The organism is Paenibacillus sp. OAE614, from assembly GCF_040546645.1.
GTDB classification, from domain to species: domain Bacteria; phylum Bacillota; class Bacilli; order Paenibacillales; family Paenibacillaceae; genus Paenibacillus_AQ; species Paenibacillus_AQ favisporus.
This window is the reverse complement of record NZ_JBEPOD010000001.1, coordinates 3,299,763-3,357,433: the sequence shown is the minus strand read 5'-3', so window position 1 is coordinate 3,357,433 and position 57,671 is coordinate 3,299,763. Positions and strand designations below refer to the sequence as shown.

At 45.0% G+C, this 57,671-nt stretch carries 55 protein-coding genes and 3 pseudogenes (1 of these 58 only partly in view); 46 read left to right on the top strand and 12 right to left on the bottom strand.

Translation table 11 applies throughout. The features are described from left to right. The 4 genes from aepY to ABIE48_RS15400 all read left to right on the top strand — a co-directional run. Positions 1-1,143, top strand: the 3' portion of a protein-coding gene (gene aepY / locus ABIE48_RS15415) for a phosphonopyruvate decarboxylase (RefSeq protein ID WP_145163930.1). 18 nt of this gene lie to the left of the window's left edge; 1,143 of the gene's 1,161 nt are visible here — the last part of the coding sequence; the start codon falls outside the window, past its left edge; the stop codon is at positions 1,141-1,143. After that, positions 1,140-2,252, top strand: a complete 1,113-nt coding sequence (locus ABIE48_RS15410) for a 2-aminoethylphosphonate aminotransferase (protein ID WP_192714016.1) — start codon at positions 1,140-1,142, stop codon at positions 2,250-2,252. Before aepY ends, ABIE48_RS15410 begins: the two co-directional genes overlap by 4 nt. A gap of 13 nt (positions 2,253-2,265) precedes the next feature. Further along, positions 2,266-3,024: a YheC/YheD family protein gene (locus ABIE48_RS15405; protein WP_145019034.1), complete on the top strand. Its 759-nt coding sequence runs from the start codon at positions 2,266-2,268 to the stop codon at positions 3,022-3,024. A 221-nt stretch (positions 3,025-3,245) separates the two neighbouring features. Beyond that, positions 3,246-3,440, top strand: a complete 195-nt coding sequence (locus ABIE48_RS15400; protein WP_192714017.1) for a hypothetical protein — start codon at positions 3,246-3,248, stop codon at positions 3,438-3,440. A gap of 451 nt (positions 3,441-3,891) precedes the next feature. On the opposite strand, the gene ABIE48_RS15395 is transcribed toward ABIE48_RS15400, so the two are convergent. Together ABIE48_RS15395 and ABIE48_RS15390 are read right to left on the bottom strand one after the other, a co-directional pair. Then, on the bottom strand, positions 3,892-4,140 hold the full coding sequence (locus tag ABIE48_RS15395; protein ID WP_186325809.1) for a hypothetical protein: 249 nt from the start codon (positions 4,138-4,140) through the stop codon (positions 3,892-3,894). A gap of 18 nt (positions 4,141-4,158) precedes the next feature. Beyond that, positions 4,159-4,227: pseudogene (locus ABIE48_RS15390) on the bottom strand (S-layer homology domain-containing protein); the annotation flags it as partial. Between the two features lie 278 nt (positions 4,228-4,505). Between ABIE48_RS15390 and ABIE48_RS15385 the strand changes: the two are divergent. Both ABIE48_RS15385 and ABIE48_RS15380 read left to right on the top strand, forming a co-directional pair. Beyond that, the gene (locus ABIE48_RS15385; protein ID WP_145019040.1) at positions 4,506-4,757 is read left to right on the top strand and encodes a YolD-like family protein; all 252 of its coding nucleotides are present in this window, start codon (positions 4,506-4,508) and stop codon (positions 4,755-4,757) included. Positions 4,758-5,265: 508 nt separating this feature from the next. After that, on the top strand, positions 5,266-5,523 hold the full coding sequence (locus tag ABIE48_RS15380) for a transposase (RefSeq protein ID WP_192715264.1): 258 nt from the start codon (positions 5,266-5,268) through the stop codon (positions 5,521-5,523). Positions 5,524-5,750: 227 nt separating this feature from the next. On the opposite strand, the gene ABIE48_RS15375 is transcribed toward ABIE48_RS15380, so the two are convergent. Beyond that, positions 5,751-5,891, bottom strand: coding sequence for a hypothetical protein (locus ABIE48_RS15375; protein ID WP_186325810.1), 141 nt, complete (start codon positions 5,889-5,891; stop codon positions 5,751-5,753). 575 nt (positions 5,892-6,466) lie between these two features. Here ABIE48_RS15375 and ABIE48_RS15370 point away from each other — a divergent pair. Both ABIE48_RS15370 and ABIE48_RS15365 read left to right on the top strand, forming a co-directional pair. Next, entirely contained in the window at positions 6,467-7,405 is a 939-nt protein-coding gene (locus ABIE48_RS15370) for an alpha/beta fold hydrolase (protein WP_192714019.1), read from the top strand. Then, positions 7,398-8,114 carry an HAD family hydrolase gene (locus ABIE48_RS15365; RefSeq protein WP_192714020.1) on the top strand — a complete coding sequence of 239 codons (717 nt, stop codon included), beginning with the start codon at positions 7,398-7,400 and terminating at the stop codon, positions 8,112-8,114. Before ABIE48_RS15370 ends, ABIE48_RS15365 begins: the two co-directional genes overlap by 8 nt. A gap of 281 nt (positions 8,115-8,395) precedes the next feature. On the opposite strand, the gene ABIE48_RS15360 is transcribed toward ABIE48_RS15365, so the two are convergent. After that, positions 8,396-9,409, bottom strand: a complete 1,014-nt coding sequence (locus ABIE48_RS15360; RefSeq protein WP_192714021.1) for a LacI family DNA-binding transcriptional regulator — start codon at positions 9,407-9,409, stop codon at positions 8,396-8,398. A 715-nt stretch (positions 9,410-10,124) separates the two neighbouring features. Between ABIE48_RS15360 and ABIE48_RS15355 the strand changes: the two genes are divergently transcribed. Together ABIE48_RS15355 and ABIE48_RS15350 are read left to right on the top strand one after the other, a co-directional pair. Continuing rightward, a complete protein-coding gene (locus ABIE48_RS15355; RefSeq protein WP_186325811.1) occupies positions 10,125-10,265 on the top strand; it encodes a hypothetical protein in 141 nt (46 codons plus the stop codon). A gap of 322 nt (positions 10,266-10,587) precedes the next feature. Beyond that, a complete protein-coding gene (locus ABIE48_RS15350; protein WP_192714022.1) occupies positions 10,588-11,172 on the top strand; it encodes a LysE family transporter in 585 nt (194 codons plus the stop codon). 171 nt (positions 11,173-11,343) lie between these two features. Here ABIE48_RS15350 and ABIE48_RS15345 read toward each other — a convergent pair. Continuing rightward, positions 11,344-11,601: pseudogene (locus ABIE48_RS15345) on the bottom strand (NAD(P)/FAD-dependent oxidoreductase); the annotation flags it as partial. Positions 11,602-11,805: 204 nt separating this feature from the next. Here ABIE48_RS15345 and ABIE48_RS15340 point away from each other — a divergent pair. The 3 genes from ABIE48_RS15340 to ABIE48_RS15330 all read left to right on the top strand — a co-directional run bounded on the left by ABIE48_RS15340 (position 11,806) and on the right by ABIE48_RS15330 (position 14,495). Beyond that, positions 11,806-12,330: a DinB family protein gene (locus ABIE48_RS15340; RefSeq protein WP_192714023.1), complete on the top strand. Its 525-nt coding sequence runs from the start codon at positions 11,806-11,808 to the stop codon at positions 12,328-12,330. A gap of 609 nt (positions 12,331-12,939) precedes the next feature. Next, entirely contained in the window at positions 12,940-13,707 is a 768-nt protein-coding gene (locus ABIE48_RS15335) for an isocitrate lyase/PEP mutase family protein (protein ID WP_192714024.1), read from the top strand. A 347-nt stretch (positions 13,708-14,054) separates the two neighbouring features. After that, entirely contained in the window at positions 14,055-14,495 is a 441-nt protein-coding gene (locus tag ABIE48_RS15330; RefSeq protein WP_192714025.1) for an NUDIX hydrolase, read from the top strand. Between the two features lie 485 nt (positions 14,496-14,980). On the opposite strand, the gene ABIE48_RS15325 is transcribed toward ABIE48_RS15330, so the two are convergent. Continuing rightward, a complete protein-coding gene (locus tag ABIE48_RS15325; RefSeq protein WP_192714026.1) occupies positions 14,981-15,640 on the bottom strand; it encodes a flavodoxin family protein in 660 nt (219 codons plus the stop codon). Between the two features lie 136 nt (positions 15,641-15,776). On the opposite strand from ABIE48_RS15325, the gene ABIE48_RS15320 reads away from it, so the two are divergent. Then, complete coding sequence (locus ABIE48_RS15320; RefSeq protein ID WP_192714027.1) at positions 15,777-16,628, top strand: LysR family transcriptional regulator; 852 nt, start codon at positions 15,777-15,779, stop codon at positions 16,626-16,628. Between the two features lie 712 nt (positions 16,629-17,340). On the opposite strand, the gene ABIE48_RS15315 is transcribed toward ABIE48_RS15320, so the two are convergent. Then, on the bottom strand, positions 17,341-17,904 hold the full coding sequence (locus ABIE48_RS15315) for an RBBP9/YdeN family alpha/beta hydrolase (protein ID WP_186325812.1): 564 nt from the start codon (positions 17,902-17,904) through the stop codon (positions 17,341-17,343). 1,075 nt (positions 17,905-18,979) lie between these two features. On the opposite strand from ABIE48_RS15315, the gene ABIE48_RS15310 reads away from it, so the two are divergent. The 4 genes from ABIE48_RS15310 to ABIE48_RS15295 all read left to right on the top strand — a co-directional run bounded on the left by ABIE48_RS15310 (position 18,980) and on the right by ABIE48_RS15295 (position 23,125). Then, positions 18,980-19,687 (top strand): response regulator transcription factor, encoded by a 708-nt coding sequence (locus tag ABIE48_RS15310; RefSeq protein ID WP_192714028.1) that lies wholly within the window; start codon positions 18,980-18,982, stop codon positions 19,685-19,687. Between the two features lie 71 nt (positions 19,688-19,758). Then, positions 19,759-21,111, top strand: coding sequence for a sensor histidine kinase (locus tag ABIE48_RS15305; protein WP_354519206.1), 1,353 nt, complete (start codon positions 19,759-19,761; stop codon positions 21,109-21,111). Between the two features lie 112 nt (positions 21,112-21,223). Further along, positions 21,224-21,943 carry a hypothetical protein gene (locus ABIE48_RS15300; RefSeq protein ID WP_354519204.1) on the top strand — a complete coding sequence of 240 codons (720 nt, stop codon included), beginning with the start codon at positions 21,224-21,226 and terminating at the stop codon, positions 21,941-21,943. Between the two features lie 414 nt (positions 21,944-22,357). After that, positions 22,358-23,125 (top strand): nucleotidyltransferase domain-containing protein, encoded by a 768-nt coding sequence (locus ABIE48_RS15295; protein ID WP_192715265.1) that lies wholly within the window; start codon positions 22,358-22,360, stop codon positions 23,123-23,125. A 112-nt stretch (positions 23,126-23,237) separates the two neighbouring features. On the opposite strand, the gene ABIE48_RS15290 is transcribed toward ABIE48_RS15295, so the two are convergent. Further along, a complete protein-coding gene (locus ABIE48_RS15290) occupies positions 23,238-23,801 on the bottom strand; it encodes an RBBP9/YdeN family alpha/beta hydrolase (RefSeq protein ID WP_192714031.1) in 564 nt (187 codons plus the stop codon). Between the two features lie 107 nt (positions 23,802-23,908). Next, positions 23,909-24,085 (bottom strand): hypothetical protein, encoded by a 177-nt coding sequence (locus tag ABIE48_RS15285; protein ID WP_192714032.1) that lies wholly within the window; start codon positions 24,083-24,085, stop codon positions 23,909-23,911. 286 nt (positions 24,086-24,371) lie between these two features. Here ABIE48_RS15285 and ABIE48_RS15280 point away from each other — a divergent pair, with 286 nt between their 5' ends. From ABIE48_RS15280 to ABIE48_RS15235, 10 genes and pseudogenes are all read left to right on the top strand, one after another. Continuing rightward, a complete protein-coding gene (locus ABIE48_RS15280; protein ID WP_100537127.1) occupies positions 24,372-24,746 on the top strand; it encodes a YciI family protein in 375 nt (124 codons plus the stop codon). A 111-nt stretch (positions 24,747-24,857) separates the two neighbouring features. Then, positions 24,858-24,983 (top strand): hypothetical protein, encoded by a 126-nt coding sequence (locus tag ABIE48_RS15275; RefSeq protein ID WP_354519201.1) that lies wholly within the window; start codon positions 24,858-24,860, stop codon positions 24,981-24,983. A gap of 51 nt (positions 24,984-25,034) precedes the next feature. After that, positions 25,035-26,021: a phosphotransferase gene (locus tag ABIE48_RS15270; RefSeq protein WP_192714033.1), complete on the top strand. Its 987-nt coding sequence runs from the start codon at positions 25,035-25,037 to the stop codon at positions 26,019-26,021. Between the two features lie 258 nt (positions 26,022-26,279). Next, the gene (locus ABIE48_RS15265) at positions 26,280-26,531 is read left to right on the top strand and encodes a hypothetical protein (RefSeq protein ID WP_192714034.1); all 252 of its coding nucleotides are present in this window, start codon (positions 26,280-26,282) and stop codon (positions 26,529-26,531) included. Positions 26,532-27,267: 736 nt separating this feature from the next. Further along, positions 27,268-28,236 (top strand): ABC transporter permease, encoded by a 969-nt coding sequence (locus ABIE48_RS15260; RefSeq protein WP_483312655.1) that lies wholly within the window; start codon positions 27,268-27,270, stop codon positions 28,234-28,236. Positions 28,237-28,267: 31 nt separating this feature from the next. Further along, positions 28,268-29,146 (top strand): carbohydrate ABC transporter permease, encoded by an 879-nt coding sequence (locus tag ABIE48_RS15255; RefSeq protein WP_192714035.1) that lies wholly within the window; start codon positions 28,268-28,270, stop codon positions 29,144-29,146. Positions 29,147-29,193: 47 nt separating this feature from the next. Continuing rightward, positions 29,194-30,717: an extracellular solute-binding protein gene (locus ABIE48_RS15250; protein ID WP_192714036.1), complete on the top strand. Its 1,524-nt coding sequence runs from the start codon at positions 29,194-29,196 to the stop codon at positions 30,715-30,717. A 177-nt stretch (positions 30,718-30,894) separates the two neighbouring features. Next, positions 30,895-33,246, top strand: coding sequence for a helix-turn-helix domain-containing protein (locus ABIE48_RS15245; protein ID WP_354519198.1), 2,352 nt, complete (start codon positions 30,895-30,897; stop codon positions 33,244-33,246). A 747-nt stretch (positions 33,247-33,993) separates the two neighbouring features. Then, a pseudogene (locus ABIE48_RS15240) lies at positions 33,994-34,131 on the top strand (IS110 family transposase); the annotation flags it as partial. Between the two features lie 145 nt (positions 34,132-34,276). Continuing rightward, positions 34,277-34,531: a stalk domain-containing protein gene (locus tag ABIE48_RS15235; protein WP_145019113.1), complete on the top strand. Its 255-nt coding sequence runs from the start codon at positions 34,277-34,279 to the stop codon at positions 34,529-34,531. Between the two features lie 11 nt (positions 34,532-34,542). Here ABIE48_RS15235 and ABIE48_RS15230 read toward each other — a convergent pair whose 3' ends face one another. Further along, the gene (locus ABIE48_RS15230; protein ID WP_192714038.1) at positions 34,543-37,149 is read right to left on the bottom strand and encodes a GH116 family glycosyl-hydrolase; all 2,607 of its coding nucleotides are present in this window, start codon (positions 37,147-37,149) and stop codon (positions 34,543-34,545) included. 175 nt (positions 37,150-37,324) lie between these two features. Further along, entirely contained in the window at positions 37,325-38,311 is a 987-nt protein-coding gene (locus ABIE48_RS15225; protein WP_192714039.1) for a LacI family DNA-binding transcriptional regulator, read from the bottom strand. 185 nt (positions 38,312-38,496) lie between these two features. On the opposite strand from ABIE48_RS15225, the gene ABIE48_RS15220 reads away from it, so the two are divergent. The 11 genes from ABIE48_RS15220 to ABIE48_RS15170 all read left to right on the top strand — a co-directional run bounded on the left by ABIE48_RS15220 (position 38,497) and on the right by ABIE48_RS15170 (position 51,596). After that, on the top strand, positions 38,497-39,435 hold the full coding sequence (locus ABIE48_RS15220; RefSeq protein WP_354519195.1) for an ABC transporter permease: 939 nt from the start codon (positions 38,497-38,499) through the stop codon (positions 39,433-39,435). Positions 39,436-39,451: 16 nt separating this feature from the next. After that, on the top strand, positions 39,452-40,342 hold the full coding sequence (locus ABIE48_RS15215; protein WP_145019121.1) for a carbohydrate ABC transporter permease: 891 nt from the start codon (positions 39,452-39,454) through the stop codon (positions 40,340-40,342). Between the two features lie 21 nt (positions 40,343-40,363). Next, positions 40,364-41,938: a type 2 periplasmic-binding domain-containing protein gene (locus ABIE48_RS15210; protein WP_192714040.1), complete on the top strand. Its 1,575-nt coding sequence runs from the start codon at positions 40,364-40,366 to the stop codon at positions 41,936-41,938. Positions 41,939-42,404: 466 nt separating this feature from the next. Further along, positions 42,405-43,205, top strand: coding sequence for an aminoglycoside 6-adenylyltransferase (locus tag ABIE48_RS15205; RefSeq protein WP_192714041.1), 801 nt, complete (start codon positions 42,405-42,407; stop codon positions 43,203-43,205). 100 nt (positions 43,206-43,305) lie between these two features. Continuing rightward, positions 43,306-43,467 (top strand): hypothetical protein, encoded by a 162-nt coding sequence (locus ABIE48_RS15200; protein ID WP_192714042.1) that lies wholly within the window; start codon positions 43,306-43,308, stop codon positions 43,465-43,467. A 514-nt stretch (positions 43,468-43,981) separates the two neighbouring features. Beyond that, complete coding sequence (locus ABIE48_RS15195; protein ID WP_192714043.1) at positions 43,982-44,200, top strand: hypothetical protein; 219 nt, start codon at positions 43,982-43,984, stop codon at positions 44,198-44,200. After that, entirely contained in the window at positions 44,145-44,717 is a 573-nt protein-coding gene (lepB, locus tag ABIE48_RS15190) for a signal peptidase I (RefSeq protein WP_354519192.1), read from the top strand. Before ABIE48_RS15195 ends, lepB begins: the two co-directional genes overlap by 56 nt. Before the next feature lie 871 nt (positions 44,718-45,588). Next, positions 45,589-46,929 (top strand): erythromycin esterase family protein, encoded by a 1,341-nt coding sequence (locus ABIE48_RS15185; RefSeq protein WP_192714045.1) that lies wholly within the window; start codon positions 45,589-45,591, stop codon positions 46,927-46,929. A gap of 688 nt (positions 46,930-47,617) precedes the next feature. Next, a complete protein-coding gene (locus tag ABIE48_RS15180; protein WP_192715267.1) occupies positions 47,618-48,205 on the top strand; it encodes a sensor domain-containing protein in 588 nt (195 codons plus the stop codon). Positions 48,206-48,340: 135 nt separating this feature from the next. Next, positions 48,341-50,131: a response regulator gene (locus tag ABIE48_RS15175; protein WP_192714046.1), complete on the top strand. Its 1,791-nt coding sequence runs from the start codon at positions 48,341-48,343 to the stop codon at positions 50,129-50,131. 322 nt (positions 50,132-50,453) lie between these two features. Beyond that, on the top strand, positions 50,454-51,596 hold the full coding sequence (locus ABIE48_RS15170; protein ID WP_192714047.1) for a copper amine oxidase N-terminal domain-containing protein: 1,143 nt from the start codon (positions 50,454-50,456) through the stop codon (positions 51,594-51,596). 719 nt (positions 51,597-52,315) lie between these two features. Here ABIE48_RS15170 and ABIE48_RS15165 read toward each other — a convergent pair. Beyond that, complete coding sequence (locus tag ABIE48_RS15165; RefSeq protein ID WP_145022923.1) at positions 52,316-52,828, bottom strand: GNAT family N-acetyltransferase; 513 nt, start codon at positions 52,826-52,828, stop codon at positions 52,316-52,318. A gap of 198 nt (positions 52,829-53,026) precedes the next feature. Between ABIE48_RS15165 and ABIE48_RS15160 the strand changes: the two genes are divergently transcribed. From ABIE48_RS15160 to ABIE48_RS15130, 7 genes are all read left to right on the top strand, one after another. Continuing rightward, positions 53,027-53,953 carry a LysR family transcriptional regulator gene (locus ABIE48_RS15160; protein WP_145019145.1) on the top strand — a complete coding sequence of 309 codons (927 nt, stop codon included), beginning with the start codon at positions 53,027-53,029 and terminating at the stop codon, positions 53,951-53,953. Between the two features lie 596 nt (positions 53,954-54,549). Continuing rightward, the gene (locus ABIE48_RS15155; protein WP_192714048.1) at positions 54,550-55,371 is read left to right on the top strand and encodes a DUF2935 domain-containing protein; all 822 of its coding nucleotides are present in this window, start codon (positions 54,550-54,552) and stop codon (positions 55,369-55,371) included. 48 nt (positions 55,372-55,419) lie between these two features. After that, complete coding sequence (locus ABIE48_RS15150; protein WP_145945713.1) at positions 55,420-55,809, top strand: YmaF family protein; 390 nt, start codon at positions 55,420-55,422, stop codon at positions 55,807-55,809. Positions 55,810-56,237: 428 nt separating this feature from the next. After that, positions 56,238-56,510, top strand: a complete 273-nt coding sequence (locus ABIE48_RS15145; protein ID WP_260866808.1) for an efflux RND transporter permease subunit — start codon at positions 56,238-56,240, stop codon at positions 56,508-56,510. Continuing rightward, positions 56,393-56,674, top strand: a complete 282-nt coding sequence (locus tag ABIE48_RS15140; protein ID WP_354520641.1) for an efflux RND transporter permease subunit — start codon at positions 56,393-56,395, stop codon at positions 56,672-56,674. Before ABIE48_RS15145 ends, ABIE48_RS15140 begins: the two co-directional genes overlap by 118 nt. 143 nt (positions 56,675-56,817) lie before the next feature. Beyond that, a complete protein-coding gene (locus ABIE48_RS15135; protein WP_354520640.1) occupies positions 56,818-57,003 on the top strand; it encodes an MGDG synthase family glycosyltransferase in 186 nt (61 codons plus the stop codon). Positions 57,004-57,136: 133 nt separating this feature from the next. Then, positions 57,137-57,484, top strand: coding sequence for a serine hydrolase (locus ABIE48_RS15130; protein WP_192714050.1), 348 nt, complete (start codon positions 57,137-57,139; stop codon positions 57,482-57,484). Positions 57,485-57,671: the final 187 nt, after the last annotated feature.

Here is a 57,671-nt window from a genome sequence, read left to right as displayed (position 1 = left end):
GGGGAAGAACTCCGGAAATTAGGATTTACTTTTTTCAGCGGTGTACCTTGCTCCTACCTGAAAAGTTTAATCAATTACTCCATCAACGAATTCGATTATGTTGCAGCAGCCAACGAAGGTGATGCGGTGGCCATCGCATCCGCGGCTTATATAGGGGGGCAAAAATCCGTTGTACTCATGCAAAATTCAGGGCTAACCAACGCTGTTTCGCCGTTAACATCCTTAATCTACCCCTTTCGAATTCCGTTGCTGGGATTTGTCAGCCTTCGCGGAGAGCCAGGGGTTCCTGATGAGCCCCAACATGAGCTTATGGGCAAGATCACGACGAATCTGCTGGAATTGATGGACGTGGAATGGCAATATCTATCCGGAGATTTGGAAGAGGCCAAGAAACAGCTGATTCAGGCCAATGAGCAAATTTCCCGGAATCGGCCATTTTTCTTTGTAGTCAAGAAAGGGACCTTTGACGCAGAGCCTTTAAAAAAGCAGCAAAACTCCATTCGTTCAAACCGGATTCTACGGTGTGCCCATAAAGACAATCAGATGCCTGCGCGGCATGAGGCATTAGCTGTAATCAATTCGGTGAAAGACGGGGATACGATTCAGCTTGCAACCACAGGCAAAACAGGACGGGAATTGTATGAAATAGAAGATGCAAGCAACAATCTGTACATGGTCGGCTCTATGGGGTGCGTCAGTTCTTTTGGACTTGGGCTCGCCCTAAGTCAGCCTGGCAAGAATATTGTCGTGATTGACGGAGACGGCTCTTTATTGATGCGCATGGGAAGTCTTGCGACAAATGGGTATTACAGCCCCAATAACATGATTCATATTCTTCTCGATAATAACGCTCACGAATCAACAGGAGGGCAAAGCACGGTATCCCATAATATTGATTTCGTGAACATTGCCGCTTCCTGCGGTTATACGAGGGCAATCCATGTCCACAACCTCGAAGAGCTGAAAGCTTGTTTACAAGAATGGAAAAAGACTAAAGGTCTTACTTTCCTTTATATGAAAATATCCATGCAGTCCAAAGATCAACTTGCTCGCCCAAGCATAAAGCCTCATGAAGTAAAAGAACGTCTGGAGCGATTTATCAAAAACGACCCCTTAATGATCAAGGAAGTGGATGGTTCATGAGTTCTACCGTAAAGAGAAACATTTTGCTTACTCCAGGTCCGGCAACGACTACAGATAGCGTGAAATGGTCACAGGTGGTTCCGGATATATGTCCCCGTGAAGCCGAGTTTGGCGAAATCATGGAGCATATTTCCACAGAGCTTACCTGTTTGGTTGCGGACCCGAACCATTATCAGACCATATTATTTGGTGGGTCGGGCACTGCAGCCGTTGAATCGATGATCAGTTCCGTCCCTGGAAATGAAGCTGTAGTTATTGTTAATAATGGCGCTTATGGAAAACGGATGTGCGAAATCGCCGCGGTTTATGGAATCGATTATTTGGAATTTAAAAGTCCCTTTGACGATGCGATTCATTTGGCTGACTTAGAGCGTTGCATTCAATCTTCCGGACGAAAGATATCCCATCTTGCCGTCGTGCATCATGAGACGACGACCGGCCTTTTGAACAATGTGAAGGAACTTGGGGTATTATGCAAAAAGTATCATATCGACATGATGGTAGATGCCATGAGTTCATTTGCTGCCGTTCCGATTGACTTGAAGGAAATGAACATTTCCTTTTTGACATCCAGTTCGAACAAGAATCTGCAGGGATTGCCCGGGGTTTCGTTCGTAATCGCTGAGAAAAGTAAGTTGGAGAGTTTGAAGAGCAGGAAACCCAGAAGTTATTATTTGAATTTGTACGCCCAATATCAATATTTTGCGGAACATGCGCAAATGCGGTTTACACCGCCGGTACAGGTATTGTATGCGCTTAGGCAGGCCATAGAGGAATTAAAGCAGGAGGGTGTGGCAAAACGTTACGAAAGATACATGGCATCCTGGAAAACTTTAATCAGTGGTCTAAAAAGGCTGGATTTAACCTATATCGTCCCCGAAGCGCATCACTCCAAGCTGATTACATCCATTCATGAACCTTATGCAGAGTTTGACTTCCAATCCATGCATGATTTTTTCTATAGCAAAGACATTATGATTTATCCCGGCAAATTGGAGGGTTTAAGGACGTTTCGAATTGCCAATATCGGGGACATTACGTCCAAGGATATCGAGTATTTTTTGGAATTGCTTGAAGATTATCTGGATGGCATTGAAGTGAACAAGTGAAAGGTGGAGTCCAATGGGATCGGTAACAAAAAATAAATGGTTAAAATATTTGTTCTTGAAAAGGTATCCCCCCCTTGCTCCTTATTTACCTGAAACGCGGAAGATGAGTCCACATTCCTTCTGGACGCTTTTGGGAAAATACCGGCATGTCATTGTTAAACCCGTTTGGGGGAGCCGCGGACGGGGCGTCATTCAAGTCTCAGATTTGGGGAATGACAATTATGCCATCCATTACGAGCGTATGGAAACGGTGAAACAGGGAAGAGAGAATACCTATCGGTATATTAAAAGAATAATCAGGTCTGCCGCCTATATGGTTCAACAGAGAATTACTCGGCCGACCATAAATAATCGCCCCTTTGATATGAGGGTCATCGTTCAACGCAAAAAACATTCTTCAAGATGGGTAGTTACTGGAAAGGTAATCAAGGTGGCAGGCAAAGGGTACGTTGTATCCAACAATACGCGGAGTCATGGACAACTGCTTAGGTTTAAGCCGGGCATCCAACATTCTTCCATCGGACACTTGCCTATAGCCGCATTAGAATACCAAATCGATAAGGTTTCGCTTCGTTCCGCGAAAAGATTAAACGCATTGTTCCCCGGACACCGAATTTATGGCCTGGATATTGCAACTGATCCGTATGGGCGTGTTTCCATTATTGAAGCCAATCTTTATCCGGCCATGTCTCATTTCCTTAAACTGAAGGATGGGGTAACGTATCGCCGAATACTCTCTTATAAAAGAAGTAAATATATCCACTATCGTTAAGTAATCGAATCATAATATGAATAACCTTTATTTTTCCGACTTATCCAGCCGTCTCGAACCAAACTCCTCGTATTTCTCAACCAGATTATTTAATTAACCATTAACGCAACGACGAAAGATTATAGGGGCTGCACGATTTATTACGAGGCAGCCTCTATTTGTTTTAACCACTTAAATCTTACGTTCGATTAGAATACAGTAGCAACGCGGGAGGAGAAAACATGCGTAGAATTATTGCCGTTATCTTGCTTATCATCGGAACGTGCTTTCTGATTTATGACTTCGCCAGACAACAAGTAATCCTAAAAGAAGGACTAAAAGAAACTAATACACTGACTACGCAATCATCAGGAGCAGCAAATCCGGAAGAGAACAGTACGAAGGAATGTATCACACCTCACTCCCACGGCCATTAGAACGGATCCAGAACAGAATGATCTCATTGGGTTATACTATCACGTTTCCTAATGGGCCCCGGTCGACCAAAGCTATTTGTGACTCAGTCAATACCCCTTGCCTTGATGGTGGAGGAGTTCAGCAAGTCCTGAGATCATCATATCCGGAAGTCCTGGATACTGAATGTGGGGGATATCAAGCCACAGGAAGGCGAGATGACGATTTTTATTCGTTATGCACGTAGAAAAATACCTATCCGCTTGTTTTCAGGGGCATTTTTAATGGGGGTCGGCATCCTTTTTAAAAGGAGGATAAAAAAATGTAAGACGACAAGAACATACACGCTTAATAGCCGCGCTTCTTTTGCGATGCTTCACACTAAAAAGACAAGAACTTGCGCCTTATTACTCGAAAAGGCGGCGCAGGGTCGTTCCCTACGCCGCCTATCTAAAATTACATTCCGTTAATCAATTAGATCAAACTTAAAGCCTTCAACATGGCCATCAGCATCGTAGCTGCTTCGGCTCGGGTCAACTGGTCCTTCGAGTACAGTTGATTATTGCTCCCGACGACTACCGTCGACTGAATGCAAGCGGCGGCCGCTTCCTTGGCCCAGGTGCTGACGTCCGTTCCGTCCTGAAAACCTTTGAGCGTACTCTCGACTTGATTACTTGTGAGACTCGGGGACTTGCCCGCGAGTTTCATCGCTTGAGCTATCATGACCATGGCTTCCTCCCGTGTAATCTTACCGTTCGGCCGGAAGGTGTTATCCTCGAAACCAGAAATTAAGCCATTTTCCTTAGCGATCGTATTCCTTCTGCCTTAAACGACAGTGATCTCCTTTTTTCACTGAATGGTTCTTATATCGACATTATTTTAGTTATCGCTTACCCAAATAATCGCTTTTTGTGGGATTCATTGGCGGGTAAATGGCGCAAATCCTTTTTTATTAATGGGCTTTGTTATATCAGTAATATTGTAGATTTGCGTAACGCTGTTCTTAAGTAACTTTGTAATGTAAAATTATTAATGTATTGGAGCGCTCCTATGCGGACTGCGCATTTTACAACGAGGAGGAGAGACCGATGGTCAAATCAAAAGCTCCCAAGAGACCGACAAGGGATGAATTTGTATTAGAGGAGATAGGCAATCAGCTTACAGAGGCTTATCAAGAAGGGTCAGAAATTCTACTTACTGTGTGGGGTTGGGATGAGCCAGTAAGGGGTCAGATAGATCAAATGGACTCTCGGACTGGAAAAGTACACATCAAAAAGGATGGAGTTATTACCAAGGTCCCTTTTATGGATATCATGGAAATTAACTATCCTAGAGATTAGATTTAGTGAGAGGGAAGATTTGTAGATGAGTAATCTCATGTGAATCTTGGAGGGATCAAATGACCGAAGTAGGGCGGGAAACGAATTCCTTTTAATTTATTATTGCAGTTTTATTTTTTCGCCATAATTTAACTGGAAAAAAGATCATGATCATTGGTGGGGAACTTATAGTACTTGGCTTAGTTTTTAATTTAATTGTAGATTTTAAATTTAGATTTCCAAGCTTAAGCTTCATAGTCATTTTGTTAGGTACCATTACATGTTTCATTGGATTATGCAGAAAAGATTAACAACTGAAAAGATAAAAATAAAGACAAGTTCTGTCCAATGAAAAGGTTAATTGTTACTTTTAGAGTAAGTCGGATAGAGTTGATGAAATGTCAGTACCAATCAGCTATAAGGGTTCAATAGAACAAATGGTGAGAGTCGAATTGTCATATTTTAATGGGATGTTTTTTAAAAGTGAAATCCATAGCCAGAAGAGGAGTAAGATAAATAAGTAGGTGTCCTGCGTAGGCGATCGCCCGCATTAAGAATTGCCAAATGGAAGTTAACTTACGATGCTGAAAGTAACACCTATATCTGCCCGGAAAAACACCAACTGACATACCGGACAACCGACCGGAAGGATTACAGGCAGTATGCGTCAGACCCTGAACTTTGCAAGACTTGCCCGATGCATGCGCAATGCACTCATTCCAGGAACCACCTGGGTTTCGCTATTGCCGTTTGCGCGGACTCTCCAACGTCACGGAACAAGGTTTGATGACGGCCGCCGTGAAGAATATGAAGAAGATGGCGATCCACCTGGATCGCCTGGAAAAGAGGGGGTAACCCTTCTTTTTTAGGCTTTTTAGCAACTGCAAATGAAAAAAAGAGAAACCCAACGTCTTAAAGACGTGGGTTTCTCGACAATCTGAGGAGCTCTCAATGAGCTCCTTTATTTCGCTATATTGAGAATGTTCAAGATGGGAAGGAATGTCACGCCTATCTTTACATTCTTGACAACGTATCAATCGTATTGCCTACTGGTTCTATCGTGCCAAGCGCTTCTTCCGGCTTCGTCGACAGCTCGCCGGCGAAATCGAAGCTGAAGACGTTGTACATCTCGTGGATCAGCGCAATCGCCGACAAAATTGTCGGTCTCTATTAATAAAACATACGATAAAGGCACCTCTACAGGGTGCCTTTATTTACATGCTGAGCGAAAAATCGGGAAGCTTCGGGAGCGCATGATGCTTGTACAGTAGCACAATGGACTAAGGCTTCCTTTGAAGGGATTCGCTGAAAATGGCTATTGACAAATTATTTCAGGTTCCAATATGATGGTAATGAAAACGTTTAACGTATATCGATTACAAGGAGGAGGATCTTACTTATTCGATTGCTGAAAGTGTGTGGGTTTATTGGTGCAAGCCAAAACTACAATAAGAATTACCGAGTTAAGCATGGGGGTTGAAGTGAATGGCGATTCAATATGGAATTCTTGCACTCTCCTGGATTGGCGGAATGGTCAAACGAGTCCGGACGGACTGCTTGCGAACCAGCGCGCTTCACGGGCAGGCTACGATCTGTTGGAGGTCTCACCGGTAAAGCCTGACATGACACTTTTGACGCGAATTTCGCATATGGGTTGACTTTGCGACAAAAAGGAAAGCGGTCTAATGTTTGCAACGACTTGACAGATCAATACTTTGAGGTGATCCCAAATGAGTGAAGTGAAAGTGAAAACGGTTCGAACGCCGCAATTGGAAATTGCTTACGAAGAGGAGGGAGCGCCAGAAGGCTTCCCTGTTATCCTGATGCATGGTTTCCCCGATGACGTTCGTGTTTGGGATGGGACGGCGTCAATATTGTCTTCGGCAGGCTACCGGGTATTGATGCCGTACTTGAGGGGTTATGGTCCGACTCGATTTATCGATCCGGATACGCCAAGGGTTGGGCAGCAGGCTGCATTAGGGCTGGATTTATTGCAATTCATGGATGCTTTGCGGCTCGAACGGGCGTCTATAGCCGGGTATGATTGGGGATGTCGAGCCTGTTGCGTCGCCGCGATCCTGAACCCGAAACGAATTCGAGCTCTGGTAGCAATCGGCGGTTATGATGTCCACGATGTGTTCTCTCCTCCTGAGCCAGCTCCTCCGGCCCTGGAAGCAGAATGCTGGTATCAATGGTACTTTAATACGGAGCGAGGAAAAGCGGGACTGGAAGCTTATCGAAGAGAGATCTGTCGAAAGTTGTGGGAACGCTGGTCGCCTAGCTGGCATTTTGACGATCTTACCTTCGAGCGAACGGCCCAATCATTCGAGAATCCGGATTTTGTACAAGTGGTGATTCAGGAGTACAGGCATGTTCATCGAAATGATAACGGTGATCCTGCATTCGTCGAGACTGAAAAGTATCTATCGACATTACCGCAAATTGAAGTTCCTGCAATGGTGCTGCACGGAGATGAAGATACGGTCCACCCTCTCTTCCGATCGGAAGAACTGATGTCCAAATTTCTCGAAGGCACGGAAAGAAGAGTGGTCCGCGGAGCAGGACATTTTCTGCCGCGGCAGCGCCCTGATGCGGTTGCGGAAGCGTTAGAATCGCTGCATCTTCATCATCCCTCACTTGTAAAATCTCGGAGGTATCCGCATGTTTAAAGCAATTGCATTTGATATGGATGGAGTTCTTATCGACACAGAATCTTCAGTCAAGGAATTCTGGAATCAGGTCGCCACTGGATGTGGTATCCGCTTGAGACCTTCGGATTTTAATCAATTTATCTATGGGTGTCAAGCTTCCTATACACTGGATCGTCTATTCCCTAAGCTGACTTCTATCGAACGTGCTGTGGTTCTTTCCAAACTTGAATCGTATGAAGCAACGATGACCTATCAGGAAATCATCGGCGTATCAACATTTTTGGCGTCATTACGCGAGGCGGGTGTAAAGACCGCGCTCGTAACGAGTGCTTCTGCGTCAAAGGTGAACGAGGTCATTTACCAGATGAAATGGCAGACTTACTTTGATGTAATCGTTACAGCCGAGCACATCGCTCAAGGAAAACCTGCTCCAGACTGCTATCTTCTGGCTGCCGAACGGTTGAACGTCGACCCCGGCAGTTGCATTGTGTTCGAAGATGCCAGTAGCGGTGTTCGTTCAGCGGTGGCGGCAGGAATGTATGTTGCAGGTGTTGGTCTGGATCGATTATTGAAGGGCGAGGGAGCGGCGGTTGTCGTCGATGACTTCAAATCCGTCAAGCTGGTGAGCAAGAATGGCGGGTCAAGTAAGAGCCATATTCATATTGGGGAAGTCAGCGTGCCAATTCGGACCTCTTATAACCGTACACTGGGTTCCGGAAAGGAATGACCGGATGACTACCATACTGTGTTATGGCAATTCAAATAAGGGAGCCGGTGAGTTGGCGGACATCATAAAAGCCACTCCGTTTGGAGCTAATGACAACCCCCGGCCTCGATTCTCGTGGTTCCACCGTCTATCGGAAAATTATGTGAGGCAACCAAATTGTTTTTAAGGTGCTCAGTTCCGATAGAGCGATTTGGTGAAGTGTTACAAAATGCGATCGAAATGTTGCGCATCATGGAAGCATCTTATGAGTCATCCATAAGCGGACGGACCATACTTCTAAGCTAGACTCGGGTAGCAGTTGTTTGCCGGATGATTAGTTGCGGCTCAACAACGGATTCGCTTTGCGCAATCGTATCAATCGCTCCATCGATAAAGCCGGTGAGCAGGTCGATTGCCGTTATGGCAAGTTCTCGCGCCGGCTGCTTCACGGTTGTGAGAGGCGGAAAGGAATCCGACGCTTCTTCAATATCGTCAAATCCAATAATGGACAGGTCGTCTGGTATTCGCTTGTTTAGATACCAAGCCGCACGGATTGCGCTCAGGGCGTACTGATCCGACGTGCAGAACAGGGCCGAGGGAGCTTTGCGACATTCAAAGAGCGCTTTGGAACGTTCGAAAGCGGTATACCGGTCGCGCGCGTCTAGAATATGGCTTTCGTCTGGCTCAAAACCACGGTGCTGCAAGTAATCTTTAAATGCTCTCAATCGTGTCCTTACTCCACCGTGCTCTAGATTCCCAAGAAAACCTATACTGTGGTGACCCAGCTCGATTAAATGATCGAGAGCTAGAAGAACCCCTTTTGCATCATCTGTTCTTACCTGCGGAATGGGCAGTGAACGGTCCCCGGTAATCGATACAATTGGGGTACCGCTTTGTTTGCTGCGTTCCAGAAGGGAATGAGTGGACAGATTTCCAATTAGTACGAGACCATCGAACCAATGGTTTATCATGAAATTCAGCTGACGCCCTGCAGTATGCGCATCGTAATCGGCGTGTCCCATAAGCATTTCCATTCCTTTATCGTGAGCGGCTTTTTGCACTTCACGTACGAGAAGCGATAGGAAGGGGTCATGAATGTCGCGAATGATCGCACCGATGACTCCTGAGCGCTTTGATCGGAGAGCAGCGGCGAAGGGGTTGGTCTGATAACCGAGTTCTTGGGCCGATTGCAGCACTTTTTGCTTTGTCTTTTCACTGATCTTTATACTTCCATCACGGTTGTTTAGCACTCGTGATACCGTTGCAAGCGAAACGCCGGCCTTGGCCGCCACATCGGCAATCGTAATATTAACCATTAATATCAACCTTCCCATGTATTCTACTTCTTTAGGATATCAAAAAGCATTTAGATTGCAACATTATACGTATAACGTTTTCTTTATTGTTCTGATATCCTTTTGATGTACAAGTAAAATGATGCGAAGGGAGCGCAAAAAATGCGCAGAACAGGACAATATTGTAGGGGGATTTTATGCTTATCAGAGCGATTGAAGCTGGAGGTACAAAGTTTGTATGCGGTATCGGTAATAAGCATGGAGTCATATTGGAGAGTGCAGCTTTCCCAACAGAAAGCCCCGGATCTAGCCATGAAGAAAGTGATCGTGTACTTCCGCCGTAAACCAACCAATCGACGCTATCAGAATTGGTACTTTCGGTCCGTTTGAGCTTGAAAGAACAAGCCCGCGCTATGGAGAAACTACGACTACACCAAAGAAGCAATGGGTCGGTTTCAATATTTTAAAGTAAATGCAACAATTTGGTGTACTGGTTGGATTCGATACGAACGTCATGCCACTGCATTACTGATTATTCGGTGTTGGATGAGTTTCTCAATATGCACGTAAACATTTTGCATGCATGCTTGATATAGTTGGAGAACATGCCGGGGGGCCGTTGACGGGGGAGATTCAATGTAACTATAATGGTATTATTGGAAGGGGGGGGGCCTCGCATGACCATCGACAGCCGTTATACGATCGCGCTTCGGCATCCGCGGAGAGCCGCTCATCAATGGGGGGCGGAGAAGCGCCGACCGAGAACAGCTTCTGGCTCGGAGATGCCGACCGACCGATGGGTCCGAACGAGGGAGTCATCGGAAAAGGGAATCGGTCGCAGGAGGCGTCCGAGGAAGCCGGTCGGCCGTTTGAATAAGCCGAAAGGCGGTATTTTCTGCGGCGATCAATGCAACTGATTCAGTAGCATTGAGAGTGAGTGACAGTGGGATCCCTAAGCCGCTGTATTTGTTTTATAGGCCGACGGAGGGGGCGCATCTCGGTGTTCAATGCAACTGATATGGTTATGTTGACGTTGAGAAGATCTCTGGTTCCAGCCGCGAATGAACCTGGTTATAGTTTTCATTGTAACTAATTTAATTACATTGATAAAAGTCGAAATTGGATAAGGTGAGATTACGATGGACAAACGGATTTTTTGGTTGGCTGACATTATAACATACTATCGGAGGAGACCCGAGATGCCTGTATCTTCGTTTCTAGTCTATATTTTAGTGAGCACCTTTACCCCGGGCCCCAACAACTTTATGGCGATGCTGTTTGCCCACCAGTACGGTTTTCGACGCACGATCCCATTTTGTCTGGGTGTTGGCGCCGGTTTTTTTGTCGTTGCGCTGCTGTGCAGTTACTGCAATCTGTTGCTTAAACATCTCATTCCCGGCATCCGGTGGTGGATGACGATTCTGGGAGCGGCCTATATGCTGTATCTCGCCGTTAAAATCGTGTTCCACCGCAAGAAAGCCGCGAGCAGCAGAGAGGACAAAAACAACCGCTTTCTGACGGCGGTGCTTCTGCAGTTTATCAATCCCAAAGGAATATTGTACGCCATAACGTCCGTATCGACCTTTATTCTCCCATACTATTCTTCCCATCTGGCCTTGATCAGCTTCTCTTTGTTTCTGGCACTCTTAAGCGTGATAAGCACCTTCTGTTGGAGCATGTTCGGCTTTATATTTCAGCGATTGCTGTCGGCGTACCAAACCCCGTTTAACATCGCGATGGGCCTGCTTCTCGCATACAGCGCGTTTTCCATCTTAATCGAATAAACGCACAGCGCCCTTCCTGCATACCATCCACAGAAACTAGCAACACAGAGACTAGCACGCATAAAGCGCCAGCGCCACTTTCCACAGCAAGATCAGGTAACGGCCCACTCTCCATTCTTATATAAAAAGGAGGTGTCCCCGGCTCCTTCTCTATGTTCGTATTGATCCGCTTTACAGTGTTCCGCTCCAGTCATGCACCATGCTGCCTTCCAGGAACTTCTCGCAGTCCATGGCGGCCATGCATCTATTACCGGCAGCGGAAATCGCTTGACGGAAGCGCACGTCCTGTACGTCGCCGCAGGCGAATACGCCCGGAATGTTCGTTTCGGTCGTTCTTGGATTCACCTGGATGTAGCCGATTTCGTCCGTCGTAATCTGGCCGTCGAGGGTCTTGGTGTTCGGCATATGGCCGATCGCCACGAAGACGCCGGCCGGGGTGGTTGGACGTATATCATCCATGCTTGGCGATTCCAATGCGGCGCTGTCGGGGTGGATAGAGAAGGCTTCACAGTTCATTGGTCATGCAAAACGGTATCGGTAATCAAACCGCTGTGGTCAGAAATTTTTGCACCGTCCAGGAGGTCTAGAGCTAGTTTGAAGATGAGTTTAAAAATAGCGAAAAGGAGTGTTGATATGAACTTCCATATGAATGAAGCCATTGAGATTTTGGAGCGCACGCCGGAAACTTTGGAGTGCTTCTTATCCGGTCTATCCGAGGGATGGCTGCATAGCAATGAAGGGGAAGGAACCTGGAACCCGGTTGAAGTCGTTGAGCACCTCGTTGAAGCGGAGAAGCATAACTGGATCCCGCGGATAGAATCCATTCTTGCGGAAGGGGAAAACAATCCGTTTCCCGTATTCGATCGTTATTCCCACTTGAAGGACACGTCCGAGAGAACCGTTGAAGAGGCATTATCAGAGTTCCATGCCATCAGAATGGCGAACATATCCAAACTGAGGGCGGTCGTCAATCCCCTCGATCTGGAAAAGACCGGACTGCATCCGGAATTCGGCGTCGTGAAGTTAAGGGAGCTCCTCTCTACATGGGTTGTTCATGATTTTACGCATATGGCGCAAATTGTTCGGGTGATAGCGGAGAGATACCGGGCTGACGTTGGACCGTGGAGTGCATATTTAGGCATTTTAAAAAGGAGCTGATTTCTTCTGCTTTCGAAGAACTGCCTAGATCTCTTTAGCTTTTAACCCCTAATTTGAAGGTAGGATGGTGTCGGCGATGAAGCCGAGATCGAGGCGAAATACCATCAAGCAAGTTTAGGATCGAGGTACGATTAGGTCACGTGCAGTCGTTAAGGATAATGGAGTAAAAATGGAAAGTCAGTATCCCCAAAAACTTCAGGGAGTGAGAAGCTTTCAGGTCGGAATATAACCAAAAATGATTTAAAAAAGGATGCCTAGATAAGGAATACACACTTACCATAAAAAGATTAAGAGAAGTTAGCGAATTAAAATTACAATTAATCGACGACGAGAGGGATTTCTGAAATTCTGCGCTGTTCCTTAATAGTAGACGTCCTGGTTCTCAACCGCAGTTTAACGATATGAACACCCAATAGGAGGACTACAATGCCCGAAATTCCCAAAATAAGAAGAGGAAATTGGAATGACTACAAGCTCAAGCAATAATAAAAGAATCAGGTGTCAGGAAATTCATTGTTAGATGGGTTCGTCAGGGCCGAATTGCCTGATACCGGACGAAAGCAGTTGGAGGATTAGCTTTACTACAAAGATGCAGGAGGGAATAAAGGTATGAACAAAATTCAGGAGTTTAAAGTACTACATCAATCAAACGAGCTTTTATTGTTAGGAGTTGCTTGGGATTTGTTTTCTGCGTTGTCTCTGGAGAAAGCCGGATTCAAAGCTATCGGTACAACCAGCTGGGGAATAGCGAAAAGCTTGGGGCATCCGGATGGTGAAAGAATTGAATTTGACACAATACTAAATCGCATAAAAACGATATTGGATCATGTGAACATCCCTGTTTCTGCCGACATAGAGTCGGGTTATGGAAAAGACGAGAAAACGATCGTCGAGAATGTAATGAAACTTGCTGATATAGGCGTTGTGGGGATCAATATAGAGGATTCTCGCAAGAATCAAGCAGTACTCAAACCATTGAACGAACAATGCAGGCTTTTATCGAAAATCAGAGGGGCACTAGAGAATAGTGGCTATAAAGATTTTTATATTAATGCAAGAACAGATACCTATTTGCTGAGTATTGATCCGTTCAACGAAACGACAGTCCGGGCGCAAGCCTATGTGGAAAGCGGCGCAAGTGGAATTTTTGTTCCTGGATTGAAGGACGATAACGAAATTAAAGCGGCTGCAGAGCAAATTGCCGCGCCTCTAAACCTTATGTCTGTGCCAGGGCTTACAAGTTGTAAAAAGCTCCAAGAACTTGGCGTCAAGCGGCTAAGTCTCGGCGGCGCCTTATATCGGAAGCTTCAATCATTACTAGATACGTGCACGGCTCAAATTTATGAATCTCAGGATACGTCTTTGCTATTCGATTAAATGAAGAAAGGATAACGTAAAAGTTCCACAACGATTTACTGAATGTGTGCGGCAGTTCGCGAACGGCGCGCGCGTCGTGTGGGCGTTCCATACGTCGACGTGGGAAGCTAAAATAGAGGGATCGTGAAAGGCACTTAATTAGGTGCCTTTTCCTTTCACTCTATAGATGATTCCTCATTACAGATGTAGTTTTTAGCATTTTATAAACCGAGTGCGATAAGCTGATACCCGCATAAATGGAGTTACAAAGCTAAAATGGCCTCAGCATTAGGCTAAAGGGCAGGATAGTTCATATAAAGTAACGAATTGTTGATAATTCACATTTCTTCGAGAAGGGGATTTATTAAATGAATAGAGTAGATGTTGCCTACGTGCTTCTCTTTGATGAACAAGGAAAAAATGTATTGATGGTCAAAAACAAGGGTATGAAATCTTCCTATTATACACTTCCTGGTGGAACAGTAGAACGGGGAGAAACACTTGAAGAAGCTGCTATTCGTGAGGTGAAAGAAGAAACGGGCTTAGAGGTTGAAATAAATGGTATTTTCAGTGTAAGCGAAGCGTTTTTTGTAGATAGGGAACATCATACAATTTTCTTTACCTTTAGAGGGAATGTAATTGGTGGAGAAATAAATATCTCATTTCCAGAAGAAATTGAGGAAGTTACTTGGATGGAACCACAAAGAGCAGAGGAATACATATATATACCAAGTGAGTTAAAGGGACATATAATTGGTAAATCATCAGCACCATATGTACTCAGAGGAACTATTAATCACAATTCTTAATACAGTATTTGTTGAAGTAACGGGAAACGACAGTTGAATAAACGAACAGGAAGAAGCTGCCGATCAGCACCCAGGTACGTTAGATATCCAACTGGATGAACCTTACGATTTACCTACTAACGTAATCCACATGAAAAAAGGGAATACGGCAGAACAGTTTCAGGTAGTATTCAAGAATATTCGAAATTCGGAAGGAAGGCATTTATTTTAAGAACAGACGGGAACGCATCAGATAACGGTGACCATCCTGTAAGACGACAAGAACATACATTCTTAGTGCCGCTTAGCTGCTGCTTTTTATTTTATATATATTGGATATGATTTAAAAATGTGAGTATGTCGAGGTGAAAAAATGGAGATTTGTATTTTGGATTCAATAGATGCTGAAATATATCGTGATTTCAGGTTAAAGCCTCTGAAGGAAAATCCAGAGGCAATAACGGTCAAGTACATAGTCCTACTATGCGCATCAGTAGCCGTGTCGTTCAATCCGTGACCGGCCATACCCTCCCACTTCTTTCCATATCGAGACGGTAGTCGGTATATTTACGCACGAATAAGTCGCGCCCAAGCTGCTCAGCAGCCTGCATAGGTAAACCCGGATCGTGGATCACTTCTCCTCGGCTATTGCCGACCCCGCGGACGACGCCGACGAACTCGGAGTGAGTGTATCGGGAAAATTCCTGAAGCTGATGAATGATTCCGAGCGTAGCTCCCGGGTACGTCTCCTCGGAAGATAACACAAGTCCGATGCGTTTGCCGGACATGCGCCGGATGACCTGCGCCGAATCGGGATGGGAAGCCGCATTGTAACAAAACGTGCGGTCAAAGAATGATTTCGTTTGGGCGGACAAACCGTACCAATAAACCGGGGAGCAGAACACGACTCCGTCAGCGGACAAATAGTCGTCGATAAACAATGAACGAAAGTCGTCAGCGATTGAACATTCTCCGTCAGGCTTCCGGCACATCCTGCAGTCGCGTAGAAAACTCGAAATGTAATCGTCTATAAACCTCAGTGCCACCGTAGCTCCGGCTTTCTCCGCACCCCAACGGACCGCATCAGCCAGCTCGGAAGAGTTGCCGTTCCGCCGGGGACTTCCTATAAGAACAAGCAACTTTTGATTCTCTGTCGTTGAAGTCATCTTTTTACTCCTTTCCACCTCAGGGTGTAAAGCCATTTTCCATAAGCAAATTGTAATCTAATTAATCCATACCGTATAATGATTGATAATGATATATCCATCTTTATTTTTGATGGACTTTCGGAGGAATATAGATATGGAAATGACGGACCTTAAAGTGTTCATAAGCGTGGCAGAGGAAGGCGGGATTTCCCGCGCGGCGAAAAAACTGGACTATGTCCAGTCTAACGTGACGGCCCGGATTCGGAAGCTGGAGTCGGAAATCGGAGCTGATTTATTCCATAGATATCCCAAAGGGGTCCGACTGACGGAAAAAGGTGCCCAGTTTCGCGATTATGCGCTCGCGATCTTGAGCCTTGCCGACGAAGCAATTAGAGCGGTGCAGGAGAAGTCGCATCCCAGCGGACCTCTTGTTATAGGGGTGGTGGAAACCGTGACCTGCGGCAATTTTATGAATGCGTTGTCGGATTTTCAATCCTGCTATCCTGAGGTGTCGTTGTCATTGGTAACCGGAATCTCATCTGAGCTGCTGTCAATGGTGATGGACCGCAGGATTGACGGAGCATTCGTGACGGGCGATATACCGCCATCGCAGTTGGTTTTCGAATATACGGTAAAAGATGAAATTATGCTTTTGACCGGCGGGATGGCTGGCGCGCCAGATTTATCGAGCGCGAGATGGGCGGTTTCTCCAATAGGTTGCCCTTTCCGAAGGGTGCTGGAGGAGTGGCTTGACAGTGCGGGAATTATGCGAAAGAACTTCATTGAAATTGGTTCGCTGGAAACGCTGATGAGCTGTGTCAAGTCGGGGCTTGCCTGCACACTGCTTCCGGCATCCGTCCTTAAAGGGGAGTACCGTTCGTTAGGGGCTTACCAGATACCGGAGCACCTTCGCTTTACGAGCACGAGTCTCGTTCGCCGAAACGACCGTTTCTGCAGCAAAGCGTTTGCGGCTTTTGCCGAAATGGTTCGCTTGAAAGGGTTATAGATGAACATTTGTGGAAAACCACCGGAAGACATATCATCCGAAAATAAATATTACGAGAACTCTCCTGATGGAGAGTCCTTTTTATTTAAAAGTTTATTGCCCTTGAACAGATCGAGATGATCTTCAAAATATACTTATAAATAAGGGTTTAACCCCTATTGTGGTATAGTTACATTGTTTCAGCTTATAACATTTCTAGCAGAAAACTTGAGTAATACATAACAAGATAAATTTAGGCTGAGGCGAGAGGAAATGAAGGATTTTTCGTTTAAAGACCTTGAAAGGGCAGGTGCCGAGGCAGCCAGAAAGAGTGCTAAAGAGGCGGGGACGTTTATATCCTACGGCAACGACGGAAAAGTGATCAGAGAATACCCGGATGGACGCATAAACAGAATAACCATCATTCATATGTTAAACGAACAGCCGAATATGCGTATTATGTCCTTCGTGATAAGAAAATCGAGAAATAGTAGAAGGATATCACGTTGTTGCGTACTGACAATAAAGTCGTTTTATACATAAAGTAACCAAAATAAAAAGTTAATTAAGAAGAAGCCCGGAGTAAGACGACAAGAACATACATGCATCCAGGACAATATCATCAACAAACGGAACATTGCCTCGTGCAATCATTATGGTGCCTGGTATACAGGGGTTCAAAGCTTTTGGGTAATGTCGAGGGACAAGAACTTGTCCGATTACCGTAATCGAATCATAATGTAACTTGCTCGTTCAAGCATACATCAAGAATCCACGGCCACGGACCGTAGCCCGCTTCAACGTTGATATGTCCCATTTTAGGCAACATAACGCAAGGAACCCCTAGATCAAAGTACTGTGAAGCATCTTCCACCGAGCAATAAGGATCTGTTGACGATAAAACCAACAACGTTTTTTCCGCAACCATTCCGATCTCATGCATGTTTTTCGGTACAGGAAAAAAAGTCATCACTGGTTCATATTCCAAAAATGGCGAGGGTGGGGCTATAAGAATGGCACGCTGAATTTTTCGTTTCGGAGTTGAAGCCGCGTAGTGGAACCACATGATGCACGCTAGACTATGAGCCACGACGATGACTTCTTCATCGTTTGGAATTTCTTCAAAGACAGAAGATAAATGATCGAGCCAAACATCCCTGTCAGGTTGATCTTTGTCTGGAAAGTCAGGAAATCGAACTGTTTTACCTCGTTTTACTAGCTCTTGATGTAACCAAGTTTGCCAATGATCGGGGTCACTGCCGCCGACCCCATACAATAGCAGAAAACTTCTGCTCATGATGAGAGACACCTCCAAAATGGTCGTTGTGATCATTGTACACGATTCCTATCACTTTAATCTTCTTGTTCACCGCCGAACCGCTGAGCAGATTCTTGCCGAGGGTGTCCCCACTGTATTCTACACTTGCCAGAGGAAATCCTGTGTTTTTTAGCATTCCCTCCAAAATCCACCCGAATGTTGAATATTCATCCCTGACATGTGCGTAAAAGTCGGCTTGATGAATTTTGCGGCCATTATTATGTGAGAATTTCCGAAACACGGGTTACCTTATAACCTGAATTGTCCATCTTACCTAAATCGACTCTAATTTATTTCTGGACTTTATTGTCCTTAAAGAGCCCCTTCCAAAGCAAGACTAGTGCCATTTAATTCGCAAACCTTCTTAGGAATGCCCCCAACCTGTTATACCAAATTCTTTTGTAATCGCGTGTATGTCTTTTAGAGAAGTTTCCATCTCATTGAAGAGGATGATGGATGTGTCTTTTGGCTCAAGGGATGAAAACATATACCGAGATCGTACTTAGTGCTGATCCTGTATCGCCCTTTCGATAAGCGAATATGACTGATATGGTTACTTTCCAACAGATTGAATATATTGTAGATTTGTTTGCATTTCGAGAGAGGTGCGTTTTTCGTTTAAGGTACCTTACGATCTCTTCCCCAAGAATAGTTGGATCAAAAACGTGCCATGTCGAGAAAAGACTTTGCGATCGTTTTATTAATAAGTCGTACAAACTTCGTATGGTCGTCATCCTGCGTTATTTTCACGACTATGCTCTGAAATCGCAGACATGCTGCAGGTCACCGTTGGCATAGTAATTCCAGGCATCATCTGGCAATGAAACAACTCCGAAAACGTTTCGAAAGGCCGTGAGGAGACGTGTATGTCCATTGACAAGGAAATGCGTGGAGATCCATGGATTGTTCTCCTTTCTTCGGGTTTATTACTAGTTATGTTGGGCTCATTGGAATATACCTCATCACCCAGTTGGTGGAGGAATCTAAAGTGTCTGTGCTAAGATGAGGGTAAATTATGATTCAAGCTGGGGAACAAGGCTAGAAGGGGTGTACATTGAAGAAAATACTTGTCATTGACGATGAAGTCGCAATCAGAGATTTAATTGAGCTCGTACTGAGAAGAGAAAACTACGTCGTTCAAACGGCTAAAAACGGTAAAGTAGCCCTGCAGCTGCTCGATGCTTTTGGGCCGGACCTGGTGGTGCTTGACTTGATGCTGCCTGACTGCTCCGGATATGACCTGTGCAAGGAAATCACCGGGAAACGTGCCGTTCCTGTGATCATGCTCTCTGCCAAAAATGAGGTAATCGACAAGGTGCTGGGACTAGAGCTAGGGGCGGAAGATTACATGACCAAACCCTTTGATAATCGTGAATTGCTCGCTCGGATCAAGGTGATTCTGAGAAGAAACGAGAGCAAGGAGGAATCCAGTGAAGGAACAGAAGTGAAATCTACACGCATCATTCATGAAGAGCTGACATTTGATCTGGAAAGCCGAAGGGTGCTGAAAAACGGTGTACCCGTGTCTTTAACGGCCAAAGAGTTTAAAATTCTGGAAACGTTACTCAAAAGGCCAGACAAAATCTTTACCCGGGATGAGCTGCTGCAGATCGGATGGGGATATGACTTTATGGGAGACAGTCGCAGTGTGGATATGACCATCATGCGATTACGGAAGAAGCTGGAGGATAACGCTGACGAACCGAAGTATGTCAGGACGATCTATGGATTTGGCTATCAACTTGGAGGTGGCGAGGCCTGAAGTATGCAACCCGGTTACTGCTGAATTATTTATTTTTCTCCGTGCTGTCCTTTGGCATCATCATTTTTGCGGTGAATAAAGCCATCGATTACTACAGCTTCATTACCATTGAAAAACAGATGATGGAGAAGGCGGATCTGTCCGAGTTGTCCTTTCGTGAGGTGTTGGCACAGCATAGATCATCGACAGGAGAGCCGCAGACAAAAGAAATCGTCAGACTTGCTCTGGAGAAGCTGAAAGCTTCAGGCAGGGAAGTACGTATCTATGATAGCTCCAAGCAGTTGCTGGGCTTGGCTGTGGATGGCATCATCATTAATGATGGCAAACCTCTTGTTTTTGAAAAGAATATTGAGAAAGCCCTGAGCGGCAGTTACGCCTACACCGTAACGGAAAATCATCTGCTTTATTTTGCCACTCCCATTCAGGATCAATACTACCAAAACGCTTATGTGTATGAGTTCGTGGAGGACATTTCCTACTTTTATGCGATTATGGATCAAATCCGTTATATCCTGTTTGCGGGTGCAGGCGGATTTATTGTACTGATTACGTTATCCAGTCTGTGGATTGCCCGCAACACAACCAAGCCGATTAAGCTGTTGCTTGGCGCCACACAAAGTTTCTCTAGACAGCAGTTTCGGAGAGTTCATCTAAACCGGAAGGATGAGCTGGGCATGCTGGCAGATGGGCTGGATTCCATGGGACAGCAGCTTCATGATTACATTCAGTACCAGAAACAATTTGTCTCCAACGTATCTCACGAGTTAAAAACACCATTGGCAGCCATTCGTGGTTTCTCTCAATACTTGTATGAAGGGGAGAACGAGAACGAGGAGCTGCAAAAAATTTATGCTCATCTGCTTCAGGAATCGGATCGGCTGACGCGCTTGATTAATGAACTGTTGTTGCTATCCCGATTCGACAAGGCTGGTTCTAACGAACTGGAAGCCCGGAAGACGGAAATGAACGAACTGATTCAGCAAGTCGCATTGAGTATGGGTGCCAAGGCCAAAGATAAAGGAATCGAGATTATGTTCAGGGAGGCGGAAGCGGAACCGGAGGATAAGCTTCTGACGAGAGTCCACGCCAACGTGAATCCAATGCTGATGTCCCATGCGATCGCCAACCTTGTGGACAATGCCATTAAATATTCAGGCAGTCCATCGCTAATCGAATTAAAGTTGGACCATACGCCAAGCGAGGTAGTTATAAGGATACGTGATCAAGGTATCGGTATTGCGGGCGATGAGCTGGAGAGAGTGCAGGAACGCTTTTACCGGGCGAAAAATGCAAGCACAGCGAACGGTTCAGGTCTTGGACTTTCGATTTGCAAAGAGATTGTAGAGCGGTTTAATGGATATATCGACATGGAAAGTCAAATCGGGGAAGGAACGACCGTTACGATTGTGTTACCCCGTGCGTAAAGACGCGCGTAAATAGTTACGTTACAAGATTGGTACAATTCTGTTATGAGACTAACAAATGCCTTTTTTATAATCACTTCATAAGAAGAAATCACACATTTATGGAGGGATCATGATGAAATTGATAAATAAAGCTGCAGCTGGTATCCTGCTGAGTATTTTAATAACGATGGCACTGACGGGCTGTCAGTCCAATGGTGCCAAGTCGCCAGAAGCGGCGCAGAACTCGGCTGAAAAAAACACGTCGAACGAACAGGCCGAAGGCGAAGGAGCATCAAATTCTACTGCGCCTGCTTCAGAAAATTCGGAAGGACAGAGTGCTGAAGCAATTAAGGAAGGTTCGATGGAGAAGGAAGGCAATGTGGTGCTGAAGGAGCTTGCTTTTGTCTATAATGAGCACACCATTGCGATTTCGGATACAGCGAATGAAGATCAGATGGAACAGATGCTGGGCAAACCGGATAACCTGAAATCTCATACGTACAGTGCCGGCGATGGAACAAACATGGATACGTTAATCGGTTTTACAGAAAAGGTTTATACGTATCCTGGTCTGGAGATTAAAACAATCAGTATACCGGAGGGGAAACAAGACTCCATCTTTCATATCGAAATTACAGATCCTAAGTACGCGACAGTGCGAAACGTTAAAGCAGGAGATAGCCTGGATACACTTAAAAACGCCTATCCTGAGGGGAAACTGCTTGGTGATGGAGCCCCTAATGAGGAGGATGAATACCGTTACGAGCCATCCAATTATGTGGATGTGATGTCGTTTCATATCAAGAATGCCAAGGTGGAGAGCATTCAGATCTACAGCCTTCTGGACTAATATTTATTGATCGATGTTGGTAAGCCATTCATACGATTCACCTTTAATACCTGCCCGGGAGAGGGGCAGGTATTAAAGGTGTATAGACTCGCACAACTGTAAGACGACAAGAACATATAGTTGTCGGGGGACAAGATCATAGTCTCATTGAAAGTCACTATTTTAGCAGCTTTTTTGTTTTATCGGTACAAGTTCTTGTCCAGAGCCAAGGACAAGAACTTGTACCGATTACCGAAAAGGACAAGAATATAAGCCGATTACCGATTAGATAAGCATTGAACTATTAATTAAATTTATTAAGCTAACAGGCAGGGGAGTTTATTGATTTCGCGAATACTCTACATATGAAGTTATTTACGAAGTTCGTAGATAAGATGTTAGCCGAAAGAAGTTCTTAGTTTAGGAGGAGTCTATATAATATTAGAAAAAGTTATAAATAGAATTGTAATACAAAGTGAATATAAGGATTTGGTTGATAAGTATATAGATAATATACTTTCCGAATTTAAAGGTAAGATTCATAGCATTTATATGTGTGGCTCGATTCCAAAAGGAACGGCTAAACCTTTTAAGTCAGATGCAGACTTTACTATTGTATGTGTAAATCCCAAAGATATTGATTACGAAAGATTGTCAAATATTAAAGACAGGCTTTTAGAAGAATATCCAGTAGTAACTAAGATTGATACAATAATTTGCTCGATTGACGATGTATTAAGTAAACCAAATGAGTGGGGTTTTTGGGTTAAGATCATTTGTGTTTGCATATATGGTGATGACGTTGGTGAAAAAGTACCACCGATAATTATTTCTCCAGAGTTCATTTTAGACTTAAATACAGAGACTAAGGACGAAGTAGATCGTATACATAGTTTACTTTCTAATGCTAGTGATAACACAATGAAAATTAGATTAATTAAAGGTTACTCTAAGAGATTAATTCGTGCATTATACTCTTTGGTTTTAGAAGATACAGGTGTATGGCAAGATGACATTATTAAGATGAAGAATGCCATATTAAACTATTGTGAGATTGACTCCGCTTTAGTTGATTATCTGTATGCTTGTTACTTGGATAGTAATGTACTTGTTGAAGAGTTTCTGGGAATTGCAGAAGAAGTATATAGCTATTTTGAGAACGCCTTAAATGCAATGGCTGCTTCCAGAAATTCCTTTGGCTAACATCATATTGACGCTCCTGGTCACTCTGAGAAGCGAGTGACCACATCCCCCTATGCCCGTCGGGACGTCACCGGGTCGAGGACATGAACTTGTTCCGATTACCGTAATCGAATCATAATGTAACTTGCTCGTTCAAGCATACATCAAGAATCCACGGCCACGGACCGTAGCCCGCTTCAACGTTGATATGTCCCATTTTAGGCAACATAACGCAAGGAACCCCTAGATCAAAGTACTGTGAAGCATCTTCCACCGAGCAATAAGGATCTGTTGACGATAAAACCAACAACGTTTTTTCCGCACCCATTCCGATCTCATGCATGTTTTTCGGTACAGGGAAAAAAGTCATCACTGGTTCATATTCCAAAAATGGCGAGGGTGGGGCTATAAGAATGGCTCGCTGAATTTTTCGTTTCGGAGTTGAAGCCGCGTAGTGGAACCACATGATACACGCTAGACTATGAGCCACGACGATGACTTCTTCATCGTTTGGAATTTCTTCAAAGACAGAAGATAAATGATCGAGCCAAACATCCCTGTCAGGTTGATCTTTGTCTGGAAAGTCAGGAAATCGGACTGTTTTACCTCGTTTTACTAGCTCTTGATGTAACCAAGTTTGCCAATGATCGGGGTCACTGCCGCCGACCCCATACAATAGCAGAAAACTTCTGCTCATGATGAGAGACACCTCCAATATGGTCGTTGTGATCATTGCACACGATTCCTATCACTTTAATCTTCTTGTTCAAAGTGGCTTGTATGAGTTCCCACCCAACGTATGATTCAATAACCATGCTCACACATTTGGAGGTAGCCAAACGGCATGCCCCCCTCCAGCATGACCTGGATCGACTGGACAGCATTCCGGGGATTGCCCGGCGAACCGCTGAGCAGATTCTTGCCGAGGGTGTCCCCACTGTATTCTACACTTGCCAGATGAAATCCTATGTTTTTTAGCATTCCCTCCAAAATCCACCCGAATGTTGAATATTCATCCCTGACATGTGCGCAAAAATCGGCTTGATGAAAAGAAGAACCGCTTCGGGTCATCATCTCGATCCAAGAAGCCAGCCGATCACTTTGACCGGCTGGCATTATTCAACTAACGGGCAGGTTAACTCAATAAGTAAATTGAAATGTTATTTGAAATATTTTCTAGGGTATGTCGATTTTTTTATATACCGTTCGTCAATTAAATAGAGGCAAGAATGAATGCCTCAAACTCACACGATAAAGGAGAAATGAAATGAAATTTCTGTGCTTGGGTTACTTGGAGTCAGATAAAATGGATGCCCGTCCAAAGGATGAGATTGATGCTATAATGAATGAATGTCCGCCCCACCTAGAAAATTTCTACAAGAGCGGCCAAGTGATTATCGATGCTGGTCTCGCATCCGAAACGAAATGCTTGCGGCGGGCGAATGGGAAAGTGAAGGTTATGGACGGTCCTTTTATCGAAACGAAGGAGATGATCGGTAGTGCTTTTCTCATAGAAGCACGGGACATGGAGGAAGCGATCCGGATTGCTTCCTTACATCCAACTGTACAAGTGGCATCGGGCGAGCAGTTTGGATGGGGGATTGAGATCCGGCCGATCAATTACTTTGAATCGAGAGACTAGAATCAACTGTTTTACGGAAAAGATCGTTCAATATATGAAAGTAAGGGCCATTCCGCAAGGAGTGGCCTTAAAAAGTTGCCGTTACAGTCAGTGAGGAGATTTCTTCCATAAATGACAGATGCGGACATTACGCTAACGGGAACGATAGTTGAATATACGAACAGAAAGAAGCTGCCGAACAGCACCGGCAGCTTCATTACGCTAACGGGCAGGATAACGCAAAAGCAGGTTATATAGGACATCATGAGGAATATAAACGTACATACCGTAAATTTTGGAGTTGGTCAAATGGAGACGATGTTATCAGAAGAAATGATCCGAGATGACTTAATAAAAACATTTCAACGCCTTTTCGATTTGAATGTGCTTGAATCTACTGTAATAAGACGAGGTTGGTTAAACTTAAAATGGAAAGTTACAACTGATTCAGGTCAATTTCTACTTAAACAATACAACAAAAAAAGATATAAGTTGTATAATCCAGAGGAGCTATTGCTTGCATTCTCTCAACAGGTTAGATTATTTGACAAAGGTCTTGCGTGTCCCAATTTGTTATCACACAATAAAAGTATATTACTTGAATCTGATAACGGAGAACTCTTCACGGTGATGGAATATTGCCAGGGCAAACTAATTCCACCAGGTAAAGCTAATGTACATCAAATATACGATTTAGGTCGAGAAACAGGAAAAATGCATCGATTATTAAACGATGGGACACTTAGTATTAAAAATAATCCACAATTTATCCCTCCAAGGCGTGAGGAACGCTTAGCACATTGGAACTCAGTTTGGGAACAGACAAAGGAAGCTGGTAAAACTGAGTTGCTTTCTGATATAGAAACTCAACGAAGGGCAACTGAAGATATAGATATAGAAATACTCGAATTACTTCAATCAGGGTGGGCTCATCGTGACCTTTGGGTCGATAATCTTTTATTTAATGATAGTCGACTAACTGCAATCCTTGATTTTGATCGGCTAAAATATGACTATCCGCAGCTAGATGTTGCTCGTGCTGTTATATCATGTGCGTTAGATGATAATTTAGATGTCTCCCTTGCCTCAGCATTTATGGAAGGGTACAGCGAAGAACACACCGTAGTAAAGGGTTACTTAACAAACTCATTAAAGTTGTTGTGGTATATGGAAAGCACCTGGTGGATAAATGCTAACATGGATGAACATAGTATACCTCCCACTCGCTTCGCAAAGGAAATGATTTGGCTTGCTGAAAATCAAAAGAATATGTCCGATTTGTTAGGGAATATTTAGATAATACCAAACAATTATATGAAATAATGTAAATGATTAATCATTTTCTGTTAAGCTAACGGAATACAATAGTTCAAAACAACTCAAAGCAGCCGGCAAGTAATTGGCTGCTGTTTTTGTTAAGCTAACGGGCAGGTTAACACAAAGCAGAAGTAACTTAACGGCCGTTCTGTATGGATAGTTGGAAAAGGTTTAGAATTGTGTATAGGCAAGTAGAAAGAGGGAAGAAGTCACTCATAACAAGGGAGGCAGGATAACGTGGCGAACATGGACAAGGACAAAAGGGATTTGGCGAAAGCAAAAACAGTATATGAAACAGGCGAGATCATAACGACGAAAGTGTACAAGGTTAGCCCGAAGCAGAAAGAGGGACTTGATCGTCTGTCAGTTGAGAGGCTCGAAAGATTACGGGAGGAAGCATTACCTAAGATCCACGAGAGGTATGAGCAAATGATCAGATCCCGGCAGCAACATCCAAAGAATGACGACGTTGCCCTGGGGAACCGATAGTTGAATAAACGACCAAGACTAAGCTGCCGGCGCTGATCGGCAGCTTCATTACGGTAACGGGCAGGATAGTTCAAATAAAGGCTAGAATAATTTATGTGTGCACATTATAAAAAAACAAAATTGAGTTGTATCACACATGCATTCCTTCGTACGGAACGGCGACATCCTTGGAGATCTATTTTTGTCTGAACAAGATAAAGCCAACGGTGTAGGTATAGTTTGGTGTCCTGGTTTGCCAAATACACCTACTTACGGAGTGATATATCATTTCCGCTTTCTAATGCTGGTTTTACTGTTCTACAAGCTAGGTATCCTGTGAGCTGGCAAAGCTATGGGAAATTTGATCCATCAACATCCATAGAAGGTGTTATAAAGGGTGTAGAGTTCTTTCAAAGGCCATGGCCGTATATTTAGCAACTGAGAAAACAGTTTTATGTTCAATTAATCGGGTTGTATTATGAGATCGATCTCAAATTGATTAGGAAGCCAAGTTCCCCGACCGGGTGGCGCAGCGAGGCGCCGCTTCCTTCAAAAAAACAGCCAGCTGCGCGCCGGCTGTTTTTTTTTGCCGAATAGTCCGCCGCAGAGGGCTTTTCGGGCCCCCGCAAGAATGGTCAACGCCAGGAAACGGGCGGACAAGAATGGGCATTTGCCAGAAATGGGCAGGGCATGTACCCTTGCCTTAAGACGCATGAAAGCGTTGACAATCACCTTTACCGATTCGAAGGAGGAATCCATGATGGACGTGCCTGCGGATAAGGTTACCGCGGCCGCCGAGGGCAAAGCCGTCGGCTCCCCGCCCAGCCTCGTCTGGGGGGGCCTGAAGAGAGACAAGTATTTGTATTTGCTGGCACTTCCGGGACTGATTTATTTCATCGTTTTCCGGTACGTGCCGATGTGGGGGGTGATCATTTCATTCCAGGAGTATTCGCCCTATCAAGGAGTCCTAAACAGCCCGTGGGTCGGATTCGATCATTTCGCACGGTTTTTCTCGAATCCGGATTTCCTTCTGCTGTTCCGTAATACGATGGCGATCAATCTGCTAAGCCTGATCTTTTTCTTCCCGCTGCCGATTCTGCTCGCCGTGCTACTAAACGAAATTCGCGTTTCGTCTTACAAAAAAGTCGTGCAATCGATCATTTATTTACCTCATTTCCTGTCCTGGGTCATCATTGTCGGCATCACGTTTCTGCTTCTGTCCACCGGCGACGGCGTCGTGAACAAGCTGCTCGTCGCCTTCGGCTTTGATAAGGTCGATTTTCTAACGAGCAAGAACTATTTCTGGGGACTGCTGACGCTCCAGTCCATCTGGAAGGACGCAGGATGGGGCACGATCATTTTCCTTGCCGCCATCGCGGGAGTCGATCCGCAGTTGTACGAAGCAGCCAAGATGGACGGAGCGAGCCGACTTAGGCAAATCTGGCACGTGACGCTGCCGGCCATCCGTCCCGTCATCGTCATTCTGCTTATTCTGCGGATCGGTCATATGATGGACGTCGGCTTCGAGCAGGTATTTCTGATGATGAACGGCGCCGTCTCCGATGTCGCGGACGTCTTTGATACCTACGTATACCGTCTCGGTGTCCGGCAGGGCCAGTTCAGCTTCAGCACCGCCGTCGGCTTGTTCAAGTCTGTCGTCGGCCTGCTCCTCGTCATCGGCGCCAACCGATTGGCCAAGAAGTTCGGCGAGGAAGGCGTCTACTAACCCATTTCACCCGCTGGAGGCGAACGTTCCAATGAGAGAAAGCTTGGGAGATCGCGCGTTCGGTGTCATCAACGTCATCGCGCTCGGCTTAATCAGCCTGATCACTTTCTTCCCGTTCTATTATGTATTCGTCGTGTCATTCACCGATCCGTCGGAATTTATCCGGAGAGGGCTGGTGCTGTTCCCGCAGCATTGGAGCCTCGTATCCTACAAATATTTGCTCTCCACCGATGCTTTCATAAGAGCTATCGGGAACAGCGCGTTCTTGGCGATCGTCGGCACCGCGCTGAGCCTCATCGTTACTTCAGGACTATCCTACGCGATATCCCGCAGAAGGCTGCAGGGAAGGCGGTTCATCATGCTGGCCATCCTGCTGACAACACTATTCAATCCGGGCATCATTCCACCGTATCTGCTTGTGCGGGACCTGCATCTGATCAACAGCATCTGGTCGCTTATCTTGCCGGTGCTGACAAGCGGCTGGTACGTGCTGCTGATGAAGGGCTTCTTCGACAGCATCCCGTCCAGCCTGGAGGAAGCAGCGCGGATTGACGGCTGCAACGATCTCAGCGTCTGGTACCGGGTCATCCTGCCACTGTCGCTTCCCTCCATGGCGGCGTTCGGACTGTTCTACGCCGTCGCGTACTGGAACACCTTCTTCACGGCGCTACTGTATATTAATGATTTCGCGAAGCATCCGCTGCAGGTGCTGCTGCAGAACATGCTGATCGACGCATCCACCGCGGCGGGAGGCTCGGCCGCGGCTGAGATGATGTCGGAGCAGCGTATTCCGCCAGAGACGCTCAAGATGGCCGCCGTCGTCATCGCCACGGTACCTATTCTACTCGTCTATCCTTTCTTGCAGAAGCATTTCGCGAAAGGAGCTTTGGTCGGTTCCGTCAAGGAATAGACGAAGGCCAGACTATTAGAAGCTAAATAAAAAGGGGAGGTTCGCGTATGCGAAAAAGAAGGTTCAAGCTTGACAAAACGAAGATTGCCGTTTCCGTGCTGCTCATCGCCGCCCTGCTGGTCGGCTGCAGCGGCGGAGGAGGCGGGGGAGGAGCTTCCGGCGACGGTCCGCTGAACGTCAGCATCATGACGATGTATTACACGCCGGAGCCGCCCGGCAAGGATAACGTCGTCGTCAAGGAAATCGAGAAGCGGACCAACACCAAGCTGAACATTACATGGGTCTCGCCGAACAACTATGCCGACAAGGTGAACGTTACGCTCGCCTCGGGGGACATTCCCGATCTGATGCTGCTGGATAACGCCTTCACCGCCCAGGTTCGGACGATGGTGGCGCAGGGGGCGTTGTGGGATCTCACCCCATATATTAAGGACTACCCAAATTTGATGAAATTTCCGAAGGAAACCTGGACCAACACAAAGCAGGCTGACGGCAAAAACTACGGAATTCCCCGGGTCCGTCCGGTCGAAGGCGGCGGCTTCGTTTACCTACGCAAGGACTGGATGGACAAGCTGAATCTCGAGGTTCCAAAAACAATCGACGAATTTTACGACGTCCTTAAAGCATTCGTTGAAAAGGATCCGGACGGCAACGGCAAGGACGACACGATCGGGTACGCCAGCTTCGTCGACCAATCCGGCATGGCCTCCCTCGGCCAGCTGCAGAACGTCTTCACAAAGACGAACGGCGATTGGTCGCTGGTAGACGGCAAGCTTGTGAACGTCAATCTGCTACCTGGTGTCCGAGACGCTCTCGTCTGGATGAACAAGGCGTACCGGGAGAAGCTCCTTCCCGAAGATCTTGCGACGCTAAAAAACTCGCAGGCGAAGGATTTGCTCAAGGCGGGCCGGGCGGGAGGCTTCCAGGATACGGTCGAAGCTGCCTGGGAACCGACGGAGGAGCTGCGGAAGACCGATCCGAAGGCGGACTTCCTTCCGCTTGTCTCTCTGAACGGCTACGTCAACCGTGATTCCGGCTTCTTCGGAATGTACGCGATTCCGAAGACCGTGCCCGAAGCGAAGATGAAGAAGCTGCTTGAGCTGATGGACTACGGCGCTTCTGACGAGGGCAGTGATTTGGCAAGCTTCGGCATCAAGGACATACATTACAAGGAAGAAAACAGCGTGAAGGTGCCGACCGAGCAGGCTAAGACCGATATCGTCGCACAGCAGGCGCTCGGCCAAATTTTCATCAAATACGACAAGTATTTGCGCGCTTACCGTTCGGGTATGCCAAGCGACATACTGGAGCGGAACAAGCAAATTATTGACGAGCGGGCCAAGCTGAGCGTGCCGGAGGTTGCGGTCGGTCTCAATTCCGATACGAATACCAAGGTCGGCACCGAGCTGGGCAAGAAAATTCAGGACATGAAGACGAAGGTCATTTTGGGGAAAGCGCCGATCGAAGAGTGGGACAGATTCGTTGGAGAACTTAAGAACGATCCCGACCTGCTTAAAATCACCGAGGAAATCAATGCGTCCTATCAACAGCGGATATCCAGCTCCGAGTAAAGGTTTGGAAAGCACCACCCTCTTTTTTCTAATTTGGAAAAAGAGGGTTTTTCCCGTTCATCTCGCGAGAACCGGTTATTATCGGGAGTAGGCCGGTTAAGGCGTTTCAGTCGGCAAGGGAAGGTTATCGGACCACGGTCCGGGCAGCTATTGAAAAAAAGAAAGGCAGGGAGCGTCATGAACCATTTCGTCCAAAGGGACTGGCCGGATCGGCCGCCGGCGATCAAAGGCCGTTTCTACCGAAAAAGCCTATTGATCGTGCTGAGCATCACATGCCTACCGACGGCAATTATTGGAATAACACTCTATCTACTCGGCAGCTCGCATATTGGCAAGGAGGTGACGAGCTCGAACGAGGCGCTACTCCTGAACGCGGTAAAGCGCATTAACGGCGATTTGAACCAGCTCGAACTGACGGCGACGCAGTGGGCGTTCGACCCGCGGTTCGACGGAAGTCTCAGGAACGTCGATCTGAAGGACCAATATACCGTTACTCAAAACCTGTACCGCACCTTGACGGTTATGAAGGGCTTCTATCCGCTGGTCGATCAGGTACATCTGTTCGTCGACGGCAAGTCGCCCGTCGTTGTCTCCGACTTCGACGGGATCGAAGCCGTCTCCAGCCCAGGCGATCTCGCCGGCTACCGGGCGGTCATGTCCAGCAAGCAAGGCGCGTTCTGGCTGAACGGCTTCCCACGGGTCAACCGGTCGGACGATCATACGGTGGCGCTCGTACATAAGGTTCCGGGCATCGGTCAGCCTTACGGTACCCTGATTTTCTATCTGGACCGGGATAAGCTCGTAAGCCTGGTGCATGAGCTGTCGCTCGGCAAGGCCGGCAGCTCCTTCATTATCGACGAGAAGGGCCGCTTCGTCGTGACCGAAAAAGGGGCGGGCCGTCCCGAAGGAACGCCGTTCGAGACTGTGCTGGCTGCCGAGATCAAGCGGCGTGAAACGGGTTCCGGCACGTTCCTGTACAACTTTCAGGGCGAAACATATACCGTCACGTTCGGCGATTTTACCCGGCTGGGTCTGCACTGGACCTACGTCACTGCCGCTTCGCTTTCCTCAATGACGTCTCCGGTCAAAATGATGTCTAGGATGATTGTCGGTGTCAGTCTGTTCGGCTTTGTCGTTGCGCTTCTTTTGTCCTGGCTTGCCTCCAAGCGGATCTATCATCCAATCCACCGGCTCGTCGGCTTGTTCCATGACGAGAAGCGCGCGCCCGATCCGCCCAGCGACGAGATCGGCTTTCTCGAGAAGCAGTGGCGCCACCTGAACCGGGAAAGCCACGAGCTGCGGGAGAAGCTGGAGCAGGCGCAGCCCTGGATGCGGTCAAGCTTTTTGCTTCATCTCATACAGGGACATTATTATTCCTTCACGGAAGAGGAACTGCGAGAGAGGATGAACGCCTACGGCTGGAGCATGGACGGCAAGCGGTTTCTGCTCGTGCTCCTCCAGGTTACTGGGCTCAGCCGGTTGCAGGGGCGCTTCACGGACGGCGATGCTCAGCTCGTCTCCTTCGCGGCAGCGAATATTGCGCAGGAGTTGACCGCCGCTCGCGGCGAACAGGCGGATATCGTCAATTTCCAGGATCTATCCGTAGGCATCCTTTTGTCCTTCGAGCGGGAGGAGCCGGAGGAGGCGGCAAGCGGCAGCGCCTTCCAACTGGCGGCTTCCCTCGCGGAGACGATCTGCGCCGTGCTGAAGGTGCAAAGCACAATCCTGATAGGTCGGCCTCTGCCGAGAATTGCGGATTTGCCGGAATCATTGCGGCACCTTCGGCAAGCCGCCCGCTACCGCGATGTTCAGGAGGAGACGCAGATTCTTTCCCTGGAGGACCTTCTTCCCAGCATGGGAAGGGAGGCGGTGCCGTATCCGTTTGGCGCTGAGAAGGAGGTGAAGCAGGCAATCCGGATGGGGCTTCCCGAGGAGGCGGCCGCCGCCGTACAGTCTTTCGTGGAAATTCTTGTGCAGGAGGGAGGCAAGGAAATGTTCGTCCAGGACGGCGCGCTCCAGCTGCTCGGCAGCATCCAGCACGCGATTCTGGAAGCCGGCTACCAGCCGCGTGGGCTGTACGGGGACGATGATCTGTACGCCGAGCTTCGCGGAATGCGGGATCCCGAGAGGATGACCGAATGGTTTCGTGTCCGCGTAATCAAACCATACGGGAAAGCGCTGGCCTGCGACAAGGCTTTGCATCAGCGACGGCTCGTCGAGCGGGCGATGGAGTACGTCAAAGGGAATTACGACTCTGACGTCTCGCTGGAGCGCTGCGCCGAGGATTTGGGGACAAGCCCGTTCACGCTGAGCAAGGCGTTCAAACATATCGCCGACATCAATTTCATCGATTACTTGATCCAGCTGCGGATCGAGAAGGCGAAGGAGCTGCTGGACGACACCGACATGAAGGTCGGCGAGATCGCCTTGCAGATCGGCTATCAACCCTCTTATTTGAACCGGCTGTTCAAGAAGCTGGTGGGCGTTACGCCGGGACAATACCGTGAGAGGAAGGCTAACCCCGAGTGAACGCCCGGGATAGATAACGGCGATCCCCCCGCGGATCCGCCCTTTTCCGAACAGTACGAGCTCAGAGAGTTCGAATGCGTAGAGCTTGAGAAGTTCGGCTCTGCTGGAGAAGGGATCACAACAACCGATGGAAAGAGGTTGGAGGTTCGGATTGGGAAGGGTAAGATGAAGGTATTGTTGAATTGAACCGACATCCGATGTAGGCTGGTTATTAAAGTTGAAATCACTGAAATGACCATTTCATCAGCAATGTTCTGAAGAGCCCGCCTGAGAGATCTCAACGGGCTCTTCTTAGGTAAGGTCACACCACATTAAGGAATAGATTAAAAGAAGACGAAGAAATGTCGAAGATAATTGTAAGTACGTTTCTTCAGGGAAGTTATCGAAGATCTACCGCTTGAACGTTAAGGATACTGGATGCTATCGAGACGGGTTCCGATTCAAAGCTGATCAAGATCCTGTCGAAGGACAAGAACATAGTCCCATTGAAAATCGCTATTTTAGCGGCTTTTTTGTTTTATCGGTACAAGTTCTTGTCCCGAGCCCAGGACAAGAACTTGTACCGATTGCCGTAATGAACAAGAACATGAGCCGATTACCGATAAGCTCATTAAGCTAACAGGCAGCATTCCTATAACGCAGAAATATCAGGTATGAGAAAGAAAAAGACTCCTTGGTAAAATTGTTTTGGGATCCCGGTAGCTGGCCAGCGAACGGATACCAAAACAAAACCAAGGAGAATACAACATGAATTCTACTCAAAACGAGCGAGTAACTCAAATCACATCAACGACTCTCATAGTCGGGGTGGAAATCGCTAAGTCTAAGCACGTGGCTCGGGCCCAGGACTTCCGGGGAGTCGAAGTTGGAAAGCCGGTAACTTTCGGGTAATTCCAGTAAATTGCGTGTATAATACAGCTTATACATATATTGTTAACTTAAAGCTAATATACAAAAAGAGAGGTGTATTTATGAGTCAAAGCTTTTTCTCTTATTAACTATTGTTTCTTCCACGTTATTTTTTTCCTTAATGGGTACGATTGAAGCAGAGAGTATTCAAACTAAAAATGACACGAGTACTGATTTTAAAAACACGATGGTTCTTTCTCTGGACAGTTCCGTGGCATTAATCAATGGTCAAAAGGAATCGGCTGTAAAACCGATTGTTAAAGATGGCAGAACATTAGTACCACTTCGTTTGATATCTGAAGGATTTGATGCAGTAGTAGATTTCAATACAAAAAAGTCAGTCCATTCGCATTCAGTATTAGACCGCACTAACTGATAGTCACTCGTCTACCCGAGCTTAATAACCAACGAATGCCCGGCATTCATCCGAACGGTTGAAGAGAAGACGAACACCTCTCCTTGCCAGTTGCAGTCAAGGACTTCCGTGCCGTCTAACGAAATCCCGTTTACTTTCTGCCCTTTCATAAACGGCAAGTGCAGGCAACGTAACTCCAGTTCCCCGTAAAGCACGTTCAGTTCGATCCAGCCGTTCTTCCGCACGAATGTTCCCCAGCCTGAATCCAGCGACCAGAAGCAGCGGAAATACTCTTCCCCGGTTATGGGCTGAAAGCCGATCCTTTTCTCCGTCATGTCGTATTTGAATCCGCTGAAAGCGAGCAGCAGCGCATAGCTGGCCATCGATCGGGCATAGTTGCTTCCACATTCGAACTCGTTCCACGGATTCCGCCGTTCTCCGTCGTACCGGTCGCGGATCGCTTCGACGATTTCCATGCCTTCGGCGACCATTCCTTCCTGAATCATATGAATGGCTGCCTGATATTCGAAGCCGTTCATTGTTTCCGTTGAGTAGGTGAGCGGAACGGTCGGTTTCACAGTGCCCTCCGGCCATGTACAAATCATTAACCCGGCCTCGTCGTTCAAGCTGTACAAGCGCCATGGGTTGAATACGTTTCTCATGCTTTTTTTGAAGTTGTGAAGGTAGATGGATGAGAGCGACTTCCGGGTCTGTTCCGGATCGAAAATCTCACCCAAACCGCACAGGTTGGCATGCCACTGGGCCAGTACCTGGTCGATAACGCAGCCGTCCGCGACCTGATACTTGATTTCCTTCGCTTCGTCGTTCCAATAATCACGCACGGCACTTTCGTCGTATTTCTCCAGAACAGATCGATCCTTCAAATCGATGGTTTGGACATAATAATTGCCGTTAAATAAATGTTCGTCCGTCCATGCTTTCCCCCTGGAAAAAAGCGTCAAGTATTGCTCCGCCGCATCCGTTTCTCCCAATTGACGGGCCATTTCAGCTCCTGCTTTAAGAGCGGTGAGATAAAAACCGTTCAGCCAGGCGTTTGGTCCGTACAGTTCCATATCGAGAGTATGATGCTGCCTGCCCTCCAGCACGCCGTCACGGTCAGCGTCCCAGCGGTCCTCGTTCGTATCGGCCCAAGCGAATTCGAGCGACTTTTTGACGGCCGGCCAAATCGATTTCAGCCATGCCGTGTCACCGGAAATCTTCCAATCGCGATACGCTTTGATCACGCCGCCGAACTGGCCGTCCGCACACGCCCGGAAGTCCGATGCCGATCTGCCGAGCGGAAGCTGCAGACGGAACCCCATTTTGCCGTCTTCTCGGATGTTATACTTATAATCCAGATCCCGCATGGATCGCTCCAACTTCGGGAAGAGAAACGGCAGCGCATAGGCATAATTCCACACATGGGTGCAGGAGCCTTCGCAGCAGCCTTCGTTGCAGATGCAGCCTTCGAAGCCGTAAAACGATCCGTCCGGTAGCCGCAAGCAGGTCGGCGTTTTCAGGATCGAAATATTGGCAGAAACGGCATCGAGCGCGGCGGGAGGAAGGCTGGATGAGTATAAGGCATCCTTGAACAGCTTGGTTTCGCGGTACAACCGCTCCCAGTGCTTGAGTGCGTAGGACGCGCTTTTGGTGGAATCAGAAAACAGCGTTGCGTAATAATTTTTCCACGTTGCGGGTTGCGATGGCTTGCAATCGTTGTCGCTGCAGGCGCAAGCTTCCGGATGCCAATAATTGTGGCAGTTCGGGAAGCTCCAGGCGATCACGAAGCGGACGCTATTCTTCTCACCTGGCTTCAGCGCGAAGTGCGCGGCCAGGGAGCAGACGTCTACACCGTTGCCTTTCGTCGCCGCCGGGTCGTAAGTACGGTTCGTAAATTTGGCAGCTTCGGTGAAGTCCTTCCAGAAAATCTCCAGATTATCGAACCAGCCGCCGCGGTACCAATATTCTTGATAACTGACATCTTCCGCATCCGTTGCAATGGATAGGTCGCCGAAATCGGGAGAGCTGAAATCATGGCCACGGGAGGACAGTTTGATCAGCTGAATGTTGTCATTCCTCTTATAACGGTGATAACGTTTATGATCTTGCATCGGGTTCGTTAGCGAAAGATTGATTGTATAAGTGACAGTATGGTCAGTCGTATTATGCATTGCGATGTCAAAAAATGCGCCGGGAATGCTTGAATCTTTGTCATTTAGCGGAATGAACGGATTAAATGCAGTCAGCTCCACCGTGCCCGGGAAACAATTGTCGGCTGCCTGAAGACGGGCGAACGGAAACTCGCCGATAAAGCGTGTATGCTGAAAATGGGGAACACCCGCCATCGTCGCCTGATTGGGCCCGAAGCCGTAACCGCCGTGTTTCCTCGTTTGGATGTTTCCGGTGTAAGAAGGCAAAAGATCGCCGTTCAGCACACGTGCATCGAGAAGTTCGCCGTCTGCTTCGGCTTTTACCGCAAAAAAGCTGAACCCGTTCTCGCTTAACTTGTTCGGTCGATTGAAAATTTCCCAGTCGATCAAACGGCCGTTTCCGGCAAGACCGATGCTGCCTGTTCCAATGCCTCCTAGCGGAAACGAAATTTCTTTCGTTTTGGCCCCTTCATAAATAAATCTGCTCATAGCCGCATGTCTCCTTGTTCAACAGGAAATTGGTTGTTTCGTTCACGTGAACGACTTCATCTTAGCATAGGAAAAAAACCTTTCGTTCACGTGCACGTTTTTGTTATGCTTATCCGTCCTTTTTTTGAAAGCAATGCGGGCAGTCAATAGCAGCTGTATCGGCGAATCGGAGGGATCAACACGATTCGCCCTTGATAATATGATGCTCAACGAGCGTTGTCATCGGCACTTGCCGGCCTTCGATTTGTCCGATCAGACAGTCGATGATTCGGTTGCCGATGGTTTCCAAGGAGTACGATATCGTCGACAAGGCAGGGGAAATATATTTGAGTGTTTCGATATTATCGAATCCCATCAGTCCGACATCCTCTGGCACGCGAACCCCGTTTTGCTTCAAGTGGAGCCAAATCTTCAGGGCGTATTTGTCGCTCGTGCAGAAAATGGCTTTACGCTTGCCGCCCTGCGCAAGGAGATTGTCGATCTCTTCAATATATCCTTTATGGCCGATGACATGGGATTGGAGATGGCCTGCCTTATTCAGTGCATCCTGAAAGCCCGCGAACCGTTGTTCCACGGCATAAACATTCGCTTTTCCGCTAAGAGACAAGGGGGGGCTGACATAAATGATTTCCTCATAGCCTTTGGCTGTGAGCATAGCAATCGCATCGCGGATGGCCTTACGGTCGTCGATCCATACGTGCGGCACCGTCTTGGACACCCGGTTGCCAAATGTGACGACCGGAATATTCAATCGCTGAATAAATTGTTCGAAGGCCGCACCCGTGTTTACCGATAATAAAATAATACCGTCCACCTTCCGGTCCGCCAAATGATTCAGACATTCCTGTTCAATGTCCGGATTTTTGTTTGTGAGCGTCAGATTGAGGAAGTAGCCTGCTTCCCTTGCCCGCGATTCGACGGCATTGATAAGCTGCGGAAACAGCTGGTTATTGATGTCGAAAATGACCGCCCCGATCGACATCGTTTTGCCTTTGACGAGGCTTTGGGCGAGAAAATGAGGCCGGTAGCCCAACTGTGAGGCCGTTTCCAAAATCTTTTGCTTGGTAGCCTCGTTCACTCCAGGCCGGTTATTGAGCGCCCGGTCGACGGTCCCTCTGGAAACGCCGCATATCTCTGCAATTTCTTTGCTTGTAATATTCATCCAGTTCACCTTTAAACATAATAATGTATTTCTTTCTGCATGTTATCATACCATTATTCAGTGTGCAAAGTAAAAGAAAATAAGAGACGTTCACGTGAACGAAATAAGTATTTACCAAAATATAAAGTCATGTTACACTGAAACCGTTCACGTGAACGGTGATTATTGGAAGGCAGGTGAAAGACTTGAATCTTGGTAATGCAGGAGTTCTTAACAAAAAGAAAGGGCTGCTTGCCGAATGTATTAAGCACAGGAATCTTTTATTTATGATTTTGCCAGGCATACTCTTCTTTCTAATCTTTAAGTATGGGCCAATGTACGGAATTCAAATTGCATTCAGAGATTTTAAGTTCAGCAAAGGTATTACAGGAAGCACATGGGTAGGGCTGCAGCATTTTTATGACTTATTTGCTCGCCCGAGCTTCAAAGAAGTTTTTGTTAATACCATACAAATAAGCACGCTCAAACTTATTTTCGGCTTTCCTGCTCCCATTATTTTCGCCTTACTCTTAAATGAACTTAGATTGGTTAGATTCAAAAAAGCAGTTCAAACCATCAGTTATCTTCCATACTTCGTTTCATGGGTCATACTTGGCGGTCTATTCCTTCAATTACTTTCACCAACTACAGGACCTCTAAATATATTACTCAAAGAATTGGGGATGAAGCCTATATATTTCTTAGGCGATAATGGATGGTTTGTGAGCACGTTGGTAGTTACAAGCATTTGGAAAAGCATTGGCTGGAGCTCAATCGTTTACCTTGCGGCGATTGCGGGGACCAACTCCGAACTGTATGAAGCAGGTAGTCTTGATGGTTGTAATCGCTTTCAACTCGCCCGGCATATTACGATCCCAGCCATAATGCCGATTGTTACCATTATGTTCATATTTGCTGTTGGCGGCATCGTTGCTGACGATTTTGATCAGATTTTCAACCTCTATTCACCAGCTGTATATAAAGTTGGCGATGTGCTTGGTACCTACACATATCGACATGGAATAGAAGGGATGGATTATAGTTTTGCAACAGCAGTGGGGCTGTTTACCAATATTATATCTTTAATAATGGTCTTCGCAGCGAACCATTTTGCGAGAAAATTCAGCGATTACGGTATTTGGTAAGGGGGAAGTGGACAAAATGAACCGTTCGAGCCGAATAAAGAAAAGCATAGGAGAGCATGTCTTTGATACTTTCAATGTGGTGCTCATGATTTTATTGTGCCTTACTACAATTTATCCATTCTTGTACCTCCTCTCTCTATCTTTAAGCAGCGGGAATATCTCGTTAACGAAAATTCACTTGTTCCCTCCAGAGTTTTCACTTGCTAATTATGAAAGCGTTTTAAGCTATGGATATATAAAAACGGGTTTTATGAATTCGATCATGCGTGTTGTCCTTGGCACAGCGCTAGAACTGTTTTTTTGTTTACTCACTGCTTACCCGCTTGCAAAAAAGTATCTTCCCTTGAGGAATTCATGGACCGGAATCATTGTATTTACGATGTTTTTTAGCGGAGGGCTAATTCCAAGCTATATTCTCATGAGAGAACTACATCTAATGAACTCAATATGGGCGCTAGTTCTCCCAAATCTGATTCCCGCTTTCTCTATGATTCTGATTAGAAATTATATCATGTCACTTCCTGATAGTATCGAGGAGTCAGCAAAGATAGACGGTGCAGGTGAATTTACAATTCTGTATAAAATCATTGCGCCAATGGTTACTCCCATTCTTGCTACCGTTGCGCTGTGGTCAATTGTCGGACACTGGAATGCATGGTTTGACTCGCTTTTATATTCAACGTCCCCCGAGAAGCAAGTATTGCAAGTAGTTATGCGAAACATTATTCAACAGGGGGATGTAACTTTGGAAGCTGGGGCAACCTCCACAGTACTCTCTGGCAGCGTTAATCCAACAACAATAAAGGCTGCTACGATCATGATCACTTCGTTACCCGTTATCGCCATATATCCTTTTTTACAAAAGTATTTTGTTAAAGGGATTATGGTTGGTTCATTAAAGGGATAAAAATTAGGGGGAGTGATATGAATGAATAATTTTGTGACACTAAAAAAGAGCAGGGTACTTATTCTTTGTGCTGCAATGCTCGCATCGTTCACAGCTTGCGGAAATAATGAAGTAAACAAAGGGGCAAACGCTGGAGCATCAAATTCGTCAGAATCCTCAACTCCAAACTTTGACAAGAAAATTAAAATTTCTTGGGTTGGTTGGAGCAGTCCTGTTAATGACAAAGGTGAAATTGTTAAAGAAATTGAAGAAAAATTCAACGTTGACATTAACATGGTAGATGCTAGTGATGGAGCAGCATTTGACGTCAAAATCGCAGCTGGAGAAGTTCCCGATGTCTTTCCGCTTGACTTCTCAAAATACCAAAAATTCATTGATGATGAAATTGTAGGCGAAATACCATATGAAACCATTGAAAAATATGCTCCGAATTTATACCAAGCTTATCAAACTGAAGTACCAACATATATCGATTTGACGAAGATTGGTGATAAAAACTATGGGCTCGTTGTACCTAATCCTGAAAGTGGGAACTTTAGGCCGCTTGTTGTTTGGAGAGGTGATTGGCTTAAAAATGTAGGCATCACAAAGGTGCCAGAATCATTATCTGAGTTTGAAGATGCCATGTATAAATTCACAAACAATGACCCCGATAAGAATGGAAAAAAAGATACGTATGGTTTGTCTGAATCGATGATGCAAACCGTTTATGGTGCATACGGTTATCTTCCAACCTCATGGACAAGAAGGGATGGAAAGCTCGTTTACGGCGCTGTTCAACCTGAAATGAAAGAAGCATTAAAAGTTTTGGCAAAGTGGTACAAGGACGGTGTGCTTACGCCAGAATTTATAAATGGCGAGAATAAGGGGGGAGACTGGTCTATCGCTACTGATTTTGTTAACGGTATTATTGGTGTAACCAGCTACGCAGATTATTTATACTGGAAACCAGCGCAATCAGCCGGCGATCGAGAAGGCTCTAACATTACGGAAATGAGAAAAACTATTCCGGATGCTGTTGACAAGCTTGTCTATGGTAAACCTATCGCGGGTCCGGACGGTAAAAAAGGTCTTAATATGAGGAATTCGCTCCAAGGCAGATTTATTGTTTTCGGTAAGCAAGTGGAGAAAGATCTGGATAAGCAGGCTCGTATCTTAAGTATCCTGGATTACTCCTCATCTACTTATGAAGGTTATATGCTTACTCGTTACGGCAAGGAGGGCGTACATTACAACATGAAAGATGGATACCCTGAGGCGATTGCGCCATACTCCGATTGGAATGAAATCGTTAAAATTGGCGGTGGAGCAACGTTTAATAATGCAATTTGGCTGCCATCCATCATTCAGAAGGTTAACCGTGAATACGCTTGGGGCAAATCGCTTGGAACTCTCCAGAGTGACGGTATTATGAATGAAGTCATCTTACCACTACCATCCGCTTCAAAATATCAAGCGGAAATTGACAAAATCAGATCAGAAGCCTACGTAGATATGATTACTGGAAAAAAACCAATCGATTACTTCGACACATTTGTCACAAACTGGAGAGCGGCAGGCGGAAGTGTTCTTGAAGAAGAAGCAGCTGCAAAATAGTTAGAGAGTTTAGCCAAGGCATCATCAAGCGTTGTTTCTTTCGGAACTGCCAGTTCAAAGGTGCCGCGGGGGATTGATTTTGGCCTTAGAAGTATCTTGTTCTTCCTTTGTAAAGAAAAACTCCACTACACTTTCTTGACTTCCTGAAGCAGCGAAAACTTACTGGCATAGGGAATTGTATTAGTAATTGGACTGGCTGGTATTATCGGGAATCAATATTCGATGTTAAGGAAGATGGAGAGAATTGAAGAAACTCTTCGTGAGATAAGAGATAGAAAATAGGCAAAATTTATTCAACTAATGGGAAACGTTAGTTGAATAATCGACCAGGAAGAAGCTGCCGATGCTGATCGGCAGCTTCATTACGCTAACGGGCAGGATAGTTTCAATAATACAGAAACTTTACCAAATGCCAGGATTGAATGGATGATAAAATTAATTATCAACTAACTTGGGAGGTGTATCTATGACGATTAACCGCGAGACAATTATAAAAGCGATTGTTTCAGGTCTTGGGAGCGAAGATTACATCTTAGCCATCTGGCTTGAGGGATCGGATGGTACAAAAAGCTTGGACGAGTATTCAGACATCGATTTGGTATGCTATACGAAAGAAGGCTTCATAGATGATGCGTTCACCCGATTGGATGATTGTTTGCTTCAATTGGGAGATGTAGATGTTGCCTACGAACAGACTGGTCGACCCACTAATAACCGCTATAAGGTATATCACCTACAGAAGACACCAGATAGTCTCTTAGTTGATGTGACAATCCAGAGCGAAAGTTTTCCTGTTTCATTTATCAACGAAGACGAGAGCGTCGTACCAGTTATATTGGTGGACAAGGCGGGTATTGTGAAATATCAAAACGTTGATCTTGCTTCTCATCGTTCACAATTACATACTCAGTTGATACAAGCACAGGGCATTTACAGTCAAAGGAGTCGAGCAGTCAAATATACAAAACGAGGGCTTTTTTTAGAATCCTTGATTTACTATCAGAAGTTTGTTTTGAATCCACTTGTGGATGTGCTTCGGCTAATCTACACGCCATTCCAAGCTGACTGCTATCTGGTTCATGCGTCTCGTGATTTCCCTATCGAAGTGGTGTTAACCCTGGAAAAGCTGTATGGCGTAAAAACCGTACAAGATATAATAGATGGAATCAATCTGGCAGACGAATTGTTTTGTAATGCCGTAGCAGAGGCAAATTTCATGCTCTCACAAACTTATGTAAGCGAAAGTAGAACAGATTCAAACACATAATTATAGCAATCTGCTGATTTCATTACACTGACGGGCAGTTTAAATTAACTTCCTAAACGCTTGGCTATGTGCCTTAAAAAAAGGAAAAGGAGGAGAACTCGTGGATTCTTTGAATTACTTTTTAATCGTGACTGTGTTAGAGGAAAGCAAACGAAAAATAATCTTAGTACCCTTTGTTCCAATTCGGTCTATTATTGCTGACGGTTATGGGTTCGGCACTCCTGATGAAAAAAACTTTGATGAACGCAGATTAATTCGTTGATTAAGCGACCTGCTGGAGGGATGACGTCACTAAATAAAGTGAGGTACATTAAGGAGGGATTCAAATAAAAGGAGATAACTTTTTACCGGCTATCGGGTGGGCAACAACAGCAATGGGGATATTATATTTTCCCCCGATATTACAGTTTTTTTGGGGCGTAGAGTCGGCGGAATTGAGCTTAATCTGGTGCTTTATTCAAATCTTTTTGGGTATCGCGATATACTCAAAAGATTGGCATCGAATACGAAAGCCCATATTTTTACTTAATCTCATGTATCAGTTGACTTGGGGGTTTTTAATAATGGACCAAATGGCAAGAATTCCAGAAAGATATATTGAATACACACCTTATCTGTTACACTTTGTAATCGCTTTTAGTTCAGTGTGGTATTACTTAAGTACAAAAACAAATTATCCTCGTTAAGCTAACGATAGCTCAATAAACTGCCTTCACCAAGGCGGGTTTCTTCCGATACGACTAGCGCTCATTAAGAACAACAAGGAGGGATGATTCATGGAAGACAAGCTTGAGGAAATATTTCATTATACAAAAGAGCAGTTTGAGCCCATTTCACAACGATTTGAGGAATTAAGCAGCCAGCTTGGAGGGGTCCAGGGGCTAGTTGACCGCATCGAAAAAAAACTAGATATCGCCATCGAGCAAGGTGTGAGTTTATTTGAAGGTTTCTTTAGTATTGTTATTTGCATTATTTTTGTTAGCCGGGTGCACTAATAGTAACTCAGTCATAGAAGATGCTGATACATTAGAAAAAGTCGAGATTATTAAGGATCCTCCAGCAAATTACCTCAAAGTTAAATATTATCCAGATCAAATGTTCGAGCAGTACATTTATGATATCCATGGTGAGGTAGTGGTCGATACCAATGACAAGAACTTCAAAAGGGGTGATGTTGTTTATTATAAAACCCCTGAATTTGATCATTCATCCAATCCATATTTAAATCCACCTGAAAATAGTATTGCGAGAATTATTGCCTTACCAGGTGAGAAGATACGGATAAAGGATTACCAAATTTACATTAATGGTTCTAAGCTAGATACCTTCTATGGCAAGTATCCGTACGAAAGTGACTATTCAAAAGTGGATGGGGATATGAAGGAAGTGAAGGTTCCCGATGACTGCTTCTTTATTATGGGTGATAAGTGGTGGCGGAGTATAGATAGCACATTATTTGGACCGATAAAAAGCGAGAACTTAATTGGAATAGTCATTGGAGTAACCAAATAAATACAAAGGAGAACATTACTAGCCGTAAATGATCGAGTCTTGTATGACAGGACATTTATGTCGAGGGACAAGAACATAGTCCCATTGAGTCGCTATTATAGCGGCTTTTTTTGTTTAATCGGAACAAGTTCTTGTCCCGAGTCGAGGACAAGAACATGAGCCGATTACCGATTAGATAAGTATCTAATTGGATTTTTATACAATTTAATTAAGCTAACAGGCAGGATGTGTTACGAACTTTAAAATCATTTTATAGTTTATAAACCCATATATTGAAAATTATAGGTGATGATTGGTTACACAGTAATGATAGCAAATTGTTCGGCTCATTACCCACAGATAAAATCATGGGGAATGTAGTGGGGTGAACGGTAGCCCGTAAAGCTAACGGGAAATGGTCGGGTCACAAAAACATAGTAACAATAGAAGCTGCTGATTATGCGGCTTTTTATATCTATGTTATCAAGTTCTAGTCAAAACACAATGAACAAGAACATGGTTAAATTCCCGATATGATTTCGTCGAGGCAGCAGACGCCTTTTTAGAGAGGTCCATTTGGCAGTTGTTAAAGCCCCGTAGATACAAGTAGAAATGCCGTTTTCACTTTTTGATTGTTCCATTTCATTGATTATCACTCCTTAGTATGTGATTGGATAAGGCTCGTCTTCATGATTCATTCCGGCAGTCCTAGTAATGAGCGAACGGCTTGATCTCCCACAGTATGGCTGATCACTTCTTTGAAGGGCGTGTCATATGACATTTTGACACTGTTGTACATAACAACGAGTGCAGTAGGATACAGAAGAGAGCTCTGGGAACTAGAATATATCTCATCAAACCAAATCACAAAGTATTTAAGGAGAGGAATTTTATGAAAAAGAAAATGGGTATCGTAATTGCTGCTTCGATGATCACACTGGCTGGTTTTACAGGAAATATTCATGCAGCTTCGAAAGTAGGTGCTTCTCTTATAGCTCCCTACAACTCAAATCAAAAAGCCGAGCAGATAAAATGGTTAGAAAAGCATGCCATGCCATTAAAGTCAACGGATCCAACAGCATCTCTTCAGGATTTAAGACCGCTTAAGGATATGATCGGATCAGCTACAATTGTTGGTTTAGGCGAAGCGACGCATGGAGCTCACGAAGTTTTTACCATGAAGCATCGCATTGTTAATTATTTGACAGCTGAAATGGGCTTTAAGGTCTTAGTGTTAGAAGAGGGATGGGACAGAGCATTGGGACTCGATCGCTATGTTCTTACGGGTAAAGGGGACCCAAGCCAATATCTAAGTCCTGTAATTAACACGAAAGAAATCATAGATCTGCTTCAATGGATACGCCAATATAATGCTGATCCAAAGCATAAATCCAAAATACGGATCATCGGGATGGATATCCAGACCGTGAACGAGAGTGTTTATAACAATATCCTAGCGTATGTAAAGAAATACGATCCGAAACTTGTCACTCGCTTCGAACAAAAGATGAAAGGCCTTATTCCTGTAACCAAGGATTTAGATACCTTTGGCGGTCTTAAGAAAGAAACGAAAGCACGGTATGTTTCAGATGCGAAACAAATCAGCGCTTTATTAGAGCAAAATAAACATAAACTTAATGGAAAATCCCCAGAGTTCGCATGGATCAAACAAAATGCCCGTATTATCGAGCAATTTACGACAATGACAGCCGCATATCCTGATAACCTGGAAGACTTTTATTTGAAGCACGATATTGCCATGTATGAGAATGCGAAATGGACAGAAGAACATATAGGAAAAACAATCGTGTGGGGCCATAATGGGCACGTTTCGAAAACAAACCTGATCCCTTTCGTATACCCTAAAGTAGCTGGGCAGCATTTAGCAGAACATTATGGAAAACGGTATGTATCCATTGGAACATCTGTCTATGAGGGACGTTACAATGTTTATAACAGTAACTTAGAATTCGGTCCCTATGGAACATTAAAATTAGATGACCCGAATAGTTACAACTATACCTTTGGACAAGTAAAATACGACCAGTTCTTTGTTGATTTACGTATGGCAAGCGGAGTGACTAAAACTTGGCTAAACGAGCAACATACCATTTTTGCCGGAGTAACAACGGTAGGTCCAGATATCCCAACAACTGTTGAAGTATCATTAGGTAAAACATTTGACATCATCGTTCAAATTCAGAAAGTGAAGCCATCTCAACTGAATCAATAAAATCTTAATTATGTATGCTTAAAAGTCGCTTAGTTGCGGCTTTTTTGTTATAACGATATATGTTTGTCAAAATGGGCGTCAGGGATCCATCTGGTCTAAATGCCTTATATATAAAATTATGCGCACTGTAGGAGGAACGTCTGGAGTATATGGCTCCATGATATGGACTGCTGATTTGGCATAGTGCTTAATTACTTTTTCCCTTGTAAGATAGTAAGAGAATACTTGGGGATTGTACATATTAAATTTGGTTGAAAGGCGACTTTAAGGATAGTCAAGTTATGGTGGGTAAGACTCGGATTATTCTGGTTAATTGAAATCTCGAAATAATAATTCAAATAATGAACGTAACGAGAAATACTCTTAGGGAGGGCTCGTTGTAGAGTAAGTAAATTCTACACCTAATAGACGGAGGGAGACGTTGTTAATGTAGTTGTATCTGAAGCGTATGGTGCTGCAAGCGTAGCGTAATAGCATCGTATAAGAAAAGACATAATGAGTTGCGGATTGTACCTGTATCACTGGCACACAGGGATCATCCTGGGTTTGAACAATTCTACTGTGCAACTGGTTATGACTGTAGCTCACAATCCGTTCATTTTATGTCATATGTCATTTTGACACTGGCAGATTTGACATCAAGAGCAGTAGGATACGTTTACTACTTGCAAAGGATGTGAGCTCTTTGATAGCAAGAACCGTCGCCTGTTTTGTTCAAAACGGCTATTTCCTGCTGTTTACTTTCGTCACCGGATTGTTTTACTTCTGCTTTTATCTGGTTGCCATTATTCTGGGTTTGAGTCTTTCGTTTACTGTCGTGGGCGTTCCTCTCCTGGCTAACGTTTTGCGAACGACAACTGTCTTCCTGCAATTCGAACGAGTACAAACCAAGATCTATATGGATATCACCACCGAGCCTTGTGTTAAAGACGTCAACCCGAAAGTGTCCAACTGGCTCCAAGCGAAAAAGGAGTTGCTGAACCGACGCAAATGGATCGCTATTGGCTGGCTGATGTTGAAGTTTCCGGTAGGGATTTTAAGTCTGGTCAGTGCGGCCTTACTCTATGTGGCGCCGCCTGTATTGATTGCGGTTCCGTTTCTCTATCCGTTTATCAGCCTTTCCATTATGGGTGCGACGGTAGACACGTTTGCCAAAGCTATGATGGTATCGGCCACAGGGGTCGTACTGATGATGGTGAGCTACTGGCTTGCGGACCGCTTGGCGCGCTGGATAGGCGGCTACACGCGACTAATGATCAAGCATGTGAACCGGTAGACGAATGCCCCGCCTTGCCTCGTAGGTCGTCGGAGGATAGTTTACTCTATAGCAGTTTACTCTATAGCAGTTTACTTTATAATAGTTACGTAATGTCATACTGAAAGTCTTTAGGGGATGATAGTTTTGTTCGATATGGTCAAGCAATGGTACTGGTACGACTGGCTCATGTTTATAATCCGCCTGATATCCAGCATTTCTCTCGTGTTTACGACAATAAGTCTGCAACAATATTTCACGCTGCCGATTATGGTCCTTGTCCTATGGCAGCTGATTGCTTTTTCCGTTCCATGGCTTTGCTTGCAGCTCAATTATAAATACTACTTGTTTACCGAAATTGTGATCTCGGGCGGGTTGTGTTTGTATCTGGCGTCATTTTTTCCCCAAGCCTACTTAGCATTCCTGCTGTATGCATTTTTCATTGCTGCCCATAGCGCGCATAGGACCTATCTCTGGTCAGGACCTGTATCCATATTGCTCCTGCCCGCCATAATCAAGCAGCTTGCAGAGCAGAGTGAATACTGGATCATGGCCGTTCACATAGGGATGGCATATATCTTCGGATTTTCCTTCCATTTACTCGCGCTCAATCATCGTCAAGGCGAAACGATTTGCGAGCAAAATGCGGTGTTGGAGCAGTACCTGTCCCAAATCGAGCGTATCACGCTTGCCGAAGAACGGAGCCGGCTGTCCAAAGAGCTTCATGATACCGTCGGTCATGCCTACACTTCGCTCATTATGGGATTGGAAACGTTGCGTCCTCAGATGGCAACGAATACAGGAACCGAAAGTCTCGATTCTCTATTGAACCTGGCCCGCCAAAATATGGAGGAGGTCAGAGGTTACGTGCATCAAATCGAATCGCCGCATGAGACTCTCCCGCTGCTTCAGTCTTTGAGGAACCTGGCGGAGGAGTTTCAGGAACATGCCAAGGTGCCGGTTACTTTCCATGCCTACGGGGAGGAATACCCTGTAATGAAGCAAGCGAAGACAGCACTCTACCGCTGCCTGCAAGAGTCGTTGACGAATGCCGTGCGCCATGGACACTCGACAGAGATTAAGGTTTCCGTGCATTTCGAGCCCCAGCAGACGAGATTGCAAATTCATGATAACGGCCGCGGGATGGAGCATGCAAGGGAGGGCTTTGGCCTCAGTGCCATGAAGGAGCGGGCGATGATTTTGCAAGGCCATGTTGCCGTCTATACGGAGCGGGGAGAAGGCACTCTCGTTACTTGCACGCTACCCAGACAAACGGAGCTTAAGGATGATGTCATCCGCCTGTTGGTCGTCGATGACCATCCCGTTATCCGTGAAAGCTTGCGGACTTTGCTGGAGGAGCAGCAGGATTTTCAGGTTGTTGGGACGGCGGAGGATGGCGAGAAAGCGATCGAGCTGTGCAGGCAAGTTAGGCCGCAACTGGTGCTTATGGATGTTGAAATGCCGAATGTGGATGGAATCTCCGCATCCCGTACGATAAAAGAATCGTGGCCCAACATCCGGATTCTGATTCTCACCACGTTCGAGGATACCAAACAGGCTATGGAGGCAATGAGAAGCGGGGTGGATGGATACCTACTGAAGTCCATGCAGCCGTTAGAGCTGGCTGAAACGATTCGCACCGTCCACCGCGGGGGCACGCTGATCGATCAGGGCATGTCACACAAATTATTTGCCCAACTGGAAGCGGACAATAGCGGCGATGACCATTCGTCAATCAAAGCCTCCTCGGCCTATGATTTAACACCGCGGGAACTTGAAATTTTACAGTTCGTGTCCAAAGGGCTGCGATATAAAAGCATTGCTTCCAAATTGTATTTATCCGATGGTACGGTTCGAAACTATGCGTCATCGGCTTATTTGAAGCTGGGAGTCCGCAACCGTGAGGAAGCGGTGCTGAAAGCCAGGGAGGCTGGGCTTCTGGAATAACCCCAAGTTATGTATCCATTTCAATTTTTAAAGGCCATGGATACAGGCTAACTGGATTTTCATGCAATTTCATTAAACTAACGAGCAGGATTACGTACTAACCGTGTTTCTCCGCCGATATGAGAAAAAACATCGAGAAACCAATTGTTTTCATTGATACAATGAACGCCATGGAAGTGCACATCCATGGGACTATAAACAAAGAATTCAATCCGTGCTTAATTATATTGAAACACATGTGCAGGAAGACATTCCGTGTGAGTCGCTTGTAGGGTTAGCCGGCTTCTCTAAGTCACATTTATACAAAAAGAGAGGTGTATTTATGAAGTCAAAGCTTTTATTAGCTATTGTTTCTTCCATATTATTTTTTTCCTTAATGGGTACGATTGAAGCAGAGAGTATTCAAACTAAAAATGATACGAGTACTGATTTAAAAAACACGATGGTTCTTTCCCTGGACAGTTCCGTGGCATTAATCAATGGTCAAAAGGAATCGGCTGTAAAACCGATTGTTAAAGATGGCAGAACATTAGTGCCACTTCGTTTGATATCTGAAGGATTTGGTGCAGTAGTAGATTTCAATACAAAAAGTCAGTCTATTCGCATTCAGTATTCAAATAAAACAATTTTAATGAAAATTAAAAATAAAAACATCACTATAGACGGTAAAACCGTTGTTATGGATGTACCTGCAAACATCTACAATGGCTCAACCTATATTCCTCTAAGATACATTGGGGAGGCTCTGAACAAAAAAGTAGTATATCAAAAAAGCACTGAAACTCAGCCATATAGACTTATTATTATAAGGGATGTCAATACTTCAACGATTGAAGAGTCCAAACTAATTCGCGTCTATGGGCTGACCTACGAAGGTAAGAATGTTATTTATAGTGATAAATATTTGGTTGTAACAAAAGAGAACAATAAATTACGGGTAAGCAATGATTTCTATACGTTCAACGACTTTAGTTATCATGTAACAAATGACGACAAGAACACAGTTCATCTTGGAGATATTTGGTTCAAAACTGAGAAGAGTGACTTCTATCTGAATTATGACTTCAATACAACGCAAAAATTTATTTTATATCAGGTAAATGGAGAATCGATTTCAAGAGTAGCTACTGAAAATGTGCCTATAAAGTCGGTAAAAACATATTTAGGCAATGTCTATTATCTAACTCAGTATCAACGTGGCTTGCAAGATGCCGATCAAATAACCAATTTGAAATATGCAACACACAATAATGGACAATGGTCTTCAGATTATTTAGGTAAGCCTGGATTTTATTATGGGTTTGATACCTTAGGTAAGGTCTATGATTGGACCATTGATAAAGATGGGATCTCTACATTCGGTTATCAACGCGCTGGAAATCTAAGTTCAGATGAAAGGAAAAAAACGTTTGGACAGTACAAAATCAAGCTGAGTGGGCACCAACACGAGCTTTTGAAGCCATAATGAATTACCATCTTGAGTAAAATTGGTTACCCACGAGTTTGCCGCAAGGCAAGTTACAATTAATTAGGGCTTGAAGGTCTGCTTTGATTCAACTATGAAGAGAGTGTCCCAAAAGTAAACTTTGGAACACCCTCAGCAACAAAATAGGATGTTGCTCGTAAAAAACCAAGGAGCTAAGCGTCTATTCTCGCTTGATGTCGAGGGAAAAGAACATGGTCCCAATGAAAGTCGCTATTTTAGCGGCTTTTTTATTTTATCGGTACAAGTTCTTGTCCCAAGCCAAGGACAAGAACTTGTACCGATTACCGTAATGGACAAGAACATGATCCGATTGCCGATAGGTACCGGTTAATGGATCTCGGTATTTTTCCATATATTCGATCTAAGGATCTACATCTTTTTTATGGGAAACAGACGAAATTCCCGGAACTGAGGAAATGGTCTGTACATCGATGTTCCCCAACCGATACAGCGGCCAGCTCCAACCTGAGGTGGATGGCTACCAATATGTCCATTTCGATAGCCGACCTTGTGATGACTGCGAATATGGCTCACGTTATTGGGGAGGTGACATTGCGTATCCGTGCGCTGATTTAGGGGAACAGAAATCGTAGTAATACCAAGTAAATGCTTTCATAGGTACCCTTATGATAAAAAATTATAAAACGAGTATGGCAATATAGAAAAAATTTATAGAAATATCATGAGATAGGGGGCAATTAGCCTTCTGTCGGCTGCAGTGGCCCGGCCAAATCAAGCTGGTAGTATACCAAATCAAGCCAATTTCCAAACTTGTAGCCCACCTTACGGAGCATGCCTGATTGAACAAAACCCAGCTTCTGATGCAAAGCAATACTTCCCTGGTTAGTGGCATCAATTGCGCCAATAAGTGTGGCATATCCATTCGTTTCTGCGAGGGCTATGATTTCATGCATAAGCAGTTTTCCTACTCCGCTTCCACGATAGTCCTTATGCACATAAACGGAATGTTCGGCAGTATATTTATAAGCAGGCTTAGGCCGGAACGGACCATAAGTGGCAAATCCCAAAACACGCCCCCTATCTTCTACAACCAAGACAGGATATCCATTCTCCTGTTTCTCACGTAACCAATGGTATTGATACTCGAATGTTTGCGGCTCGTAAGTGTATACAGCTGTTGTGTTTATGATGGCTTCGTTATAGATATCCAGTATTTCAATTAAATCCGCATCATCAGCATTGCGCAACAACATAGGTGAACGCCTCCGTTTCTCATCCCTATTGATACAGGGTCGTCTACATGATATAACTTAAACTTTTTGAATAAGATAATTTTATTACTATGATTTTAGCAGTTCCCACAAAAAATGAATAACTGCCTTTTTTTATCGTATGCCATAGAATATAGTTATATCAAAACTTGGGTTATCGGAAGGAAGGACAAGCACATGAAGTTACAACAGTTCAGATATCTCATAGAGATATCCAAACATAATTCGATCAGCAAAGCAGCGGCAGCGCTTTACGTTACACAGCCCAGTCTCAGCAAAGCAATTCGGGATATGGAGAATGATTTGGAGATTACTATTCTGGACAGAACAAATAAAGGTGTTGTGTTCACTAAAGAAGGGAACGAACTCCTGTTTTACGCTAAGATGTTAATGGAGCAAACAGAATCCATTTTATACCATTTCAAAAAGAAAAAAGCAACTGACGTAACAAGGTTATCCATTTCTTCTCAGCATTACGGCTTCACGATAGAGGCCATTGCAAATTTGATGGAGCATTTTACTAAACGGAAATATGAACTGACAATTAGGGAAGGTAAGACAATAGATGTGATTGACGATGTGTGTACAAGCAGAAGCATCCTTGGAATCCTATCTATTACCGATTTGAACAAGCTTTTTTTCGAGCGTTATTTTATTTCGAACTCACTGGTATTTACTCCCCTAGTTACGTTAAAGCAGCGTGTGTTTATTAGAAAAGAACATCCTCTCGCTCGTCTCCAATCCATTACCTTTGCGCTATTAAGCGACTATCCTTGTCTTACTTACCAGCAGGATGATGTGCTGCTTCATTTTGCTGAAGGAGTCATCAAAGTGGACAATGTCATGAAACTGGTTTATCTGAAGGATCGGGGTACCATGAATAGTCTTCTTTCAAATACAGATGGCTACAATCTGGGAACCGGTCTTATCGCTGGCAAATACACGGATCGAAACATCATTTCTGTCCCTTTGGAAGATGCCAATCTGTTTCAACTGGGAATCGTAAAACGCAACGATGTTGTTTTGCCGGAGGAGATATTATTATATATTGATTTTTTGAAAAAGGCTTTGGCAAATTCCACCCCGAAGAACGAGGAGTTATAGCTTTCAACTACCCTGAAAATAACGAATAACGTAGGGCTAAAAAAAGCAGCAGGAAACTAGGCGCAGCGTTAGACGGTTTTTTAAAAGCTGCGTCTTCTTTGTCTAGGCGGGGATGGACTAGGACGCTTCTGGAGCGGCCAGCGTTACGGTAAAGCCAAGATTCTCTATCTTTCGAACGGTCTGACTGACGGGCTGACCGCTGCTCTACAATTTTACTTTTCTTAGCAGCATTATTTGTCCCGAAAGAAATGGGCTGTTTTTCAACGTGTTCACGATCAGATTGGTGAGCCAATTGAACGTTTTGCTAAAACAGGTGAATAGAAGGAGCTAAAACAGGCAGCCGAATAGGCTGCCTTTGTTTTTTGGTTAAGATCCTTATTATCCTGTTCAAAAAACATTGAAATACCAGGTAACGCTTGCTCGATGGATAGAAATGCTGCCAGCAGAAGCCTTTAATTTCTTACTGAAAAGGTTGAGGGGTTTAATTAGATATTTAATCAGAAAATACACCTTTCAGCATAATGGAACAAGCGTACGCAATATATTCTACATATAATGTAACTTTGTGGCTTAAACCCAACTGAGAAGGAGTGATAATGTTGCCAGACGTATTTGTAGAACGGTCGTTAGACGAAATTCGATTCTGGTCACGTATCATGAAGGAACATTCGTTTTTCCTTCGATTAGGATTTAGGAGTGAAGATACGCAACTAATAAGCGAAGCTAACCAATACCAAGCTATCTTTGAAGATATCGAAAGAAGAGCTCATTCATTTTCAGTAAACACCGATCCTCAAACCATTAGGGAATTCAACGTAGAGGTACACAACGCAGCGGCTCATATTTGGGCTTTCAAAAGAAAAGTTTTGGGCCTAATCCTGCAGTGCAAGCTGCCAGGACAGAATAATTTCCCTTTGCTTGTTGATCATATCAGCCGGGAAGCCAACTATTTTAGAAACCGACTGGAGGAACTGAATTCCGGAAGGCTCGAGCCGCTACATGATGCCATTATTGATGAGAATGTTTTCTTCCTCAAAATCATGGCAGATCACGCTAAGTTTATAGGCCATCTTCTAGATCCTTCGGAAAGGAAGCTTGTTGAACAAGCTAGAGAGTTTAGTCATGAATTTGATACCCTTATGTATCAAGCGATCGATTTAAGTTCAATGCGGCCCCAATCCCAGACGGTTCCATTATTGAGTCAGTTTGTAGATGAAAACCGTGTCTCTGTGAAGTCATTACGGGATTTTAAGAAGACAGCCCGAGATTTAATCGAGGAATGCCGTATTAAAAGCATCATTCATCCCCTGCTGGCAGATCATGTATTTCGGGAAGCTGAGAGGTTTTTGTTTATTCTGGATATGTTTGAACGGTCATTATCAGGAGAGAAGGTAAACAAGAGGGAAATATTGTTCTAACATGACGGTTTGATCAAACATACAACATTAATGTAGGAGGGAAGTATTTTGGAAATACCAATCACAGGATTACTGCTTCATTCTGAAGGTTCTGGCTCTGAACATGCTCATAGTCTCCTTATTACTTCATGGGATGGAAGACCGGTAAGGCTTCATGTTCATCCAATTTCGGGGGACACTTCGTTTGATGTTGGACACTTTCATCATTACGCTGGAACCACAGATCCTGCCCCCAGTGGTGTTCCCCATGTCCATCATTACAATGTGGAGACTTCATTTAATGACCAGCATATTCATTATGTTCGAGGAACAACAGGACCAGCAATCCCCTTACCGGAGGGTGGACATTATCACGATTTTGAGGGTTACACAACAGTAAACGGTAGAATTCCTCACTCACATCGATATAAGGGCAGAACAGGGAACGAGGAAAAATGAAAATTGGTTGTTCCCCCCCAAAGCTACTGTCCCTATCAGCGGCAAAGTTCCACCAACACTATATTATCTTATTTAAAAAGGATAACAGATAGTGGGTGAAGTCGGTTGTTCGCCATAAGCCTTTTCCTCCTTACACACATTCCTGGATAAATCAGTCTATGCATCAGATGGGATTTTGGACTCGGCGATAAGTTTCTTAGTGTAATCAAGGAGAGGGCATGGGGTGTTTCATAAAAATTCAACAGAAAGCTTAAAGCAGTTTACGCTTCTTTTCAATAACCAGGGCTAAAATAGGGGGGGATTGATGATGTTGTTACACTCCCGTGTGAGAACCTGTTTAGGCACCGAAATTAAAAAAATTTCGTAATGAACAAACGCCCGCATTTCGAAGTCCTTTCCTTTATGAAAAGAAAAGGGAGATGTTAGGGGTGAAGAAATTAGTTGAAGCCGTGATGCATCGTGCGGCGATCCTAACCATAGTCGTTGTGCTCCTTCTGGCTTGGGGAGGGTTTTCCGTGCTTCAAATGCAGCGCGATTATTTGCCGGGCATCAACAACACGACGCTGATGGTATCGCTTCGCGCATCTGTTTACCAGGCGGATCAGGTGAAACGCGATATTACACACCAATCGAGCAAGAAATCCGTAAAACCAACGGGATTCTCAATATTGAAACAACATCTTATGATGGCAGATTGTTGATGACTCTGTATTACCCGATGAATTACAACATGGATAAGGCCGAGCGGGATATTCAGATGGCACTGGGTGACGCCGATTTGCCGCCCGGCGTTAATACGCCTACCGTGACGAGATTCACGACCAGCACATTCCCGGTTCTTAGCTACAGCCTGACGGGCCAATAACGGGAAAGTGGATGACGACTCCTTGCGTTCGCGGTACGCGTTGAAGGCTGGGATTTGACGGAACAAGACCTTAACAACAACATCGCTATCAAGAAAGGCAACGGCGTCAGAGTGCTGTTAGCGACTGTAGCTTCCGTTTCACGATCGCTCAATGGCTGCACTCCTTCGGTATGAACCCTCATAAAGCTCTCTTGGAGGAAAAGAGACCCGATGCCGTTATCCATACGTTTCCCTTCCTGGCTATGTATTACCTAAGAAGAAGTGGAGGCGTGGCAATTCCGAGTTATACTGTGATTACCGATTATGTGCTGCCCGGCCGGTGTTTATAAGTACACCGAAGGGTACTTTGTAGTGAACGGAAAGTATCTAAAATCAGTGATGTCGGCAATTGACATGGCAGCCGCATCATCCTATGAGGAATTCCGTTATCTGTGGCTATCACAGTTTTAACGCCTTCTGTTTTTGGTTTTGGTTGAACCAGCAAGATCAGTTAATGCGGGTTATATTTTATTGGCATACATACTTGAGAAGATTTCATATGAGGACTATTTAAGAACTTACCTATTGGATCCGCTTTCTATGTATTCAACCGGATGTGATAATTTCAGAACCATACTTAAGGATAGAGCATCTGGTTATAGTATGTGGGGGGAAGTTAGTAACACAGAAATATTAGATATGTCTACTGCACATGGAGCCGGTAACTTATATTCTACAGTTAAGGACCTTTTTTATGGAATCGAGCTATATCTGAAAAAAAATATTTATTTACTGAAGAATTTACGAGATTTTTATTTAACCCATATTTGAATAACCACGGATATGGTTGGTTTATAACAGAAAATGATCATACGAATCTCCCGCTAAAAAGGTTAAGAGTTCACCATTCCGGCGGAATAAATGGCTTTAGTGCTGAGTACAGTCGAATCATACCCGATGATATAACAATTATCCTACTTAGTAATTTTGACTCAACTCCTGTTTACACAATAACAAA

Bases quoted from the DNA above. Each gene is read 5' to 3' on its own strand.
- ABIE48_RS15315 (WP_186325812.1), bottom strand. From the start codon at position 17,904: ATGAGCAGAAGTTTTCTGCTATTGTATGGGGTCGGCGGCAGTGACCCC.
- ABIE48_RS15260 (WP_483312655.1), top strand. From the start codon at position 27,268: ATGATGGACGTGCCTGCGGATAAGGTTACCGCGGCCGCCGAGGGCAAA.
- ABIE48_RS15385 (WP_145019040.1), top strand. From the start codon at position 4,506: ATGGTCAAATCAAAAGCTCCCAAGAGACCGACAAGGGATGAATTTGTA.
- ABIE48_RS15275 (WP_354519201.1), top strand. From the start codon at position 24,858: ATGACAGATGCGGACATTACGCTAACGGGAACGATAGTTGAATATACG.
- ABIE48_RS15340 (WP_192714023.1), top strand. From the start codon at position 11,806: ATGAACTTCCATATGAATGAAGCCATTGAGATTTTGGAGCGCACGCCG.
- ABIE48_RS15230 (WP_192714038.1), bottom strand. From the start codon at position 37,149: ATGAGCAGATTTATTTATGAAGGGGCCAAAACGAAAGAAATTTCGTTT.
- ABIE48_RS15325 (WP_192714026.1), bottom strand. From the start codon at position 15,640: ATGACTTCAACGACAGAGAATCAAAAGTTGCTTGTTCTTATAGGAAGT.
- ABIE48_RS15405 (WP_145019034.1), top strand. From the start codon at position 2,266: ATGGGATCGGTAACAAAAAATAAATGGTTAAAATATTTGTTCTTGAAA.
- ABIE48_RS15255 (WP_192714035.1), top strand. From the start codon at position 28,268: ATGAGAGAAAGCTTGGGAGATCGCGCGTTCGGTGTCATCAACGTCATC.
- ABIE48_RS15330 (WP_192714025.1), top strand. From the start codon at position 14,055: ATGAATAGAGTAGATGTTGCCTACGTGCTTCTCTTTGATGAACAAGGA.
- ABIE48_RS15300 (WP_354519204.1), top strand. From the start codon at position 21,224: ATGATGAAATTGATAAATAAAGCTGCAGCTGGTATCCTGCTGAGTATT.
- ABIE48_RS15250 (WP_192714036.1), top strand. From the start codon at position 29,194: ATGCGAAAAAGAAGGTTCAAGCTTGACAAAACGAAGATTGCCGTTTCC.
- ABIE48_RS15285 (WP_192714032.1), bottom strand. From the start codon at position 24,085: ATGCTAAAAAACATAGGATTTCATCTGGCAAGTGTAGAATACAGTGGG.
- ABIE48_RS15205 (WP_192714041.1), top strand. From the start codon at position 42,405: ATGACGATTAACCGCGAGACAATTATAAAAGCGATTGTTTCAGGTCTT.
- ABIE48_RS15365 (WP_192714020.1), top strand. From the start codon at position 7,398: ATGTTTAAAGCAATTGCATTTGATATGGATGGAGTTCTTATCGACACA.
- ABIE48_RS15360 (WP_192714021.1), bottom strand. From the start codon at position 9,409: ATGGTTAATATTACGATTGCCGATGTGGCGGCCAAGGCCGGCGTTTCG.
- ABIE48_RS15235 (WP_145019113.1), top strand. From the start codon at position 34,277: ATGGGTACGATTGAAGCAGAGAGTATTCAAACTAAAAATGACACGAGT.
- ABIE48_RS15320 (WP_192714027.1), top strand. From the start codon at position 15,777: ATGGAAATGACGGACCTTAAAGTGTTCATAAGCGTGGCAGAGGAAGGC.
- ABIE48_RS15185 (WP_192714045.1), top strand. From the start codon at position 45,589: ATGAAAAAGAAAATGGGTATCGTAATTGCTGCTTCGATGATCACACTG.
- ABIE48_RS15350 (WP_192714022.1), top strand. From the start codon at position 10,588: ATGCCTGTATCTTCGTTTCTAGTCTATATTTTAGTGAGCACCTTTACC.
- ABIE48_RS15245 (WP_354519198.1), top strand. From the start codon at position 30,895: ATGAACCATTTCGTCCAAAGGGACTGGCCGGATCGGCCGCCGGCGATC.
- ABIE48_RS15195 (WP_192714043.1), top strand. From the start codon at position 43,982: ATGGAAGACAAGCTTGAGGAAATATTTCATTATACAAAAGAGCAGTTT.
- ABIE48_RS15155 (WP_192714048.1), top strand. From the start codon at position 54,550: ATGTTGCCAGACGTATTTGTAGAACGGTCGTTAGACGAAATTCGATTC.
- ABIE48_RS15210 (WP_192714040.1), top strand. From the start codon at position 40,364: ATGAATAATTTTGTGACACTAAAAAAGAGCAGGGTACTTATTCTTTGT.
- ABIE48_RS15395 (WP_186325809.1), bottom strand. From the start codon at position 4,140: ATGATAGCTCAAGCGATGAAACTCGCGGGCAAGTCCCCGAGTCTCACA.
- ABIE48_RS15215 (WP_145019121.1), top strand. From the start codon at position 39,452: ATGAACCGTTCGAGCCGAATAAAGAAAAGCATAGGAGAGCATGTCTTT.
- ABIE48_RS15175 (WP_192714046.1), top strand. From the start codon at position 48,341: ATGGTCAAGCAATGGTACTGGTACGACTGGCTCATGTTTATAATCCGC.
- ABIE48_RS15170 (WP_192714047.1), top strand. From the start codon at position 50,454: ATGAAGTCAAAGCTTTTATTAGCTATTGTTTCTTCCATATTATTTTTT.
- ABIE48_RS15160 (WP_145019145.1), top strand. From the start codon at position 53,027: ATGAAGTTACAACAGTTCAGATATCTCATAGAGATATCCAAACATAAT.
- ABIE48_RS15335 (WP_192714024.1), top strand. From the start codon at position 12,940: ATGAACAAAATTCAGGAGTTTAAAGTACTACATCAATCAAACGAGCTT.
- ABIE48_RS15370 (WP_192714019.1), top strand. From the start codon at position 6,467: ATGAGTGAAGTGAAAGTGAAAACGGTTCGAACGCCGCAATTGGAAATT.
- ABIE48_RS15355 (WP_186325811.1), top strand. From the start codon at position 10,125: ATGGGGGGCGGAGAAGCGCCGACCGAGAACAGCTTCTGGCTCGGAGAT.
- ABIE48_RS15225 (WP_192714039.1), bottom strand. From the start codon at position 38,311: ATGAATATTACAAGCAAAGAAATTGCAGAGATATGCGGCGTTTCCAGA.
- ABIE48_RS15410 (WP_192714016.1), top strand. From the start codon at position 1,140: ATGAGTTCTACCGTAAAGAGAAACATTTTGCTTACTCCAGGTCCGGCA.
- ABIE48_RS15270 (WP_192714033.1), top strand. From the start codon at position 25,035: ATGGAGACGATGTTATCAGAAGAAATGATCCGAGATGACTTAATAAAA.
- ABIE48_RS15290 (WP_192714031.1), bottom strand. From the start codon at position 23,801: ATGAGCAGAAGTTTTCTGCTATTGTATGGGGTCGGCGGCAGTGACCCC.
- ABIE48_RS15400 (WP_192714017.1), top strand. From the start codon at position 3,246: ATGCGTAGAATTATTGCCGTTATCTTGCTTATCATCGGAACGTGCTTT.
- ABIE48_RS15280 (WP_100537127.1), top strand. From the start codon at position 24,372: ATGAAATTTCTGTGCTTGGGTTACTTGGAGTCAGATAAAATGGATGCC.